Genomic DNA, 49,084 nt, shown 5'->3' on the forward strand with positions numbered 1-49,084 from the left:
AGAAGACGATTAAATAAATTGAAAAATATTTTTTAAAAACAGCAAATATATAAAATAATGCATAAATAACTGATGTGATGCTATTTTAGAGGGCTTATTAAATAGACCTTAGCATGTTATTAATTAACATATAGTTATATAACCATAAAATTATATTTATGATATAAGCAGAGTAAATGAGTAACGAAACATAAAAGGAATCATTAGTTATTTTAAATATACTTACATGTTATTAAATAAATGTCGATATTGTGCTTACATATAACATTTTAGATAATTTATTAATAGCAAAATGTGATAAACACAGAATAATGTTATTTATAAAACGAATTAAAAGAATGAGGTAAAAGCAATAAATTATAGTTTTATAAATAACATGTGTTGTTTTTTATCAAAAAAAGGACTAATATAAGAGTTGAAAGTTAAAAGTACTTAGAAATCAATTATTTAGAAGGTAAGAGAAATGAAGATTCAAAAAGATGTTGCAAGTATAATTGCCTTAGTTTCAGCAGGAACAATGATTGGACTTGGTTCAAATACTGTTCATGCTGCAACTAATGATCAGAGTTCTATTTCTCAAGAAGCAGATTATCCAAAATTAGGTGCTGCTGAAGATGCACCAACTGCTCCTGAATCTGATGAAGCAAATTATCCAAAGCTTGCTCCAGCTGAAGATGCTCCAAAGGCTCCACAAGCTCGAAGCCAAACTTTGAAAGTAAGACAAAATAATCAAGCAAAGCAATCTACCGCATTAAGGACTCAAACTCAAAATTCAGCAAATATTAATAAGCCAGCTCAAACAGCTAAATCTACTCAAACTCTAGAAGTAGTGCAAGCTCCAAAAGCTAATAAAAAGGTAGCTGTAAATAAAGCAAAGAATGTAGCAAGTAAAAAAGTTAAGAAAGCTACAAATAAAAAAACTGTTTTAAAGAAAACATCAAAAGCACAAAGCAAGACCGCTAAAAAGAGCTATCCAAAGCATTTTGTAGAATTAAAAGATGCTATTGCTGGCTCAGCAGTTGTTTTAGCTACCGGTGTAACAACTTTAGCAGTTAAAAAGATTAAAAAGTAATTTGTATTATATAGATAGTAAAAATTAGATAATTTTGGTTTACCCAACCCATAATTATCTGTATGATGTGAATAGAAGATTTAAAAAGCCTTGTATTAACCCACAATACAAGACTTTTTGTTTGCTAATAATAAACAATGTATGCCCTTACATTAAAAACATAGCGTATACTATATTTGATGAATAAGGAAGGAATTAATAATTATGGTAGAAAAAGGTTATCGTGTCGAAAGCGACACATTAGGTCCTGTTGAGATTCCAGAAGATGCTTTGTGGGGCCCTCAAACTCAAAGAAGTAAAAATAATTTCCACACTGGAGCTTTAATGCCGATTGCGATTATTCGTGCGCTATTACAAATCAAGCGTGCGGCAGCTCAAGCAAATATGGATGCTGGCAAGCAAACGCAAGAAAAAGGACATGCAATTATCGATGCAATTCATGATTTACTTGCGATGAATGATAGTGAATTGCAACAATTTTTCCCACTTCACATTTATCAGACTGGTTCAGGTACTCAAACTAACATGAACGTTAACGAAGTGGTCGCCAATTTAGCAAATAAAAATCATCCAGGATTGGATATTTTACCTAATGATGACGTAAACATGGGACAATCTTCTAATGATACTTTCCCTACAGCGATGAATTTAGTCGCAACCCAGGCGCTAGATGATTTAAAGCCATCATTAAAACACTTAATCAAGGAATTAAAGATCAAGCAAGATGAATATTGGACCACAGTGAAAGTTGGTAGAACTCACTTGCAAGATGCTGTGCCACTTACTTTTGGGCAAGAAATTTCAGGTTATATTTCAGCATTAAATCATGATCTTTCCTATATTAATGAACTTGAAGAAACTTTATATGAATTACCAATTGGCGGTACTGCTGTGGGTACTGGTTTAAATGCAGCACCGGGAATGGCAGAAGAAATTTCTGAACGTTTATCAAGAAAATACGGTCACGAATTTAAAGTTAAGACTAATAAATTCTTTGGCTTAGCTAATCACTCAGGCTTAAATGTGGTCCACGGTGCATTAAAGGCATTAGCAGCCGATATGTTTAAGATTGCTCAGGATATTAGATTTTTGGGTTCAGGTCCACGCGCAGGTTTAGGCGAATTAAACTTACCTGCAAATGAACCTGGGTCATCAATCATGCCTGGTAAAGTAAATCCAACTCAAGCTGAAGCCGTTACAATGGCAAGTTTAAGAGTGTTCGGTAATGACACCACAATTACTATGGCTGCATCCCAAGGTAATTTTGAAATGAATGTCTTTAAACCAGTTATGATTGCAGCATTCTTGGAATCGGCAGATGTTTTATCAGGCACTATTTCTAGTTTTGCTGATAAGATGATCCATGGAATGACAGTTAATAAAGAAAGAATGAATCGTGATGTTTCAGATTCACTAATGACAGTTACTGCGCTTTCACCGCATATTGGTTATCATGCTGCAGCTAAGATTGCCCAAAAAGCAGCTAAAAATAAGACTACTTTGCGTCGTGCCGCTTTAGAAAGCGGAAAAGTAACTGCTGAGCAATATGATGAGTGGATGAAGCCAATTACAATGACTAATGCGATGAACACTAAGCCAATTGATGACTAACTAAGAGCAAAAAGGTAATGAGGTATTTATGTCAAAATTTGTTTTTACGCCAAATAATGCTAATGAAATGAAAGACAGCTATGATGCAATTATCGTAGGATCTGGTGGTACCGGTTTAACTGCGGCACTTCAAGCACATGAATTAGGCTTAAGTGTCGTAGTTTTTGAAAAAAATAAAACTCTAGGTGGCAATACCAATCGTGCATCCTCTGGAATGAATGCATCTGAAACTTTTGTTCAACTTGACGAAGGTGTAATTGATAATAAACAAGATTTTTATGAGGAAACCTTAAAAGGTGGAGGATTATTAAATGATCGTCCAATGCTTCAATTTTTCGTAGATCATTCAGCATTAGCAATTGACTGGTTAATGAAGCATGGCATTGAATTAACTGATTTAACTATTACTGGTGGTATGAGTAAAAAAAGAGCTCACCGCCCAGCTTCAATGGCGCCTGTCGGAAATTATTTAGTGACTGGTCTTTTAAAAAAGATTAGTGAAGAAAAGATTCCTGTTTTTAATGAAAGCAAAGTCGTGGAATTAATTAGAGACAATGAAAATAAAGTTCAAGGCGTCAAAATAAAAACTGATCATGGAGAAAAGACAGTTGCGGCAAATAGTATTTTGCTGGCTACAGGTGGTTTTGGTGCTTCTAAAGCTCTTATTAAAAAATATCGTCCTGATTTAGTTGATTATAAAACTACGAATCAACCAGGAGCTACTGGCGATGGTTTAAAGCTAGCTGAAAATGTAGATGCACAATTAATGCAGATGGATTTTGTTCAAGTTCACCCAACGGCACAAACAGATGGAGATCATGTCTTTTTAATTGGTGAGGGCGTTCGTGGTGAAGGTGCAATTTTAATTAATAAAGCTGGGAAGCGTTTTATCAACGAATTAGCCACACGAAAAGTTGTTTCTAATGCAATTACTTCATTAAATGAAGATGGAGCATATTTAGTGTTTGATCAAGGTGTACGTGACCACTTTAAGGCAATTGAATTTTATGCCCATATTGGATTAGTTGAAACAGGTCAAACAGTTTCTGAATTAGCTCAAAAAATTGATGTTGACGCAAAGAATCTTGAACAAACAATAAAGTCATGGAATGAGGCAGTCGATCAAAAAGCCGATGCTGAATATGGACGCACTACTGGGATGGAACGTAAATTGGAGAATGCTCCTTATTACGCAATTCACATTCATCCAGCTATTCACTATACAATGGGTGGCATTCATATCTTGCCAGATACTCGAGTTTTAGATGGAAACGGCAATGTGATTTGTGGATTATATGCAGCTGGAGAAGTTGCTGGCGGTTTACATGGAAATAACCGTATCGGTGGTAATTCGATTGCTGAAACGGTGATCTTTGGCCGTCAAGCTGGAATTGAAATGGCAAAAAATAATCATTAAATCTAATACTTGTAAAGGCTTTCATTTTTAATAATAGTTGTGTATACTTATTTGTGTAATGATGAACAAGTTAAACAAAAGGAAGTAAAAAATATGAATAATAGAAAAGTTTTCTTAGTTGGTGACGGTCGGGTAGGTTCAACTTTTGCTAATGATTTATTGCAAAATGTGAAAATTAGCGAATTAGTAATTTGCGATGTTGCTAAAGAATTAACTGTCGGCGATGCCATGGATCTTGAAGATTTGGCTCCATTTGTCGGTCCAGTTAAAGTTGTAAGTGGGGATTATAGTGATGCTAGCGATGCTGATATTGCTGTAATTACTGCTGGTGTTGCTAGAAAACCGGGAATGACCAGATTAGATTTAGTAAATGCCAATGTGAAGATTTTGAAGTCAATTGTTAAACCTATCGTTGATAGTGGATTTAAGGGTATTTTCGTAGTTTCTGCAAATCCTGTTGACATCTTAACTACTTTAACTCAAAAGTTATCCGGCTTTCCAAAGAACCGCGTAATTGGTACTGGAACTTCTCTTGATACAGCAAGATTACGAGTTGCTTTGGCTAAGAAAACTGGTGCAAACATTGATAACGTGGATGCATATGTTTTAGGTGAGCATGGAGATACTTCATTTGAAAACTTCGATGAAGCCATTATCGATCACAAAGCTTTGCGTTCATACAGTGAATTAAGCGATGATGTTTTAACTGAAATTGAAACTGATGTCCGTAAAAAAGGTGGTAAGATCATTGCAAACAAAGGCGCAACATTCTATGGCGTTGCAATGTGCTTAACCCAAATTTGTAAAGCAATCTTTGAAAATAAAGCTCGTGTATTGCCAGTATCAGCACCTTTAACTGGTGAATACGGCGTTAAGGACTTATACTTAGGTACGCCAAGCGTAATCACAGCTAACGGTATTTCAGATGTGATTGAACTTCACTTATCAAAAGAAGAAAAAGAAAAGATGACTTACTCAGCTGAAAAGATGAAGGAAGTTTTAGACGGTATCGAACTTTAAAAATAGTTTGAAATTATGCAAGATCTGGCCTATTTTAATGGACCAGATCTTTTTATATAATATTAATTAATATAGAGAGGTGATTTTAATGGCAATCAAGTTAATTGCAGTAGATTTAGATGGAACATTATTGACTAGGTCAAATACGATTTTGCCTGAAACAGCAAGAACGCTTCAAGTCGCAAGTAGCCAAGGCATTAAAGTAGTTCTTGCGTCAGGTAGGCCTTTATCTGGAGTAATGCCATTTGCTAGTCAATTAAATTTAAGCGGAAAAGATCAATATGCAGTCGTTTTTAATGGTGCTGTTTTGCAAAATTTGGCTGGTGGAATTTTGATGAATCAAGAAATGGACTATCAAGATTTTAATACCATGCTGAGATTGCAAAGGTTAGCTCGTGTAAATGTTCATTTTGAAACTACCGAATGTTTTTGGACCTGTGATCATGATTTAAGTGTGCAAATGCAGATTAATGCAGCTTTAACTGATAATATGTTAAAAGTTAGACACCGAGAAGAGATTCCGAAAGATTTTAAATTTAATAAAGTTGGCTTTACTTGTCAAAAAGATGATGGTCAAGTCGAAAAACTGTGGAACACTTTGCCATATTGGGCTTTTGATAAATACGATATTGTAAAAAGTCTTGATACTTGCATTGAATTGAATACTAAAGGTGCTTCTAAAGGAAATGCTTTAATGGAACTAGCAGATCGCCTTAAAATTGAACAAACGCAAGTTATGGTCTTTGGCGATCAGGGAAATGACATTTCAATGTTTGAAAATCCTAACTTTAAAAAGATGGCAATGGGCAATGCTATTTCTAATATTAAAGAAAAAGCGGACTATATAACTGACGATAATAATCATAATGGAATTGCCAAAGCTTTGAAGAAGTTTGTTTTATAAAGCAATTATTGTGGTATTATTTTTAAGTAACACAATAATATTAGGGAAGCTTTGAATAACAAAAGATGAAAAATCAAGATAAAAACGAACGAGTCAACAAGCTCCATCGAATTCATAATCTGTCTCACCATCACCATATGCGAATTCGTTGGCAAGATTTTTTTACAAGCGATAATGTCACCTCGGCTAAAGATGCTAATTTAGCAGAAAGATCTGTTATCGTAGGGCATATTGGAATGATGCTTTTATCTTATGGAACTGGGGCATGGCGTGTCAGAAGCGCAATGAATACAATTGCACGGAGTTTAGATATGACGTGTTCTGCTGATATTGGATTAGTTTCATTAGAATATACTTGCGTTGATCAAGACGGCCATAGTTATACTCAGGCATTGAGCTTACCAAGTACCGGAGTTAACACTACCAAGCTTGATTTAATGGAAAAGTTTGTTAATGAGTTCAAAGAAGACAAGGGGAACTGGACTATTGGACAAATTCATAATCGACTTAGTAAAATTTCGCAAATGAAAGCCGCTTACATGCCTTGGCAAGTTGCCTTAGCCGCTGGTTTAGCATGTGCTGGATTTATTTTTTTATTGGGTGGCGGAATTTTTGAAGTTATCTGTGCCTTTTTTGGAGCTTGTGCGGGTAACTACGTCCGTAGAAAAATGGGTGATCGTCATTTAACTATTTTGGCCAATATTACTGTCGCCGTTGCTGTGGCATGTTGCGTTTATGTATTAGTCTTTTATCTAATTAGGTTATTTTATCCAATTAGTTTGCGTCACTTAGATGGATATATTGGTGCATGTCTATTTGTAATTCCAGGATTTCCATTTATTACTTCTGGTCTGGACATTTCTAAACTTGATATGAGGTCTGGACTAGAAAGAATGGCTTATGCAGTGATGATTATTGTTGTTGCTACAGCAGTTGGCTGGGTTACAGCATTATGTTTGAATTTGCATCCACAAGATTTCTTGCCATTGAATTTAAATCCAACTCTCTTAACGTCATTTAGACTAGTTGCTAGCTTTTGCGGTGTGTTCGGCTTTTCCATTATGTTTAACTCACATCCTAAAATGGCTGCACTAGCCGGAATTATTGGAGCAGTTGCCAATACCTTACGTTTGAGTCTGGTTGATTGGACTGTAATTCCTCCATCAGCTGCAGCATTTTTAGGAGCACTGCTAGCAGGGCTATTGGCCTCTCTTGTTAGAAAAAAAGTTGGATATCCAAGAATTGCAATTACTGTTCCATCGATTGTAATCATGGTTCCAGGTCTATATATGTATCGTTCGATGTTTAATTTAGGTTTAGCTTCAATAAATGCGGGAGCATTATGGGCAACCAAGGCATTAATGATTGTTCTATGTTTACCTTTAGGTTTAATTGCGGCTAGAATTATTGCTGATAAAGAATGGCGTCATGCTGGTTAAAAGAAAGCAGATTAATCTGCTTTTTTATTTTGCTTTGGAAAATTGAAAATTAAAAATTCATGGTATAATTTTAAATAATTTATTGTTAAGGTGGTGATTTAATGGCTAAGTTTTCAGGTCTGACTAATGATCAAGTTCTAAAGCAAGAAGAAATGGGCCATGTAAATAAAGCTGTTGATGATCAAGCAAAAACTGATTGGCAAATAATTAAAGAAAATACTTTTACTTATTTTAACCTGATATTTTTAATTTTAGCGATATTACTTATTTTAGTTGGTGAATTTAAAGATCTTACCTTTTTGCCTGTCATTATTGCAAATACTGTGATCGGTATTATTCAAGAATTACGTGCTAAACGAGTATTGGATAAGTTGAATGTAATTAATGCCACTAAAGTTACAGTCATTAGGAATAATATTGAGCAAGAAATTCCTATCGAAAATTTGGTTTTAGACGATATTATTGTTTTAAAAACGGGCGATCAAATTCCTGCAGATAGCGTTGTGCTTGACGGAAGTCTTAAGGTAAACGAAGCATTGTTGACGGGAGAAGCCGATGAAATTTTGAAAAAGCAAGATGACGATCTTCTTTCAGGCTCTTTTGTGGTTTCTGGAAAAGCATATGCTAAATTAACAAAGGTTGGAAAAGAGTCATATGTTTCTAAGCTTACTTTAAAAGCCAAAGAGATGAATCAAAAAGAACAATCAGAAATGATTCGTTCTTTAAATAAATTGATCAAATGGGTGGGTATTATCATAATTCCGCTAGGACTTGCATTGTTTGCTATGGCTTTTTATGTGAATCATCATTCAATTGCCGAAAGTGTAACTTCAATGGAAGCTGCTATTATTGGTATGATTCCGGAAGGGCTTTATTTATTAACAACAATTGCTTTAGCAATTTCAGCTATGCGTCTGGCTAAAAATCAAGTAATGCTGCATGACATGAAAAGCGTTGAAACATTAGCTAGAGTAAATGTCTTGTGCGTTGATAAAACTGGTACAATTACTGAGCCTAAAATGGCAGTAACTAGTTTTGAGCCAATAAATATTGAAAAAGATAAGTTATTTGAATTGATTTCGAATTTTGCTCAAAGCATGCCACAAGATAATGAAACCAGCAAAGCTTTAGGTGCGTATTTTACATCAAATAGAGAAACAGCTGATCATATTATTCCCTTTACTTCAGTTAATAAATATTCAGGTGCTGTTTTTAAAGATAAAACCTTATTGGTAGGCGCGCCAGAATTTGTTTTACGAAATCAATTTGACGAATACAAGAGCAAAATTGATTCATTTACTAGTCAAGGATATCGTGTGGTAGCTTTTGCTAAATATCCTCAAGCACTAAAAAATGAAAACGATCCTTTAACTCAAGAAGTTGAACTTTTGGGTTTAATTTTAATCAATAATCCAATTCGTAAAAATGCCAAAAAGACCTTTAAATATTTTGCTAAACAAGGCGTGGAAATTAAAGTCATCTCTGGAGATAATCCTTTGACAGTTTCACGGGTGGCAAAGGAAGTTGGAATTGCTGGTAGCGAAAAATATATAGATGCGACTGAGCTAAATAAAAATAATTACGATGAAGCGGTCAAAAAATATAATGTTTTTGGTCGTGTTAAACCAGAACAAAAACGTTACTTAGTTAAAGCGTTGCAAAAAGCAGGCAATACTGTTGCAATGACAGGTGATGGGGTAAATGATATCTTAGCCATGAAATTAGCTGATTGTTCTATTTCAATGGCGTCAGGCAATAACGCGGCAGTCCAGGCTTCACAAGTAGTGTTACTAGATTCAAATTTTGCTAAAATGCCAGAGATTGTGAATGAAGGACGCAGAGTAGTTAATAATATCGAAAGATCAGCAAGTTTATTCTTAGTGAAAAATATCTTTTCATTATTAATGACGTTTTTCACCTTAGCTTTTGCTTTAACTTATCCTTTAAGACCAACTCAAATTGCGTTAATTTCAGCATTTACAATTGGGCTTCCTTCGTTTTTACTTGCTTTAGAAAATAATTTTTCTAGAATTCGTGGTAAATTCATCCCTAATGTAATGACGCGTGCTATTCCTGGCGGCATTACTGATATGATTGCGGTTTCTGTTTTAGTGATTGCGAACCAAGTATTAGATTTAGGCAGGCAAGAAGTGGCTACAACTGCAACAATGCTTTTAATTGCAGTAGGGATGATGGTGTTATATCAAATTAGTGCGCCAATGAATAAGTATCGCGTGGGTGTATTTATCGTTTCGTTTCTTTGTTTAATTTTTGCCATTATCTTTGCACATAATTTGTTTGCTTTATCTAAAATTTCTATGAAGGCAATCTTTTTATTAGTAGTATTATTCTTTGCGGAAGTAACTGCATTTAAATACTTAAGTAAACTGGCTGATGGTTTTCAAGAAGTTTTAAATATTTATAGTCAAAAGGGCTCAAAAACAACAATCGGAGAATTAAAACTAGCCTACAAAAAGGCAGACAGATGAAGAGAAAAACTGAACAATAAAAATGGTGGTCATTAGGCCACCATTTTTAAGTAATTTAGATATTTATCTTTTGTCTCTTTGTGTAGTACAGGCAATAATAAGCATTACTGCTAAAGCGGCTAAAATAAAACCAATTATTCCCCAAATCCAATTTGCAACTGCACCAGTGTGAGGTAAAGTAGTGAGAATAAAATTCATTTTAAAACTTCCTATCTTTTCTTATTAAAATTTTATAAATCTATTCATCTACATTGTATAGCAAAAAAAGATAATAAAAAACCGCTTACAATGTTATTTATTCAATTAAATCGACAAAATCTGCATTGGTAATTTTTTGTAGATCATTTGGATTAATTTTTACACTGCGTCCAACTTCGCCACTGGATACTGCAATTTGATCTTCTTTTTGCATGTTTTTATCCAAATAAATTGGAAAATGATGCTGCTCATAAATTCCAATCGGAGTATTAGCACCATGAACGTAACCTGTTGTAGCCACTAATTTTTTAAGTGGAAGCAATTCGCATTTTTTATTGCCCGAAGCTTTAGCTAATTTTTTCATGCTTAAATGTTCAGTTACAGGAATTACTCCGACTACAGGACTAACTTTATTTCCTTCACAAACTAAGGTTTTATAGACCAAATGCTCATCTTTGGCTAAAATAGAAGTATCCATTTGCTTGACGTCACCTTTTTGAACGGTATCAAAAGATAGTTGTTCGTAAGGAATCTTTTTTTGATCAAGCATTTTTTCTACTAGAGTTTTCTTTAGTTTACTTTTTTTATTTTTTTTAGACATTTTTATCACCTTCAATCATCATAACGGTGGTGGGCAAAAGTGTCAAAGGGAGTTATGTATGAAACTATTAGCAATAAAAATTAATTGTGGCCATGAAATAGAAGATGGCTTAACTTATTTTCTTCAAGATACTTTAAATGCTAAAGGTATTGAAGCTAGAAAAAGATCGGATTTTGTTTTAGAAGGACAAAAACACGATTCTAGTTTAGTCGAATTAGACGACATTGAGGACCTACCAGAAGATTTAGAATTGACAGCTTATTTTGATCAAGATGCTGATCAGAGTAAAATCATTGATCAGATAAAAAGCAAAATTAAAGAAATGGAAGGTTTCGGCTTAGATGTTGGTAATGTTTCTATTTCTACTAAAAATATTGCTGATGAAGATTGGAATACTGCGTGGCAAAAATATTATCATGTAATTGATTTTTCTCGCTTATTAGCAATTGTTCCAGATTGGGAAGACTATCAACCGGCATTTAAAGATCAAAAATTAATTCGTCTCGATCCAGGTCTTGCTTTTGGTACTGGTGGCCATACTACTACTCAACTAGTATTACTAGCAATGGAAAGAGCTTTAACTAAACCTGTTAGCGTAATGGATGTAGGAACTGGTTCTGGGATTTTAGCCATTGCCGCTTCTAAATTGGGAGCAAAAAGCGTATTAGCAACAGATATTTCTGATGAAGCAGTGAGTGCTGCTAAAGAAAACATTAGGCTCAATGGCATTGATAATATTACGGTTAAGAAGGCTAATTTATTAAAAGATACTGATGAAAAATTTGATTTAATTATCGCTAATATTTTAGCTGAAATTTTGCTTGAGTTAATCCCTGATTTAAATAATCATTTAAATAAAGATAGTCAAATAATTTTCTCAGGTATTGACTACAAGCAATTGCCTAAAATCGAGAACGCACTAGCTAAGGAAAATCTTGAAATTAAGATGAAAATGCAAGAAAAACGCTGGATTTGTTTATTGATTGCCAGAAAAGACCAATAAAGTGCTAAAATTTATAAAAAAAGAAAAAGGTAGTTTACACAATGAATAAACTTAGTGATTTTTTTAAGAAGTTAAATAAGAAAACTTATATGCCATTAATTTGGTTGACTTTATTAGCTGTAATAATTTGGATTATATGTCCTTTGGTACATCTAAGTCGCGTATGGCGTGTAGGTTTAGTCTTTTTTATCTTTAATTCATATATTGCTTTTGAAATTGGTCATTTGATGGATCTAAGAAAGCTCAGTAAATGGTGGTTTTTATTATTTCCTTTAGTATTTGCCTTGGCTGTAACAATTCATTTTGCAAAGTATAATTATTTATTATGTATTGTCTATCTTTGCTTTGAATTATTTGGTTTATGGCGCAATGATTTTTATCACGAAAAGAAATAGGTGAGAATGTATGTCAAAATATCGTGAAATGACTCATGATGAAGTTTTAGCTTCATGTAAAAAATATATGAATGATGATGACATTGCTTTTGTTGAATCAGCTTATGAATTTGCGCGTAAGGCTCACGAAGGTCAATTCCGCGTATCAGGACAGCCTTATATCATTCATCCAACTCAAGTAGCTGGAACTTTAGCAACTTTGAAATTGGATCCTGATACTGTAGCTGCAGGTTATTTGCATGATACAGTTGAAGATACTCCGGTAACTAATGAAGACATTAAAGAAAAATTTGGTAAAGATGTCGCTTTTATAGTTGATGGTGTTACTAAATTATCGAAAATTCAATATAAATCAAAGACCCACGAAGAATATCTAGCTGATAATCACCGTAAAATGCTGATTGCCATGGCCAAGGATTTACGTGTAATCATGGTTAAATTAGCTGACCGTTTGCACAATATGCATACGCTAGATCATTTGCGTCCGGATAAACAGCGCCGTATTGCGGATGAAACTTTAGATATTTATGCACCATTAGCCGATCGACTAGGTATCGGGACAATTAAGTGGGAATTAGAAGATATGAGTCTTCACTACTTAAATCCTGAACAATACTATCGTATTGTAAACTTGATGCAGTCTAAACGTAGCGAACGTGAAGGCTATATTGCTGACGCAATCCAAATTTTGCGTCAAACTTTAGATAGCTTACATATTGATTATGAAATTTATGGTCGTCCAAAACATATTTATTCAATTTACAAAAAGATGGTTAATAAACATAAAGATTTCAGCGAAATTTATGATTTATTAGCTGTGCGTGTAATTGTTAAATCAGTTAGAGACTGCTATGCAGTTCTGGGTGCAGTTCATACTAAATGGAAGCCAATGCCTGGAAGATTCAAGGATTATATTGCTGTTCCTAAATCAAACGGTTATCAATCGCTCCACACTACGATTATTGGACCTGGTGGCAAGCCTTTAGAGATTCAAATTAGAACTGAAGCTATGCACCAAGTTGCTGAATATGGTGTTGCTGCACACTGGGCTTATAAAGAAGGTGTAAAAGGCGAGGTTGAACAAACTGAGGCCAATAAGAAACTAAATATGTTCCAAGAAATTTTGGAGCTTCAAGATGAAACCAAAGATTCACACGAATTTATGAAGAGTGTCAAAACTGACATCTTTTCTGATCGTGTTTATGTATTTACGCCTAAAGGGGATGTCTACGAACTTCCTAAAGGATCAGTTCCACTTGATTTTGCCTATATGATTCACTCAGAAGTTGGAGCCCATTCAGTTGGCGCTAGAATTAACGGTAAGATTGTGCCGTTAGATTATAAGCTTAAAAACGGTGATGTCGTTGAAATGCTTACACAAACTTCAGCTACTCCATCAAGAGACTGGGTCAACTTAGTTAAGACTTCACGTGCTAGAAATAAGATTAAGCGTTTCTTTAAAGCTGAAGATCGTGAAGAAAACATTGAAAAGGGCGAAAATTTAATTGAACATGATTTATTGACTCATGAATTTAATCCTAAAGAGTTCATGGATAAAGATCATATTCAAAAAGTGATTGGTCATTTCAATTATCATAATAAAGAAGAGCTGTTTGCAGCAGTTGGTTTTGGCGAAGTTTCTGCAGCTACAGTTGCTAACCGTTTAACTGAAGACGTTAGAAAACGTCAAGAACAAGAAAAACAACGTCAAAAAGAGCAAGACATCATGAACGCCGGTCAGCAAAGTATTGCTCAAGAAGATACTTCTAAGCCTGCTGATGTAATGCGCATCAAGCATAACAATGGCGTAATGGTGCAAGGTGTTTCAGATCTGATGCTTCATTTGGCAAAATGCTGTAATCCAGTTCCTGGCGATCCAATTGTGGGTTATGTCACAAAAGGGCGCGGCGTAACGATTCATAGAGCAGATTGTCGCAACATTACTGAAGAAGCTAAAAAGCAAGGTCGCTTAATTGACGTTGCTTGGGAAAACATTGCTCGAAATAAAAATAATGAAAATTACAATGCAGATATTGAAATCTATGGTTTTAACAGGTCGCGCCTTCTTAGTGATGTGATAAACGCCTTGAACTCTAAGACTAAGAATATTGTCAATATTTCAGGAAAAGTCGATAGCAATAATATGGCGCATATTTATGCTACAGTTTCTGTTAGAGATGCAGCTCATTTAGAGGATATTTTATCGAGAATGCGCGATATTTCTAACGTTTATGAAGCAAAGAGGTCAGTAAATTAATGCGAGTAGTAATTCAAAGAGTCAATAAAGCTCAAGTAGCAATTGATGGGGAAGTCGTTGGTAAAATTGCTAAGGGATTTTTGCTTTTAGTTGGTTTAAAAGAAGGCGACGACTTAGACGTTGTGAAAAAAGCAGCTGATAAGATTTCTAAAATGCGTATTTTTGAAGATGAGGATGGAAAAACAAATTTGTCTTTAAAAGATGTCAATGGAGAAATTTTGAGTGTTAGTCAATTTACGCTTTTGGCTAATACTAAAAAAGGTAATCGACCAAGTTTTGTTGAAGCAATGAGGCCACCTAAGTCTAAAGAATTATGGGAAGAATTTAATTCTGAACTTGAAAATCATGGCTTTCATGTTGAAACAGGTCATTTTGGCGCTGATATGCAGGTCAGCTTAGAAAATGATGGTCCATTTACAATAGTTTTGGACCTATAACTTAAAAACTATTGACAAGAATAAATAAAAAATATATTCTAAAAAAGAATTATCGATGACAAAGAATGTAGATTAGCACGATCTTTTACAGAGACTACTTGCTTGGTGGAAGAGTAGATTGATCGCTATCTGTGACACCTTTAACAGATAATGGATCGTTTCGCGAGCGTTAATCGCAGCAAGCAAAAGGTGGTACCGTGCTAATTTATGCGCCCTTGATTTAGTTCAAGGGCGCTTTTTTTGGCAAATTTATAATGAAGGATGATTAAATGAAAGTTCAAAGACCTAAAGGTACAGTTGATATATTGCCAGAAGATTCAGGATCTTGGGAAAAAGTTGAACACATTGCACGTAATTTCTTTAAGCGTGCTAATTATCGTGAAATCAGAACTCCAAGTTTTGAAAACTATGAAGTATTTTCCCGTTCATCTGGTGAAACTTCTGATGTTGTTTCAAAAGAAATGTATGATTTCAATGATAAAGGTGGTCGTCATATTGCACTGCGTCCAGAAGGAACAGCTGGAGTAGTTAGAGCTTACGTTGAAAATAAGATCTACGGTCCAGATGTTGTTAAGCCTTTTAATGTTTACTATATTGACAATACTTTTCGCTATGAAAGACCACAAGCTGGCCGTCAAAGAGAATTCCACCAAATCGGTGTAGAAAGCTTTGGTTCAGATAGCCCATTAGCTGATGTGGAAACAATTATGATGGGTCACGATCTTTTAGCTGAATTAGGCGTTAAAAATTACGAACTTCATATTAATACTTTAGGTAATGCTAAAGTTCGTCAAGATTATCATGATGCATTGGTAGATTACTTTACTCCAGTTAAAGATCAATTATCTGAAGATTCTCAAAGAAGACTTGAGATGAATCCTTTACGTATCTTGGATTCAAAAGATGAAGCAGATAAGAAGTTTTTACCTAATGCTCCTAAGATTGTCGACTATCTTGATGAAGAATCTAAGACTAAGTTTCAAACTATCACTGATATGCTGAAACAACTAGGCATTGATTATGTGATGGATGATGATTTAGTTCGTGGACTTGATTATTATACTGGCGTTATTTTTGAATTTATGGTTGCTGACAAAAATCTTTGGGAATCAGCAACTACCATTTTAGGTGGAGGCCGTTATGATCACTTGGTAGAAGAATTCGATGGTCCACACACTCCAGCAGTTGGTTTTGGTATTGGTGAAGAAAGATTAATGCTTGTTTTAAGACAACAAAATCCTGATTTGTTTAAAGATGAAGGTATTGATTTCTTTATTACTAATATTGGTGCCGGTACTGAAATGAAGACGGTCGAAATTGCTAGAAGTTTGAGAAATCAAGGCTTTAAAACTCTTTATGATGTGGATCAAAAGAAGCTCAAGCAACAATTTAGAAAAGCTGACCGAGTAAATGCCAAATATGTTATTACTTTAGGTGCTAAAGAATTAGAAAACGGCGTTTTAAATATTAAGCGTTTATCTGATGGTAAGACCATTGATTTAAGCTTAGATGATATTAATGATATGCAAAGTGTTATTCAGAAAATAGAAGGATAGAAAAATGGAAAAGATGGACAAAAGAACAGATTATGCTGGCAATATTACCAGTGAATATGAAGGCCAAGAAGTTACCTTATACGGTTGGGTTCAACGCGTAAGAAACTTGGGTAACTTGGTTTTCATCGACCTTAGAGATCGCGAAGGAATCGTTCAAGTTGTTGTAAACAAAGACTCTGGTAAAGAATTAATGGATATTGCCGACTCACTTAGCAATGAAGATGTAATTGAAGTTAAAGGTAAAGTAGTTAAGCGTTCAAGTGTAAACCCTGACATGAAGACTGGGGAAGTTGAAGTTGACGCAACTGAAATTGATATCTTGAATAAATCTAAGGTTCCTCCTTTTGAAATTAAAGATGATATTAATGCAGCAGAACAAACTAGATTAAAATATCGTTACCTAGATTTACGTCGACCAACTTTGCAACGTGCAATTATGTTACGTTCAAAGATCTTAAAGGCTACACACGAATACTTTGACGAAAATGGCTTTATTGATATTGAAACTCCAATTTTGGGTAAGTCTTCCCCAGAAGGTGCACGTGACTACTTAGTTCCATCAAGAATTTACCCAGGTAGTTTTTATGCGCTTCCTCAATCACCACAATTATTTAAGCAATTGCTTATGGGTGCAGGATTTGATAAGTACTATCAATTAGCACGTTGTTTCCGTGATGAAGACTTACGTGGAGACCGTCAACCAGAATTTACTCAAATCGATATGGAAACTTCCTTTACTGATGAAAAGCAAGTTCAAGATTACACCGAAGGTCTTTTAAAGAAGATCATGAAAGATGTAATGGGCATTGATTTGAAGACTCCTATTAAGCGTATTACTTGGGATGAAGCTATGAACAAGTACGGTTCAGATAAGCCAGATACTCGTTACGAAATGTTTATTCATGACTTAAGTCCAATCTTTAAAGATAGCGACTTTAAAGTATTCTCAGGTGCAATCGCTGATGGTGGTTATGTCAAAGGAATCGCTGTTAAAAATGGTGCTAAGCAATACTCACGTAAGAAGATTGAAGAAAAGCAAGACTACATTAAGCGTTACCACGCTAAAGGCTTAGCTTGGGTTAAATATGAAGATGGCGAATTTTCAGGCCCAGTTTCTCGTTTCTTAACTGATGAAAATAAAGAAGCTTTGAAGAAAGAATTCGATCTTGAAGGCGGAGAATTAGTAGTCTTTGTTGCAGATAAGTGGAAGGTTGTTACTGATTCTCTGGATCACTTACGTCGTGAATTTGCTAAGGAGACTGGTATTATTCCAAAGAATGTTTACGACTTTGTTTGGGTTGTTGATTGGCCATTATTCGAATACGACGAAGGTTTAGGTCGCTGGATTGCTGCTCACCACCCCTTCACCATGCCAGATGATGAAGGAATTAAGTTGCTTGATACGGATCCTCATAAAGCTCACGCTCGTTCATACGATATCGTTATGAATGGTGATGAAATGGGTGGTGGATCAATCCGTATCCACAAACGTTCAATTCAAGAAAAGATGTTCAAAGCTCTTGGCTTTACTAAAAAGCGTGCTTACGAACAATTTGGTTACTTGCTTGATGCTTTAGACATGGGCTTTCCACCACATGCTGGACTTGCTATTGGATTAGACAGATTTGCTATGATGCTTGCTCAAAAAGACAATATTCGTGACGTAACTGCCTTTCCAAAGAATGCTTCTGCCTCAGAACCAATGATGCATGCTCCAGCTCCAGTTGCTGACCAACAATTAGATGATATTGGTATTAAGGTGGAAGATAAGTACGAAGATAGTGTTAAAGAAATTGAAGCACGTCTTGAAAAAGAAGCACAAGAAGATGCCGATAAAAACTCCACTTGGGATGACTAATGATTAATAAAGTTAATTAAATCAGCTTAAGTACAATAAAAAATCACCGATGATTTTTCAAAATCATCGGTGATTTTTTTGTAAATTAATTATTTAAATTTTCTACGAAATTAGTAATTCTTCGTAAAGACTCTTTCAGATTTTCTTTAGATGAGGCATAGGACATACGAACATATCCTTGGCCACCTGTTCCAAAATATCTTCCGGGAGTAACACCAACGCGGGCTTTTTTAGCTAATTCATTAGCAAATGTTTCGTCATCATTGCCAAATTGATCCGGAATTTTGGCAAAGATATAGAATGCACCTTGAGGAGTAGACATTTCAAAGCCAATTTTTTCAAGTCCTGTCTTCATAAATTCAAGTCGATCTGCATAAATACTACGTGCCTTAATTGGATCTTCATGTCCGTTATTCAAAGCCTCAATTGCCGCTGCTTGAACATTATCAGTCACAGATGTAACTAAGAAAGCGTTCATCTTAATGATATTTTTCATAACTTCTTGTGGACCCGCAATATAGCCCAAACGCCAGCCAGTCATCGCATATGCTTTAGATAATCCAGAAATTAAAATATTACGATCTGGAATAAATTGAGAAAGAGAATGGTGTTTATTATTTCCATAAACCAATTCACCATAAATTTCATCGCTGACAGAAATCAAATTATTTTTTTCAATTACTTGGCTAAGACCTAATAATTGTTGCTTAGAATAGACGCGTCCAGTAGGATTAGATGGATCGGTTAAAATAATTGCCTTTATTGGACCTTGCTGATCGATAACTTTTTGCAAGTGTTCAGGCGTTAAAATAAAGCCATCTTTTGAAGTATCGACTTGAACAGGAATAGCGCCAGTAACTTTAATTAACTGAAAATACAAAGCCCAAACTGGGGTAGGAACGATAATCTTATCTCCAGGATTTAAAATAGACATAAAAACATCATTCAGAGCCCCGGTTGCACCAACGCTAATACAAATTTCACTGTTAGGGTCATAATTTAAATCAAGAGAACGTTTTAAATATGAACTAACTGCTTGACGTAATTCTGGCTTTCCGCTTTGTGGAGCATAGTGAGAGTCATTAGCTAAAATATCGTCAACTGCTGCTTGTTTAATATGATCCGGGGTATTTAAATCGGGCTCACCAATAGTTAACTTAATAATTCCAGGAATGGTAGAAACTTTTTGATCAAAGGCTCTAATTTTTGAGGGTCCTAATTCTGATAATCTTTCATTAAAATGATTATTTAAGTTTGAAGCTAAATGTGGCATATTTGGTATCTCCTTATCATTCGTTATTAGAATTTTAAAATAAAGATTTGTTTGAAACAATACTTTAATTCAAATTGCTTCAATATATAAGCTAGGTTTTGTTATATTATTAAGTGAGAGGATACATTTATGAAAGAAAATAATTTTGACAAAGATAGGGCATTAAAAAAATTAACGTCAGAGCAATATCAAGTTACTCAAAATGCTGCTACTGAATATCCTTTTACAGGAAAATACGATAATTTTTATGAAAAAGGAATTTATGTAGATATCGTTTCAGGCGAGCCTTTATTTTCAAGTGAAGATAAATATAATGCGGGATGTGGCTGGCCCAGTTTTACTAAACCAATAAAAAAATTAACTTATAAGAGAGATCAATCTCACAATATGGAAAGAACTGAAGTAAAAAGTCCGCTTGCCCAATCGCATCTAGGCCATGTTTTTACAGATGGTCCGCAAGATAAGGGCGGTTTACGATATTGTATTAATTCTGCTGCGCTAAAGTTTATTCCATATGATAAGCTTGAGGATGAAGGATACGGAGAATATAAGAAAATCTTTGAGGAGTAAATAAAATGAACTTTTTAGAAAAATTTGATGACTTACAAGTTCCAGAAGAAAATATTCCAGAATTACTTGAATTGGCTGGTCAAAATCCAGAGTTTTTTGAAAAAGTGGTAACAGCTGAAGGAAACAGTAGCAAATATTCAGTTGCTAAAACCAAAAGAAAAGCCAGCGACCTAGTTAATAGACAAATTGCTTTTTTAGGTAGTTCAGTAACTTATGGAGCAGGTTCCTTAGGCGACTCGTTTGTGGACTATTTGGTTAAAGAAGATGGGATTTTTGCCTTTAAAGAAGCAGTTTCAGGAACCACTTTGGCAGAAATTAACGATGGCTCATATGTAACAAGATTAGAGAAATTGCCAGTTCTTGAAAAAATTAGTGCATTTGTTTTACAACTTTCAACTAATGATGCACGTAATGAGCAAATTGGAATTGGTAAGATTAGTGATAATGACAAATATGACATCACTACAGTTGCTGGAGCTATTGAATATATTCTTGACTATGTTAAAAAAACTTGGAATTGTCCGGTAATTCTATTTTCAAATCCTAAGTTTGATTCTGAACGTTACGAGCAAATGGTAGAAATGGCTAAGCAATTGCAGAAAAAGTGGCATTTCACTTTCTTGAATTTATATGACGATTCAAAATTTGACTATTCTGAGAAAGATTATAAATTGTATATGATTGATCCAATTCATCCAACAAGAGCTGGCTATAAGCTTAGCTGGACTCATACATTTGAGGAAACTTTGAATAAAGTTATTGAAGATCAATAACTGATAAAAACTAAAATAAATTTCGAAAGAGGAATGAAGAAAATGAATTTAGACAAAAATTCTTCTCTGACTAAGAATTTGGACACGGCTATCTTTGCAGGTGGCTGCTTTTGGTGTATGAAATAAGCTACTTGGAGTAAGTGCCTTATGGGCGCAAGGGATGCGAGTCTATTTAATATTCTGAAATTCTTTCTATAGTGGAAAAAAAGTGAAAACAAAAACGAAACTCAAAATTTTAGCAACATATTTGAGTTTCGTTTTTTAGTAGAATCAATTTTTTAAAACTTTTAGTGATGGTAGATCACTTGATACGTCAAGCATATCAAGTTTGTTTTTCAAATCTTTTTTGACTTTATCGGTAACATGAAGATATATCTCACGTGTAATTCTAGAATTACCATGACCAACTCTTTTTTGAATTACATATAAAGGTACACCTAGTTCAGCTAGTTTTGATATATGTGTATGTCTAAAAAAATGGCTTGTCAGGTCCTTTTTTATTCCTTGACGTCTGGCTATACTCTTGAGTACATTATTAACTTTACCGGGTATAAAATAGCCATCTGAAGTAGGCCACTCATTAACAAACAGAAAATCATTTAACTTTTTGCCTTTAAAGTGTTCTTTAACAAGTTTGACAGCATCATCGGAAAGTAATACATCACGATTACTATTCCCAGTTTTGGCAGAATTACTTTTGGAATGACGCTTATTTTTCTCTGGTTCATTTCTATGCGTAAGAAGAGTACCGCTAACACGAGCAAACCATTCTCCATCTTTAGTTTGTAAAATATCCTTTTTTTGAAGAGATGAAGCTTCACCTATACGCATCCCTGTTAAATACATCCAGGTAAACAGATCTTTCAAGTCTTTTCTTTTTTGTTCATCGCAATCTTTTAATATTTTTTGAAGTTCAGTATCAGTTAAGTATTTGTTTTCAATTTCATCATTCTTTTTTGCGCGTTCATTTTTATAAGTGGGTCTGGAATTGGTAACAGGATTTTCAGTTAAATATCCATATCTAATCCCATATTCGTATACTGCGGATAGGCAAGACCTGTAGGATTGAACTGTAGCATTGGCTAATTTTTTCTCATATAGTAAACTATCAAAATATTTATTTAACAAGGTAGGTTTGATTTTTTTTGCAATCGTTTGTCCGTCTAAATCCTCTACCATAATTGCTAGGGTATGTTGTTTGCGATAAAGTGTGGTTTCAGCAAGTTGATCTTTGGCCAACTCGAAATACTTTTTAACAAGTTGAGATAACGTTATGTTGGAATTTCCGCTTTGTAATTCTTGTAGTTTCTTTTCTATTTTCTTGTTCAATTCAATTTGAGCATCTTTACGAACACGAGCGGTATTTTTACCGTATGTAACACTGACATGTTTCCATTTACCAGTTAGTGGATTTTTAAACATATCGTTAAAGACATATTTACCAGTCTTTTTATTTTCAGTTACCCACATAATTAATGCCTCCTATTTTTAAAATAGGATATGCAAAAACTCCATAGATTTAGCTCTATGCTTTTTACTATATCCAAGGCTCTATTCAGTGCTGACCGCCAAATCTTTGCTGAATAGAGCTATTTTTACTTTTTAGCTTAGCTTTTATAGTCATCAAAGTATTGGACTAAAATAATTAGTTTATCTTTTAATTTGAAGTTAAGATGCAACTTCATTCTATTTTTGATAAAATAGAGTACGTAAAAACTCCATAGATTTAGTTCTATGCTTTTTACTATATTCGAGGCTCTATTCAGCGCTGACCGCCAAATCTTTGCTGAATAGGGCTTTTTCTTTATTGATTAATATTTAAAACTAAAAACACGTTAATAAATATTTTGTTAGAATAGGGATGAAAGGGAAGCCTTTCATTTGGATCACGTGTCCCCAACTTTGGGGTGAGCCGGTAAAGTGTCACGAGCACTTTGCCGGCTTTTTTGTTTTTTATAGTTAATTAATAGAGTTAGTCATCAGTATCTGTATCACTACCAGAATCATCATTAGGTTTTGTGATAGTTTGTGTAGACGATGCTGTAAGTTTTAAAGGCTTGCCGTAAGTATCCATAGTATCGGAATTCCATGGTTGAAGAAGATAAGTGTCTACAGCGAGATAAGCAATTTACTATAAAAAAACCAGTATATAGCAAAGAATGGATCAAGTTGAGCAAAGAAATTGATGCTTGGTGCCATAAAAATAAAGCAGAATATGGTGCTGGATATCAAACTTTGCACGATCAAATTTATGGAGCAATCAGATTCGTCACTGGTTGTAGTCGTATTAAAAGTTTAACCAAATACGATGTACCAGCAGCTAGATTTATCTTTGAGCAGATGATATCTGAATTTAAGAAAAATAGAGGTAATAAAAATGGACGAAGAATTTATCAATGAATTACGTAATTACACTTTAAAACAAATGAAAGAAGAACAGTCTCCAGCCTTAATCAGCAAGTTAGTTGCTGAACTGATGGAGCTGCAAAGGTAGGTGAATATATATGATGGCTAATGGGTGGAAGACACCTGACCAGATACAAGAAGACTATCACCTCAGTCAGTCGGCGTTTTATACTTGGAAAACAGAATGTGAAGAATCGCAATTTAAGGATGCTATTATTCGGCCAACTGGTAAACACACATATATAGTTGAGCAAAGATGGCAAGAGTTCATAACTTGGCGGTCAGATGAACGTGAAAAGGATCTACTGGATCCACATTTGCGAGTTCAAAAAGAGTCTCGGATATAGATTTAAAGATTAGGAGTTAAACAATGTATAAGACAGATATTTTAATTTCAAAATGGGTTAACAAAAAGATCAATAAGTTCCTTCAAACAAAACTAAGTACCAAAGAAACAGATATTTTTATGTTTACTGGCATTTTTTCAGGGTTCATTATCTTTATGATTTTGTTTTACTGCGTTATTTTGCCTAATTTGTAGGAGGGATGAAATGCTTAGTCTAAAGACAATGCACAAGCTTGTTTTAAACTCTAATGTTTATCAAATAAAGCAACCAATTCAAAAAGATAGATATACATTGTTGTTTGAAAAAGAGCTAGAAAAAAGCCCATCGCTAACGGCAATTAGTGATGGACTTACAAAAAATAAATTTCATATTGATTATAGCATGTGTGCGATAAGGCGGTGAATGAGATGGTAAGAATTAAAAAAGTTTATGACAAACATTATACAGTCATAAATAATTCAATTCTCAATGATACATCGCTTAAGTGGGAAGACAAAGGTCTTTTTACTTATCTATGGTCTCAATCTGATGAGTGGGATTTCTATGCGAAAGAAGTAGCAAAGCATGGTGCTGATAGCGAAGATAAAGTATATAAAATACTTCGCAAGCTAGAAGAACACGGCTATTTGCTTAGACAACGACAACGTAACAACAAAGGACAACTAAAGGCAAATAAATGGCTATTGTCTGAAACTCCAAGGCAAAAATGGATCAGTATGTATAAAAAACGTACCGATAAAAAAGAGGCACCTATTAGGCAAAATCCAGAACAGGTAAAACCAGATCTGGAAAAACCTAATATGGTAAAACCGGATCTAACAAGTACTAACTGTAACAAATACTTATCTAAACAAATAAAGAACTTAAATAAATCTCTCTCTAAAGAGAGAAAGAGAGACCAGGAAGTAATTGAAATATTAATCAATTATCTAAATGAGTTTGCTAATGAGTGGCACAGAGCACCAATTACTTTTTCACCAGAAGAATATAAAAAATTAGTTAATGCAGTACATAACAAAGAAACGAGTTCTCTTAGGAGCTTAGCAGAGAAAACCGTTATTTACAGTGAACAATACCCGCAAGGCTATTTGTTGAACTGCATTAAGAATTTACCGGAAGTGATAAAAGATAATGATAATTCACAGGAGAGCTAATATGCACAAAATAGAAGAATTATGGATTGATTATGAGTTGGCATGCAGAAGCTGCAACTATGTAAAAGCATGGAACTATGCCATAGAGCTGGCTGAAATCAATAAACTAGATTTACTTAGCGAGTTGAGAGAAATATATGATTTATGCAAGATTGAGGATTATGAGGGACAAGAATTACAAGTTCGGCAAATAACCGATCTATTAATTGATGCATGCAAGGCCAGACTAAGAAATGGGTTGCCACTAGTAGCTATAGGACGCCGAAAAATAATGAATGTGGTACTAGAGATGAATACAGTACTAAAAGTTGTTGATGAACCAGGAGAATAAATCATGAAATCATTTGATCCAAATTATATACATTGTTTTTCGAAAAAGACAATAAAATTAACGTTTCAGCAATGGGAGTATACAGGGACTGCATTTGTTGAAATTGGAGGTAATTGTACTTTTGCTGATATGCTTTCCGAATTTGAAAATGGTGATACCTTATTAAGTTTACTTAAACAAAAAACTAGTAAGCTCAATTTTGATTTGAAGGATCTTGGTCAAGATGAAGAAGGAAAGAATTGGTTTAGGGCCATTTTAATAAGTGATACAGGGGAAAAGTGCGAAACCGAAGATTTTTTAGACGCATTACCAGAAATGTTAGTTGGTATCGACCTTATAGATATTCAAAAGGAAGATTAAAAAAATGGATAAATTCATTTACAGCAAATTATGGTTCAGACGTCGAATAATTCTTCGAAAGATCTCATACAAAGATACGGGACTATATTTTGCTGGCTATATCGAAATTAAGTTGAATGACCCTAAAGACTGGGTTAGACACGCTACTGCCAGCGATTCAGGATATTTTTATGATGTTTGGCCATTTACAGATTTACCAGGTTGGCCTACTTTTGCTGGCTATTTACCCATTGACGAAAGACATTTATACATTGGGTTTGATACGCAAGAATTTGCTGAGTCCTATAGCAAAGAAGACTGTATTGAAATTTTAAAGGATACAGCAAAGCAATTAGCATATGACAACGAATAATTTAATTAAGCAAAAGGAGAAACGAAAAAATGGGAAGATTTAATTTTGATAATTATGAAGCTAAAAGAGGCAATGTAAGTAATGATTTAGACGTTAAGCGTCTATCAAGAGAATTAATCAATAAACCTAATTCGTCGTTTAAAAGCAAGCCTAAACCTAAGAGTAATTCTTATAAAGTTGGAGTCGCTTTATATTTCATGAGTGGTCAAATCTATAAAACTCCTGAATTTACTGTTGATGATATCTATGATGCATTGCAGCAAAATAAGCGCTGGCTCGATCAAGAAAATGGTGGAGCAATTAATTTGGGATATGTAGTTAGATATAACCCATATAAGTTTTATGAAAGAGAGAACCATGGTAGAGCTTAAATTTGCTTGGAAAAAAGAAACCCCATTGCAGCATCCCTCGAAAACAGATGCACAGCCACTACACAGTAAAGCAGAACGCAAAGCTAGACATTATAAATTCTTGCAAAAGTTAGATCATATTATTAAAGCTGAGAAGCAAAGTGGTTCGTTAGTAAATATATCTATCAATAATGAAGCCCTAAAGGAAATTCAGCATGAAAATAATCCATTCAATGAGGAGAAAGATAGAGTACAAAGAGTTGATCCTGTTAAGGCAAAAATGATTTTTGACTTAATAACTCAAGGGTATTCAATGACTGAAACACAACGTTTAGCCCGTGCTAGTGCGACCACAATTAAACATGTGATGTCGGATAGTGCTGTAAAGACGCGTCCTATTTTTAAATATCAGCTGAAAGGAATTAAAGAAAATAAAGTAGATTTTTATACTAAAAATCTTAGGCAGATAGTTAATTATACGGGAATAGATTTTAAAAAGTTAAAAAATGAAAATTTTTTGGCTGAGAGAGGATATCGGTTGCTTCACATAAATAAGCGATGGAATCAGCTACCAAATGGAAGTATTTATTCTGCAACTGATGTAGACAATATCTATCTCAAAAAAGGCATTAATAGTTTTGAAAATAAAGAATTGATAATTGATAGAAACAGGAAGGTAAATAATGAATAATCAAAAGAATACTCTAACAGCAACAGTTGGTTTTGTGTTAACAAAAGTAACAAAAATTCATGAGGCCAAGACTCTGGAAGATGCGAAGGGAGATGCTGAAGATATTTCGTGTGCAATGCAGCATTTGATTAAAGAATTTGATTTAGACGAATCGAAAGTGTTAACAGACGCAATTCTTGCAGCTACGATATGTGAAATTGGAAATATTATGGCTGGATATTATGTAAGACGAGATGAAGATGAATTAGCCAAAGCTGCTCTTCCAGATTCAGAAAGAAAAGAAATGCGATGAAAATTAAGACTTTTGTACAAAAAGCGAATAATATTGATGAACATGTAAATAACTGGTTAGACAAGCATCAAAATCTAAAAATTACAAATTGTCATATGAATTCGCAATGGATAACTAACGAAAAATATTGTTTGATTGTAACCAAAACATGCATGGTAACAATGGTTTTGGAATATGAAGAAGAAAAAAAGGATCAGGATGCTAGGTAAGGTGCCGGACTGGATGATTGTAATGGTATTTTTAATCTTACTAACAACAATAATTTTAGTAGTAGGTAATTTATAGAAGGAGTTCAATATGAAATACCAATTTAAAGATGAGAAATTAAAACATGAGATAAAGAATAGTTTAAATAAACTTTCTGCTACAGATAAAGTAAAAGATATTGAATCTATCACTTATGAGGGATCAAATATTATTACGAGTGATCCAACTTTCTTTGATATTAGCATTAGGATTACAGGTCATTGGGAAGAAAAGGATATAGTGATAAGGCCTAAAGAATTGCGTCTGAATCAATCTTTGTTAGACAAGATTAATCAAGACAAAGAAAAGCATGGCTATAAAGAAATTGAAACCATGATTGTTGATGCGTTAGATAACTATTACGAGGGATGCTAGATATGGAAAGAATTAACTCGATTATATATTGCAGACGCTTTGAAAAAGATTCAGAAACCATTGCTTATAGTCCAGCTAAGGTAGATGAAGTAGCAAATTTAATAGAAACAAAAAAGACAAATAATGAAATCTTTGTGTGTTTACCTGTTTTTGTGACTAGCACATATGCACTCTATGATTTAGATGCTAATGTAACTTATGGGTCTAATTCTTATATTGTAAATAATAAGCCAGATAATTTTTGTAAATTCTATATTCCCATTAAAGACATCACTTTGGTTCAGGGGGCAGACATTGACTTGGATAATCATTAATTCAATTTTGTCAGTCATAGTATCAGGTCTAATTATTTATAATAATCATCTTCAAAAAAACACGCACAAAATGTTAGATGAGGCACAGGAAATGATTAGAAAGTATTTAAATGAAATAGAAGAATCTTTTGAGAAACAAGAAAGAATTAATAATGCACAGTCCAATTTTAATGAATCAGTAACAACTAATTTTATACGCCATGAAGATGCTTTGAAGATTATCGTAAATTACATTAGGGATGCTAAGTAAAAGGTGATTTGAGATAATTAATGTAAATAAATCAAGTTAAATTGAGGAGTGGGAATGTGAGTTTACTATTTCAAGAATTAGATTGCGATAAAACATGTGATAGAGTTGACGAATTTTTGACAGAAGATTTAGAGAAATTAATCTTAATGTCGGGTCGTAATCTAACGGACTTACGTTCACCTACTTTATCTTTAGCTCCTGGTCACTCTAATGGTACTAATCATGCTGAAGCCAGTATAATTCGGGGACTTAATGCGGAAGCAGAATTGCGTGCAATCCATCACACAATTTATCATCTACCTGAAATGTCAAAAATAATAATGCGAGATCTTTATATTTATCAGATGGAAAGCTGGCAAGTAGCTGATGCAATACGATATGGTCATACGCAATTCAATACTCTAAAAAGAAGAGCGCAATTATTCTTTGCTGATAGTTTCGATCACTGGCAAAGATATATGGCTTGTCAACCAATCATTGATTTACACGAATATAAACAACCGGAATTAGACCGGAATAATAGTGGCGAAAAGGCGGAATAATAGCGATGGTTAGCCGGCCGGAATATAAGTTATAGTAGTATTGTGAGTTAAATCGGAATAGATGTAGAACTCATATTTACTAAACTTCTTAAATTTAACAGACTGGTAGTGGTTCGACTCCGCTATCAGCCATATAGATATCGTAAGCATCAAAGTTTTAATTGTTATAAATTAGTAATATATGGTTTGCACATTATTCGTCCTTATTCGCTAGCGATATCTATCGAAGAGAGTTTGCTTATGGAAACAGCAAGCTCTTTTTTCTTTTATCGGATGGAGGTAATGGAATGCCTAGAGTTAGACGTTGTAAGTACAAAGGCTGTCATAGTTACGCTATGTTTCCGAACTATTATTGTGACAAACATATAAATCATGAAGCAGAATACCAAGCACAACGCGATAAGTATCGTGGGGTTCATCGTTCAAGCAAAGCAACTACTTGGAAATACAATCATGTCATTCGCTATCGCAGTGCTACTAAGACTAAGCAGAACATGTTCTATCACACTCGAGAATGGCAAGTGCTTCGAAGACTCGTCTTTAATCGCGACTATCATCTTTGCCAGTATTGTAAAAACAACGCCGGAAACATTGTTGATCACATCGTTCCAATAGAATTCGATCAAACAAAGATGAAAGATATAAACAACTTAGCAACTTGCTGCAGGGATTGTCACGCTAAGAAAACCAGGTGGGAACAGGATTACTATGGCACTGGTCTACATAATTCTTTGAAAGATGTGCCAGCCATTACGGATATATCTTTAATTAATAAATTGATGAATGCACGAAATGACAATATAAAACGATCTGAGACGATTTAAATTTTGATGAGCAATCATACCAAAATGAATTTTAAATCGATTTTAGCCCGCCCATGGTGGCTCGTATAAGGAGCCGCACAGTTGCCGTTTTCTTGTGTGAAGTTCTGATTTTTAAAATATTTTGAAAGGGGGGTCTAAACTGACAAACGTTGATTTAACAAAGCCAAAAGTTCCAACTCAAGCTCCAAAATGGCTTGGCAATTACGGCAAAAGAATGTGGCCTAAATTAGCTGCATATCTTAATAAAAATTCAAAAATAATTCGTGCTGATGAATATTTATTGCAACAATATTGTTCAACATACGATTTATATCGAATGGCTTATGATGAAATCCAAAAAGAAGGCTTGCAGAGCAAAATTTATAAAACTGTCGTTTCCCCTGTAGATGGATCAATTGTAGCCAAGAATTTTGCAGGTTTTAGGAAAAATCCAGCAGTTCAAACAATGTCAGACTCACTCTCAAAATTAAATTCAATTGGGCGCGAACTTGGGCTAAGTCCTAAAGCACGAAGTGAAATGCTTGAATTAAATGCTCCAACTGAGAGCAAGAAATCAGTAGCACAGTCAATGAAGGAGTTCTTTAAATAATGAAAATTGATTTAACACAAACTCATGATGTGATTGGGGCTTTTCAAAGTATTGATTGGACTGATATAAAAGCTAAATATCACGATCCTGCAACTTTATACGCGTTTTCTGTTTTAAATGGCACAAAATTGGCTGGATATAATATAAAACTTGCATCTTTAAGGCATTTAATGGATTTAAAACGACAAGGTAATTCGAATTTTCCTTATCATTACGATGTGGAAGAAGTAGAAAATCTTTTAAAGTTTGCATCAATTTGCCCAAATGTAGATACGGGTGAGCCGACTCAATTAATGGAATGGCAAAAATTTACTTTTGCTCTTATGTTTGGCTGGCGTGATACAGATGGCAATAAACGTTTTACTCGTGTAATTGACTCAGTTTCCCGTGGTCAAGGTAAAACATATCAAATGGCAATTTTAATTTGTTATTCATTCATTATGGAAAGTATTGGATTGTCTAATCAAGATTATTTGGTCGCATCAATTAACTTTAAACAAACTATGAAGCTATTTGGCTATGTTTCTTCAATGATGCGAACAATAATTCAAATTGAGCCATTTAAAAGCTATGCGAAAGAAGTAGAATTACATATTCAATCCGATCAAGTTATTATGAAGAAAAATAATAATGTTTTACGCGCAATCAGTCTTGAAGCAGGGCAGTATGACTCTTATCATTTCAGAACAGCTATTTTTGATGAAATTGGAGAAGTCAAATCACGAAAAACTGTGAGTAAGATAATCTCAGGACAAGTTAAAGTACCTAATCATCAATTTATTCAAATATCAACTTCTTATCCAGATCCAACAGTTCCATTTCATGAAGATCAAAGAATGGTTATCCAGGCAATGGAGCAAGATTGGAAAAGGGATGCAGATAGCTATTTAGGATTAATTTGGTCACAAGACAGTTTAGATGAAACCTACAAACCTGAAACTTGGGTTAAATCTAATCCGCTTTTAGATTTACCAGATCAATGCGACGAATTGATGAAAGGCTTAAAAGATAAGCGAGATAGCGATTTGTTAACTGGCAATATTGCTGATTTTCAAACTAAAAATTTAAATTTGTGGTTAAAGCAATCAACTGACAGCTATCTAAACTTAAAAGATGTTGAAGATGCAATAGATGATGACTTTAAAATTGATGGTCGAGAAGTATTTATTGGTTTTGACTATTCAATGTTTTCTGATAATACAGCACTAAGCTTTGTTTATCCGTATGATGATGGTAAGTTTCACATTGAACAACATAGTTTTATTCCCTGGCAAAGAGCTGGAAGCATTGAAGCTAAGGAAAAACAAGATGGCATTGCTTATCGTCAATATCCTGAATACTGCACGATTACAGCACATCCACAAGGCATTATTAATCCAGAGCAGATTTATAGATGGTTATTAGACTATGTTGAGCAACATCAACTGGAAGTATTGTTTTTTGGATATGATCGTTTTGGCTCTTATCAGGTTAAAAACATTACTGAATCATTAAATGTGAATACAAGCTGGAATATCATGGACATTCAGCAAAGAACGTCAGCTCTTGCAAATCCTACTAAGTTTTTGCAGGAGCTTTTTATTACTCACAAAGTAACTACTCCAAATGATCCAGTAATGCAAAAAGCTTTACTCAATGCCACGATCAAGTCAGATAAAATTGGTATTCAAGTAGATAAGGATAAAGCCACCCTCAAGATTGATGTTGTGGATGCAATCATTGATGCACTTTTTCAAGGGATGTACTATTTTGATGAAAATGCGGATATGAATCAAAAAGCAACTGAAGTTGATCGTATGACTGAACAACAAGTTTTAGATTGGTTTAAAAATTCAAAATCTGGATTACTAGGAGGTGATACCACTGATAACTAAATTAAAACAACAGCTTTGGAAGTACATTGATGTGATTTTTTACTTTACCGGTTTAGCATCAATTACTTTTGGAGCTTTCAAAATTAATCAACCATTGGGTTATATCGTTGGCGGTATAGCCTTTTTAATTTCTGGTTATTTAGTTGAACTGATTGCATCAAGCAATGAGAAAGGAGGTGGTAAATAATGCCTCTGATAAAACTAAATAAATCTAGTCAGCCGACTGGATTTTCTTTGAATGATCCAGATTTCGTCAATTTCCTAGCTGGTGGCGAATCGCAACGCTATGTTTCTGCTGAAAAAGCTTTAAAAAATTCCGATATTTTCTCCTTAATAATGCAATTGTCTGGTGATTTAGCAATGGTGCGTTATTCAGCTGATACAGATAGATCCCAAGCAATTATTGACAATCCTAGTACAACAACTAATGGATTTAGTTTTTGGCAAGGAATGTTTGCCCAATTGCTGCTAGATGGCAATGCTTATGCTTATCGTCACAAGAATGTTAATGGCGTTGATTTGTCCTGGGAATATTTAAGACCATCACAAGTTCAACCAATGCTATTGGAAGATGGCTCAGGCTTAATTTACAACATTAATTTTGATGAACCAGAAATTGGTTATACGACTAATATTCCGTCAACTGATGTAATTCATATTCGTTTACTTTCCAAGAATGGCGGTAAAACAGGTATTTCTCCATTATCTGCGCTATTAAATGAGCTTAAAATTCGTGATGCATCTGATAATTTGACTTTAAAGGCTTTGAAATCATCTATTGCGTCAAATGGAATTTTAAAAATCACTCATGGTGGTTTATTAGATGAAGAAACTAAAGCTGCTAGATCTCGCCAAGTAAAAAGACAAACTGAAATGTCTGATGGCGGTCCGCTTGTCTTAGATGACTTGGAAGATTATCAACCGTTAGAAATGAAAGCTAATATTGCATCACTTCTTAGCCAAGCTGATTGGACTAAGAATCAAGTAGCCAAGGTATACGGAGTACCTGATAGTTACTTAAACGGTCAAGGTGACCAACAATCATCAATTACTCAAATTGGTGGTCAATATGCCAAGTCATTAAATCGCTATGTTCAACCAATTGTTTCAGAATTGAATGATAAATTGAACACTCATATTTCAGCAGATATAAGAGTTGCAATTGATGCAATGGGAGATCAATATGCAAGTACAATTTCGAGCTTGACCAAAGATGGAACTATTTCATCTAATCAAGCTCGTTTTATTTTGCAGAAATACGGTTATTTGCCTGAATAATTACCAGCTCCAGAAAAACAACCACAACAAGCAATTCAATTAATTCAAGCAAGTAAAGGAGGTGATGACGATGGTAACAGTTCCAGTGAAGGGGATAGTAGCTCCGAATGATATGGCTGATGTTTATAGCTGGTTTGGATATGATGTTGTAACTCCAAATAATATTTCTGAAGCATTAAATAATGCTGCTGGTGCAGATGTCACTTTGGAAATTAATTCTCCCGGTGGACATGTAGATGCAGGTAGTGAAATTTATACTGCTGTGAAGAAATACCAAGGTGACGTTACAGCACAGATTGTTGGACAAGCTTGCTCAGCCGCTTCATGGATTGCTCTTGCAGCAGATAAGGTGGAAATGTCACCTACTGCTCAAATCATGATCCATAGAGCTTCCACAGGCGTTGATGGTAACTCTGATGACATTGCGAGTGCTTTGCAAAGTTTGGATTCTCTTGATAAATCATTTGTTGACTTATATAGTCAGCGCACTGGTTTAGATAAGCAAGAGGTTTACAGAATGATGTGCAAAACAACTTGGATGAACGCGAAAGAAGCCGTTGATAAAGGCTTTGCAGACTCAATTATGTTTGAAGATAATGCCGTTCCAGCAATAGTCAATGCATATGGAGTTCCAGCTTTAAGTCAAAAAATGATTAATAAAGTTAAGAATTTGCTTCATGATAAATCGACCGAGAATGTCGTTAAACCTCAACCAAAAGAAAATATTAAAAATGATAGCCAACTTCAAAAGAAGCTGGCTATTTTGTTTGGAAAGGAAAATTAAATTTTATGAATATCAATGAATTAAAAGCTGCGTTTGATACTGCAGGTCAAAAGGTTCAAGACTTAGAAGATCAACGCGCACAAATTACTATTGATCTTGGAAAAGATGCAGACTCTCACTCTGTAGATGAAATCACTAAGCTCAATGCAAATTTAAAGAAAGCAAAAGTAAATCAAGAATTAGCTAAGTCAGCTTATGAAGATGCTAAGGCTAGTTTAGATGCTCAACCGGTGAATAAGAAGTCACTTCCAGTTAATGAAGATAAGAAGCTTGACATTCAAGCAATTAAGAATCAATTTGTTTCTGATTTCAAGAATCTAGTTTCATCTGGTACTACTGGTTCAGGTAATGCAGGGTTAACTATTCCTGAAGATATTCAACAACAAATTAGAACTTTAACTCGTTCATTCGTATCTTTGGAAAGCTTAGTTAATGTCGAAAATGTTGCAACTGCAAGTGGATCTCGCGTTTATGAAAAGTTAAACGACATTACTCCATTAAAGGATTTAGATGATGAAGCAGCAACTATTAATAACAATGACGACCCTGAATTAACTGTAGTTAAGTACTTGATTCATAGATACGCGGGGATGACTACTGTCACTAACACTCTTTTAAAGGATACTGTAGACAATATTATTCAATGGTTAACTAATTGGGTTGCGAAAAAGGATGTTGTAACTCGTAATGCAAAAATTCTTGAAGTTATGGGTAAAGCTCCTAAGAAACCAACCATCTCTAAGTTTGATGACATCAAGGACTTAGAAAATAACACTCTTGATCCAGCAATTGAAGCAAGTTCAATTTTTGTAACTAACCAATCAGGCTACAATATTTTATCTAAGTTAAAAGATGCAGATGGTCGTTACTTAATGCAACCAGATGTTACTAATCCTGATAAGTATTTAATTGATGGTAAGCCAGTTACTCGTATCGCTGATAAGTGGCTACCAGACGTGTCAGGTTCACACCCTCTATACTTTGGTGATTTAAAGCAAGGTATTACTTTATTTGATCGTCAACAAATGCAAATTGATATTACTAACACTGGCGCAGGTTCATTTGAAACTGATACTACCAAGCTTCGTTTCATTGATCGTTTCGATGTTGAATTAATCGATGATGGAGCTTTTGCAGCTGCTTCATTTAAGGCTGTTGCTGATCAAGCTAGTGGTACTGCTGATACAGACGGTAAGACTAGCAAGTAGTAAGTAGGTGAGTTTTAATGACCACTTATTTAGACATCACTAATGGCCTTAAGCGGTCATTAGGATATATCGATGAAGATGACTCTTTAGATGAAGCATCTTTAAATCGAATGAAGAATGGCTTAACTGCAGCTGAATTATATGTACAAGGGGCAATTGGCACAGACGTCAAAGATTTTTATGAATCTAAGGACATCAAGCCTTTGTATACCTTGGTATGTAATGCTTTAGCTGCAACTTACTACCAAAGTCCTACTAGTACAACATCTGGAGCTGTCGTCAGTGTAGATGCTGTATGCAAGTCTGTGATTGGACAGTTAAGGGGTCGCTATGATCGACTCTTGGAGGTGCAGAATGGTAAAGATTCTGAATCCAAGCAGGCTGACTAAAATTATTGAGTTTGGCTATGAATCAGATGAACCAGAATATGACCAAAACGACAATCCAATTTCTTCTCTTTCAATTGTATGGAAAACAACTGCTATTCCATGGTCATTGACTACTTCTCAAATGATTCAAGCTCAAGGCTTAAATTTAACCAATCAACGAGTTTTTGCAGTAAGGCATAGAGATGATAATTTTTGGTCAAAAATAAGTAAAGCTAAATATTATGGCAAGACTTATGAAGTAACAAATATCAATCCTGACCCTACTAATTCACCAACTAGCTATGATTTAGTAACTCTTAAGGAGGCATCTAAACATGAATGATGACTTAGGCGATTTTTTAAATGGCTGGATTGATAATGCTGAAAAGGGCTTAACTTTATCTACTAAAGATAAGGAGAAAATAACTGGTGCTGGAGCTGAAGTTTTTAGCCAGATTTTGCGTGACCGCACGCCACGAAGCAACGAAGTTTATTTTAGAGGACGCTCCGCAGGCCATGCGAATGCTAAGCACCATAACAGTCATCGCAAAACTAAGCACTTACAAGATAGTATTACTTATAAGGCTGGCTATACTGCAGATAAAACCCATACTGGAGATACAGACGTGGGCTTTGAAGATCATTATTATGATTTTTTGGCCAAAATTATTAATAACGGCAAGCATAAGATGTCAGATAAAGAATTATCTAATATGCACTTCATTGATAAAGCCCAGCAGGCTTCAGTTAGGGTAGTGGAAGAAGCTGAACTTAAGGCATTTAAGGAAGTGATGAACCATGACAGCAATTAATGATGCATATCAAGCAATTTTTAAGAGAGTGCCCGGAGTAGATCGTTACTATAAAAAACGAATTACAGGGAAGATTGATAATACTAAAACCGATTTGTTAATTACTCCAGTTGTTGGAAGTTACACAGTTTATGGTTCAAATATTCCTACAATTGAAGTGCAAGAGATAGAAATTCAGATATTTATTGGAAAAGAAAATAAAAAGGCTAATTTAGACACAATCAAAAATTCGATTGTGTCTTTTTTAGTGCCTAAGTGGCAAGTGAGCTATGGACCAGATGAAGGAACGGATCCTGAAACTGATGAATCTATGCTCACTTTTCATTTCACACGTAATTATGAAAGGAAATTAAACTAATGGAATTAAACGGTTTTGCTAGAGCCTTGATTGCTCCTGAAGATGATAACGCAAAATTAAAGACTCTTGACGAATTTAAAAAATATGGAAAATACAAAGATAAAGGTATTTTCCAAGCAGATTTACAAACTGCAAAAGGTACCACTCAAAGTAACATTACTGGTATGAATCCAGCAATTACTAAAGTTTATGGTTCTAATACTGTAGCTGAGAGTGAAGTAGGCGTGGAAAATATTTCTGCAACTTTGGGTGTAAATGATATGCCTTTTGACATTGCAAGTCTTTTGAATGGGATGTACAAAGATGACACTCATGGTGGTTATAAGAGAGCTGATAAGCGCTTGTTTAAAGGTGCATATATTGCTATTTCTGAAAACCATGGCTTCCCAGTTTACTATGCATTTCCTTACTGTACATTTACTCCAGGTACTGGTGTAAACATGCAAACTGATGCAGCTAGTCCAGTGACTGTTCATGACACATTTACAGTTACTCCACAAGCTCGTCCAAGCGATAACTTACTTTACCAAATTTTTGTTGGCGATAAGGATCGCGACCCATTGTGGAAGGACGAAGAAACAATGCTTGCTTACATTGTTGACGGCTTTAATACATCTGGTGCGAGTAACCCCTCAACCACAGCCTAAGCAAGATAATTCATCGGCTGAAGAAAAGCATGATGATAAAACAATCGATTCAACTCCTGAAACTGAATCAACTGAAAAGTAGCAATTAATGCTGGGTGGGTAGCGGTAGGTAATTATTAATTTAGAACGGCTAGGTGGCCGTTCTTTTCTTTCGAAAGGAATTTATAAATCATGATTGAAGTAGAAGCAAAAGAATTAGGATTAAAGCCAATTGAAGTTGATCACTCATTTGGCATGAAACGCAAAGCTGGAGTTTTAAATGAAGAAATTTCAAAAATTCAGTTAGATGCGCAGAAAGATTTTACTAGTGCTGTTAGAGATATGAATATTTTATCTAAGTTAGACCAGTCAAAATCGGAAGATGAAAGAACTTTAGAACGCTTAGAAGAAAAATATAATGCGGGTTTTGGTACAACTGATCCGGATATGTGGGATATGAGATTAGAGGCTATTGCCATGATCCTTAGCCCTAAAGTAGATCAAATTAGTTTATCTAGTAAAACTGAGTTGAAACTTACTGAAAAATATCTTGAATTTATTGAAGATTTAGCAGGCATTAACACTAAAACAAAACGTGAAAAGTTTGAAAATAAAGATTTAGATACTAGCGATATTGCAGCAGTAGCACGCCGTTTAATGCTTGCTATTTTGAATATTAAGGAAGAGGACGCTCAGCCAACGGCTGAGGATGAAAAAAGTAGATCTGTGGGAAGTAAATAAAACCTGGAAGGACTACGTTGAAGATATTGACTATACAGAGCAACAGGCAATTGTCGAAGCCCATATGGATCCTTCCGTTATCGATAAATTCGATACTGATCGTTGGGCTGAAATTATGGAGGCAAGATCACGTAAAGATCGTCCAGTTGATGCGACTGCTTGGGCTTTGAGTCAATTAGCACAAGGAAAAACTAGAAAGGAGGTACATTAATGGCAGGAAAAATACCAGCTGGTGAGTTTAATACTCGAATCACTTTAAATGGCGAGCAACCTATTCAAACTCTTAAATCTTTGAGAAATGAAGTTGCAACTGCTACTAGCGCATGGAAAGCACAAGTTGCTGAAATGAAAACTGCTGGTGATCAGTTAGGTGCAGCAAAAGCTAAATATGAAGGCTTAGGCGAAACATTAAAGAAACAACAAACTTTATTGGAACGTAACAAGTCTGAATTGAATAGTTTAAAAGAAGCACAATCTCAAGTGGATACTTCCACAGAGAGAGGTCGCAATGAATACGAAAGATATTCAAAAGAAATTGCTACTGCTGAACGCAATGTTGCTAATGCTACTACTAGAATTGCTAAATTAAGTCAGCAACAAGAAAAAGCTCGTAATACGCTTGATTACTACAAGTCAGGATTAGCAAGCGCACAAAGCGAGCTCAGAAAGATTACTGAATCAAGCAATGCTTATGTTGGGCGTCTTGAAGCTGAGGGTAAAACTGAAGAAGCCAATAAGGCTAAGCTGGCTGGTTTATCACGTGAATATTCAAAATTAAATGAGATTTATAAGACTCAATCTAATGAATTAACAAAAATTGCCAAAGAGTCTGGAGAATCTTCTGAAGCATATAGACGTCAAAAGATCCGTGTAGATGAAACTGCAACAAGTTTAGCTAAAACCAAAACTCAAATGTCTGGTTTATCTTCAGAAATGAAGAAAGCTAATCCATCTGTTTTTGATCGAATTAAAGCTAAATTGACAGGTGTTAATGGTGAAGCAAAAGAAACACACTCTCTTTTTAAAACAATTTTAGGGGCTAACATTTTAACGAGTATTGGATCAAGCGCATGGTCATCTTTAACTGGATGGATTTCTCAAGCAAAAGATGAAGCTAAACAGTATTCTTTAGAACAGCAAACTATGTTGGCAACTTGGCATACTTTAACAGGTAGCGCTAAAGAGGGTAAGAAATTAGTTGATATGACTACTCAAATGGCCATTGCAGCTAATAATTCAGTAAGCATGGTTGATGCATTAAATCAAAAGTTTTATGCAATTAGCAAGAATGCTGATTTAACTGGTAAATTAACTAAATCTGTTTTAACCTTGCAAGATGCTTTTGGTGCAACTGATGATGCAGTTGAAAACTTCGGTGTGCAATTCGCACAGATGATGGCTAATGGAAAAGTATCAGCACAAGATATGATGTCTTTTGTTAATGTTTTCCCAGTTTTGCGTACTAACTTATTAAAAACTGAAAAATCAGTAACGCATAATTCTAAACTTACTATGTCGCAGATGAATGACTTAATGTCTGCAGGTAAGATTACATCTAAAACAATGGAGAAAGTACTTCAAGATACTGCTAAAGAGTATCAAGGCGCTACTGATAACTTTGGTAAGACTATTCCCGGTATGATGAGAACCGTAAAATCTCAAATGCCGGTTTTATTATCTGCAATTAGTGACCCGTTAACTAAAGCTGCTAATCCTATCGTAGCTAAGGTTAGCGACTGGGTAACTTCCAAAGATACTAAAAATGCTTTTTCCAGATTGGGAAAAACTTTTTCTGAAGGTTTAAACAAAACCATTTCAGCAATGTCTAGTGGATCTGGCAAAAACGCTGGAAAAGATATTACTGATACCCTTAATAAGGGACTTGAAAAAGCAAATGATTTAGTAAAAAGATTCTTTGATTTTTTATCTAAGCACGGTAAAAGTTTAGGTTCCATAGCTGTAGATATTGGAAAATTAACTGCTGAAGTTGGAAAACAAGTTTGGAAAGATTTTGCTGATATTATCTCTACTATTGGTAGTGCATTTGGCTTAGTAAGTGATAAAGCGTCTAAATCAAATGATCCATTAGCCAAGGTGGCAGATATTGTTCATAATTTAGCTAAAAATAAAACTGCAATAAAACTTATAGCTGGTTATTTGGTGACTATGAGTACCATTAAAACTCTTACGCCTTTAGCGTCTGGATTAATGGGGATTGCTCGTGGAGGTAAAACAGCATATAAGTTTATCAAAGGTATGCCAGATGCTTTTGAAACGATGCAAATTAAGGGATTATTAGCTGTTGATAAATTAAAATCTGGATTCTCTAAGTTGACTGGCGTAGTCAAAGATCTATTTACTCAGACAGGTAACGGTAAATTTTCTGGTGCACTTCAGTCAATAAAATCTGCTGGCGGTATTTCAAAATTATCAACTGCAGGTAAAGTTACTACTGGTTTAACTGGTGCGGGAATTGCATTAGATGCAGGATCTTCAATTGTTTCAGCATTTAAGGACAAAAAAGGGTCTTCAAAGCAATTTGAAGATGCAGGTAAAGGCATTGGTTCCGCAATTGGTGGCGGAATTGGTATGTACTTTGGTGGTCCTGCTGGTGCAGCAATCGGCTCTCAAATTGGTAAAGCAGCCGGTGGCTGGGGTGGTAAAGCCACTAAGCAATTCTTAAATGGTTGGAAATCTAAGAAACCGCCTAAGGATTTCTGGTCAATGGAAAATTTGGGTTGGTCAACTAAAGATGCTTTCGGCAAAATGGGTAAGGGAATTGATTCCTGGTGGAAATCAGTTCAAAAATCCAATAAGAAAGCACAGCAAGAACAGCAAAAAGCCAATGAAGAAGCTGAAAAACAACGTCAAAAAGAAAAGAAAGCCTGGGATAAATATTGGTCTAATGTTGGCAAAGGTATTGATAAATTTGGCAAAGATACCAAGAAAGGCTTTGACAAAACTGTTAAGGACTCTCAATCTTTTGTTAAAAAAATAGGACCTAATGTTAATAAGGGCTTCAATACTTTTCTTAAAAATGGCCATAATTTCTTTAAAAAATTTAATAGCAATTTAGGCGATTTCTTTAAATCAATCCCCAAGAATAAGTATGTTAAGGCTTTCCAAAAGGGAAAGCTTTTTTCAACTGCCTATAAGGACATTAATAAAAAAACTAAAAAATGGACTAAGGATTTTAGTAAATCTTGGAACAAGCATTGGAAGGATAGTCAAAAGACTGTTTCTAAATGGGCTAAGAATACTCATAAGGAGTATAACAAAGGCACTAAATATTTAGAAAAAACCTTCAAGAGTTATACCAAGCAAGCCAAGAAGTCTTGGGATTCTCACTGGAAGAAGCTTAACAAGTCAGTAGATAATTTTTGGACTAAAACTAAAAAGACTAGTTCAAAAGGTACCCAGAAATTAATTAAAACTACCAAGGAATATGCTAAAGAATCTCTCAAGGAGTGGAAGAAGCATCATAAGGCTGAATTAGATGTCTTCGATGATTTTCAAAAGAATCTGAAAAAGGATCATGGCAATTTATTTGATGCTTTAAAAGATACAGCTAGCGATTCTCTTGCTAAATTGCAAAAGGGCTTTTCTGATAAATGGTCAGCCATTAGAAAAGATACCAGTAAAAAATGGGACGACATGAAGTCCAATGCCTCAACTTGGGGTAAAAACATGAACAGCTGGTTCAATACTTTTGGCAAAAATTGGTCTAAAGGCTGGAATAATTTATCATCTGGCACTCGTAAGATCTTCGACAATTTGTGGAAGCAGATGAAGAAACTTGCTAAAGATGCCATTAATGGATTAATTGATATTGTTAATGGCGGTATTGGAGCCGTTGATAATGTAATTTACTTCTTTGGTGGCGGTAAAAACACAGTAAAACGCATCAAGCACTTAGCAACTGGTACTGGCTACTTTGGTTCTCAAAGACGAGCTATTACAGAGCCTACCCTAGCGATGGTCAATGACGGTAATGATTCTCCTGAAACTGGTAATAAGGAAGCCTTGTATCGTCCAACAACTGGTGAATTTGGCATTTTTCAAGGTAGAAACACTACTACGATGCTTATGCCAGGTGATGAGGTCCTTAATGCGTCAGACACTAAGGTGCTAATGCAGAGTATGGGAATTGCCCACTTTGCAAACGGTGGCATAGGAAGTTTCTTTGGTAGCATTAGCAAAAATGTTGGTAACTTCTTTGGTGGAATCGGTAATTGGGCTAAAGAAAAAACTGATGATTTGAAAAAATTTTTTGATTTGGCCAAAAAGATTATTGCTAAACCTCAAGGCTATTTAGATAGTATTTTTAAGTGGACTGGCGTTAAAGGCTTATCTCGTGGTGCATTCCATGAGATGATTACCAAGGGATTTAATAAAGGTAAATCTCAAGTTAATAAATTCTGGTCTACATTATGGTCTATGGTTTCAGGCTCTCTCGATGGTGGTGGAGCTGAAGGTGGATTGCTTGGCGCTGTTGAAAAGTATGGTAAAGGTCATCCTTATGTTTGGGGTGCAGCTGGACCAGACGCATTTGACTGTTCTGGTTTGGTTATGTATGCCTTAGAACATGCCTTTGGCAAGAGCTTTCCTCACTATTCAGGCTCTCAGTATGCTGCAACTGTTGGGGTTAAAGATCCTCAACCAGGCGATTTAGTATTCTTTGGTCCTGGTGGACGTAATCACGTCGGTGTTTATGCTGGCAATGGCAAATACTGGTCTGCTATGTCACCAAGCTCAAGCCCTAATATCGGTATGAGTGATGTGTCTTCTGGACCTGGTGAAGTATCATATCGTAGAGTTCCAGGTCTAAAAGGCGAAGGAGCAAGTACCAGCGTTAAAGCAACTAATGGCTTGCAGAAATTTATTAAAGGTCTACCTGGTATGGGTGGCTTTTTCAAATTCATTAGTAAGTTAGGCTCAATGTTTGGTATTGCTGCAGATGCAAAAGATCCTGCTGGTACTGGTGCTGATCGCTGGGGCGAAGATATTAAAGCTGCAGCTGCTCAAATGCATGTTTCAGTATCAAACAACGATATTGCCAAAATAATTGACATGATCAGGCATGAATCCGGCGGTAATGCGCAAATCACTCAATCAGGTGCAGATCCTGATGGAGATGGTTCTGGTCCTGCTCGTGGATTGCTCCAATTTAAAACTGGGACTTTTAATAATTATAAAGTTCGTGGACATGGCAACATATATCATGGATTCGACCAATTGCTAGCTTTGTTTAACGACTCTAACTGGCGCTCTGATATTCATTGGGGTGGTGGTTGGACTCCCACTGGTCATCGCAGATATGCTAACGGAGGTATTGCAACTCAGCCATCTATTTTTGGTGAAGCCGGTCCAGAAATGGCTATTCCATTATCTGCAGTTAAATCAAGCCGCTCTTATGAATTGCTTGGTAAAACTGCAGCAATTGTTGCAGCACGTGACAATGTGGATGCTGGTCAGGCTGGATTAACTGGAGCTTTAGAAAAGAAAATCGATGCACTGATTACTTCAGTTCAACTGTTAGTTCAAATGCTTGGTGATGAAACCGAAGTTAAAACCAAGATGGTAATGAAGGATAGAGTTATTGGTGAAGTGACTGAGCAGTATGTTTCTAAAGCAATGGCTCATAGAATGAACACAAGGAGGAACAGATATAGTGGACGATAATATTGTTTCATTAAAATTTGATGGTAAGACGTCGAGTGACTTTGGATGTCATTTACAATATCCAACTCAAATTGTTCATGCTAAACGGGAAATCACTCCCACAAGTGTACCTGGAGTTTCAGGAGATTATTTATCTGATAATTATCGATACAGCAATATTACTCAGCCCTTAACATTCTTTGTAATAAGGCCTGCACAATATGAAACTTGGGAGCAATTACAATTTGCCTTTTTAGATTGGTTAACGCCATCTTTTAAAAATAAATATTCTAAGTTTTACTTGGATTTAATAAATCCTTATCACTGGTTAGCGTATCTTTCAGAAGCACCAACATGGACTATATCTGGAATTGATACCGCAACAGTGACACTTACTCTAAATTGCAAGCCCTATCTTGTTTATCAGGATGAAAAATTCGAACCAGTCCCATCATCAGTTATTTCAAATGAAAAACTACCTGCTTTTCCTTTATGGCGCATTGTAGGAGATGGTGATTTTACTTTATCGATTAATGAAATGGAATATAAATTAAATAATATTGACGGGGAAGTATTTATTGATACTACCCGTTTTTTAGTTTATAAATCATTAAACGAATTCAGAGGAATGAATGCAATATTTCCTAATCATGAATTTCCAGTTTTAAATCCTGGTACCAATTCAATAAAGCTAGTAGGGAATTATAGTAAATTTGAATTTAAACCGAATTGGAGGCGTCTAGCATGAGTTTCTCAAGATTATATAGCAATGTTATTGATGCATTGCAACAGACTGAAGGACTAGGCGTACTAAGTGACGCAGAGTCAGTTCAGATTTTACGAGATAGCAATCAAATCCCAACTTTAACCGAAACGTATCCATCTGATGGTAGATTCGCTTCAGTTTTGCAAAGAGATATGATTTTAGTTAACAATATGGGATTCAAGCCTGAAGAAAAGAATCAGGGCTTTAGAATTTCTAATATTACTAAATCGCAAGATACTATCACGATTACTGCTCCTCATGTCTGTGGTGATTTGGCTAATATAAAACTAGTTCAGCAAGTGACAGCGCCAAATTGTACACCAATGCAAGCTTGGGACTTGCTAACACAAGCGTTTGTTTATCAAATGCCAATGGTTAGTTTTTATAGCGATGTTTTTAAGGTCGCGAATATAAATTGGGAGATGTCTGATGATCCAGTAACTTCAATTCTATTAGGTGAAGATCAAGCTGGCGATAAGCCAACTAATACTTTTCAAGCTCTTTATGGGGTTGATTTCTACTTTAATAATTACAGTATTAAAGCTTTAAATAATAAAGCTCATGATACTGGCAAAATGATTAAGTGGCATCATAATATGACAGGGATTACAGCCGACTGGAATACTGATTCATATTATGATGGAATCATTCCTTATGCGAAATATACCCCTAATACTGTTCCAGATGATTCAACTACGGAAGAAACAAAATATGATGCTGTGGGTGATGTTCAATATGTTGGAGCCGGTCAAGCTGAAACTTTTGACACCCCATATAAGGGACATCATGTAATAGGTCACTTAAGAAATGGCACTTACTATCATGTAAAAGCAACGCAATCAAAAAATACTGTTAATAATGATACTTGGTATCAATTAGATAATGGGCAATGGATTGATGAGCATTTCTTTACATTCGATAAATCTAAAGCTTATGTTGTAAATAAGCTAAAAAATGGTGCTCAAGGTACAATTACTATTCCAGATAATTCAACCGATAGCGACGGGCTAATCGTTAGTTATACAGGTGTGGGATCAATTGTTTACGCAGGCCGTGGAAAAGTAGCCGTTTGGAATTCCCCATTCCCAGGGCATAGCTTAACTGGCAAATATTTAGCCAATGGCTCTCGTTGGAAAATTTTTCAAAAAGCTAATGTTAGTGACGGACATGTTTGGTATAACCTTGGTGGCGAACAATGGGTAGACGGACAATATCTGTCGCTTCAAAAAACGACAGACTTTGTTGCGACTCCCACGCATGGAATACTGCAAATTATTAAAAAACCTGTTTCTTATACCACACCAGGTATGCAAAAACAGACTAATTGGAATCCAAAAGCAAAAAGTCGTTGGCGTGTAAGTCAATGGGCGACTGGAGCTGATGGCTCTACTCTATATAGAGTTAGCACTTGGATTTGGGTTAAAGGCGATGATGATACTGTTACTTTTAGCGAAAATGGTACAGTACAGCCAAACCAAGATAATGATAATTTGGCGGTTGCGAAGAAAACGGGAAAGGTCCCTATTTATTCAGCGCCAGATGGCACACATGCTACTGAACATTGGGTAAAAGTTGGAGATAAATTGCAGATATTTTCTCAAGCTGATAATAATGGGAAGACTTGGTATGAAATTGGGCAAGGACAATGGGTTGATGCTTCATACTTTAACTTTGAAGCTGATGACGATGTTGCTCCTGGCGATGATAACTCTGATAGTTCTGATGAATCTGATGTGGAAGTTGAAGAACAAACCATTATGCTACCAGAAAAATATATATTAGCTAACACTGCTGTTCATACTGAACACCCTAAATTGCAATTGGTAGACTTATCAGAGTATTTTAATGGTTTGGAACCAACACCAGATAAGCTTAGAGAAATAGCGCAGGCCTACATTAGAGAATATCGAATTGGTATTGTTCCATTTACAGTTACTGTTCAAGACGCAGAGTTTGACGATGAATATAAATATCTAAATTCTATTGACCTCTATGACATTGTGGGAGTGCAGAATGATGAACTTGGAATTGCTCAAAAAGCTAAAGTTACTTCAGTGACATGGGACGATCTTTTAGAAAGATATACAAGTCGTACTATTGGGCAATTACCAATAGATTATGATCATGCCTTAGGCAATTATATTGAGGAACAAAATGCGAAGACCAAAGAAACAGCTAGTAAAAAGGCTACTCATTTGTTTGGTGAACTTCATCAAATTGTTAAAAAACAAGGCTCAGATCAAGTTGCTGCACTGCAGAATTTGGCTAAAGAGTTGGATATTGATTATCACCAAAATTCTGCTTCAATAAAAAATTTGAAAAGTCGGGCAGATGAAATTGACGCAAAAGTGTCAGAAAGTCAGCAAACTATTGAAGCAATGGGAGCTGTATTTGAAGCAATCCCATCATGGCAAAATCCACAAGAAATCAAAGCCAAGAATTCAGACGGGTCAGCAATGGTATTTACCAGCAATGGTTTGGGATTTATTGGAACTGATGGGATCTTAAGATCAGGAATGGATATTAATGGCAATATTTCAGGCGAGCACATTGTAGGTGGAACTATTACGGGGCTAACACTTGATGGCGTTAGAGTGACGGGCACAAGTTATATAAATTCCAGTGGGGATGTTTATAACGCTGTTATGTCTTCTCAAAATGGTATTTCTGTTTCGTCTACTTCAGGTGGAGATACCGTTAGATTAACTAATGAAAAAATACAGTTTGACTATGGAGGCGTTATTAGTTTCGGAGGTATAACTATTAGAAGAACTAACGGTTATGCCGGCGATACTTTGTATCTGCATGATGCTTACGGAGATCACGCTTTGGGAGGTAAAAAGTAGTGAATCAATCAGTACAATATTTATTAAATGAAATTGCGCGACTAGAGATGGTCGCTTTTAATTTGCAAAAAGAAAATGAAATCCTCAAAGCAGAAATAAAAATTAAGAGTACTAAGAAAGAAGGTGAAAGCAATGAGTCTACCGAGAGATCTAAGTCTGGAAACAAATAAAGACTTAACGAATTTTGAAGGCTTAACTTTAAGACAAACCGAAAAGGGATTAGTTTTACATACTACTTTATTAAACTTTGATAAGTCGCCTTACGACTTGACTAATAAAAAGGTTATTTTCAATGAACACAAAGACAACGAAAAATATGTTGTAGATGATAGTGTAGCTATTGAAGATAAAACTCACGGAATCATTAGTTATAAGCTTCATGATCAAGTTTACGCAGCTAAAGGAACAGCTTGGTTTGAAATTCAGAATGAAGATGGCAGTGTGGTCGATTCTACACAAAACTTCATTATTAATGTTAAAGACGCGGCAAACGCGAGCATCTATAATTCTAACTACGTTCCTGCATTGGAGCGCTTAAGAGATCAGATGCAAAATCTGATTGACCAAGCTCAGAAAATTGAAAACGATCAAACTACTAAGTTTACTCAAAATTTAACTAATAATCTTAAAAATGCACAAACTCAATTAAATACTAAGTTAACTAGTATGCAACAGGCATACGATAATTTAGAGAATCAACGAACTAGTGCATTTAATACAAGCCAAGATAATCGTCAAAATACTTTTAATCAATCCGAAAAGTCTAGATCTGATACTTACACTCAGGACAAGACCAAGAGGGATGCTGATTGGACTGCTGACAAAGCTAGAATCGATAAAGATTGGTCTGCTGATAAAGCCCGAATTGATGGCGAATGGCAAACCAAGAAAGCCACTCTTGATTCTACAATTGCAGATCTCAGCAAAAAGTTATCTGATATTCAGACTTCACTTACTGATTTAAGCAATACAAAATTGCCTGCAATGAATAAGTATGCGGATGATGTTCAGAAAAAGGTTACTCAACTTAAAGCGGATTTCAATGCGATTGATTTCTCTAGCTATGCAAAGATTGCCGATGTTTACACTAAAAAAGAAGTTGACCAAAAGGTAGCTTCAGCTGGCAAAGTTAAAACTGTTGATGGTCAGCAACCTGATGCTAATGGGAATATCTATTCAACTAATTTAGTTTCAAATGGCTATAATATTGCTGCTAATACAGCTACAAATGCGGTAACCATGAAATCTAATAGTGCTTGGCTTACTGGAACGGATGCATTAAAGCCATTTGCCGATGCTATTAATCAACTACAGGGTACTGGACCAAATAGAGTAGGAACAGTTGATTTAAATGTCCTTCAGGGAATTACGAATAAAGTAACTACTTACATTTGTACTAGTTCAGATAATAAAAACACACCACCATTTTTTGTGGATAAGCGAGGAATTTTAATTTGCTTTAATTA

52 protein-coding genes and 1 pseudogene are annotated in these 49,084 nt (G+C 35.1%); 49 read left to right on the forward strand and 4 right to left on the reverse strand.

The features are described 5' to 3' along the window. The first annotated feature begins 463 nt into the window (after positions 1 to 463). The 7 genes from BN55_RS06935 (at position 464) to BN55_RS06965 (ending at position 9,952) form a co-directional block, all read left to right on the forward strand. Positions 464 to 1,072 (forward strand): hypothetical protein, encoded by a 609-nt coding sequence (locus tag BN55_RS06935; protein WP_008471311.1) that lies wholly within the window; start codon positions 464 to 466, stop codon positions 1,070 to 1,072. 204 nt (positions 1,073 to 1,276) lie between these two features. Continuing rightward, on the forward strand, positions 1,277 to 2,683 hold the full coding sequence (locus BN55_RS06940; RefSeq protein WP_008471312.1) for a class II fumarate hydratase: 1,407 nt from the start codon (positions 1,277 to 1,279) through the stop codon (positions 2,681 to 2,683). Between the two features lie 28 nt (positions 2,684 to 2,711). Further along, positions 2,712 to 4,100, forward strand: coding sequence for a flavocytochrome c (locus tag BN55_RS06945; RefSeq protein WP_008471313.1), 1,389 nt, complete (start codon positions 2,712 to 2,714; stop codon positions 4,098 to 4,100). 93 nt (positions 4,101 to 4,193) lie between these two features. Further along, the gene (locus tag BN55_RS06950) at positions 4,194 to 5,120 is read left to right on the forward strand and encodes an L-lactate dehydrogenase (RefSeq protein WP_008471315.1); all 927 of its coding nucleotides are present in this window, start codon (positions 4,194 to 4,196) and stop codon (positions 5,118 to 5,120) included. Between the two features lie 88 nt (positions 5,121 to 5,208). After that, a complete protein-coding gene (locus BN55_RS06955; protein ID WP_008471316.1) occupies positions 5,209 to 6,024 on the forward strand; it encodes a Cof-type HAD-IIB family hydrolase in 816 nt (271 codons plus the stop codon). A gap of 65 nt (positions 6,025 to 6,089) precedes the next feature. Continuing rightward, positions 6,090 to 7,463: a threonine/serine exporter family protein gene (locus BN55_RS06960; protein WP_008471317.1), complete on the forward strand. Its 1,374-nt coding sequence runs from the start codon at positions 6,090 to 6,092 to the stop codon at positions 7,461 to 7,463. 101 nt (positions 7,464 to 7,564) lie between these two features. After that, entirely contained in the window at positions 7,565 to 9,952 is a 2,388-nt protein-coding gene (locus BN55_RS06965; protein WP_008471318.1) for a cation-translocating P-type ATPase, read from the forward strand. A 63-nt stretch (positions 9,953 to 10,015) separates the two neighbouring features. Here BN55_RS06965 and BN55_RS10015 read toward each other — a convergent pair whose 3' ends face one another. Both BN55_RS10015 and ybaK read right to left on the reverse strand, forming a co-directional pair. Continuing rightward, positions 10,016 to 10,150: an LPXTG cell wall anchor domain-containing protein gene (locus tag BN55_RS10015; protein WP_008471319.1), complete on the reverse strand. Its 135-nt coding sequence runs from the start codon at positions 10,148 to 10,150 to the stop codon at positions 10,016 to 10,018. A 97-nt stretch (positions 10,151 to 10,247) separates the two neighbouring features. Beyond that, positions 10,248 to 10,751, reverse strand: a complete 504-nt coding sequence (ybaK, locus tag BN55_RS06970) for a Cys-tRNA(Pro) deacylase (RefSeq protein WP_008471321.1) — start codon at positions 10,749 to 10,751, stop codon at positions 10,248 to 10,250. 58 nt (positions 10,752 to 10,809) lie between these two features. On the opposite strand from ybaK, the gene prmA reads away from it, so the two are divergent. From prmA to aspS, 6 genes are all read left to right on the forward strand, one after another. Then, on the forward strand, positions 10,810 to 11,754 hold the full coding sequence (prmA, locus tag BN55_RS06975; protein ID WP_008471322.1) for a 50S ribosomal protein L11 methyltransferase: 945 nt from the start codon (positions 10,810 to 10,812) through the stop codon (positions 11,752 to 11,754). A gap of 41 nt (positions 11,755 to 11,795) precedes the next feature. After that, positions 11,796 to 12,149 (forward strand): hypothetical protein, encoded by a 354-nt coding sequence (locus BN55_RS06980; protein WP_008471323.1) that lies wholly within the window; start codon positions 11,796 to 11,798, stop codon positions 12,147 to 12,149. A gap of 10 nt (positions 12,150 to 12,159) precedes the next feature. Next, positions 12,160 to 14,406, forward strand: coding sequence for a RelA/SpoT family protein (locus BN55_RS06985; protein ID WP_008471324.1), 2,247 nt, complete (start codon positions 12,160 to 12,162; stop codon positions 14,404 to 14,406). After that, positions 14,406 to 14,843 (forward strand): D-aminoacyl-tRNA deacylase, encoded by a 438-nt coding sequence (dtd, locus tag BN55_RS06990; protein WP_008471325.1) that lies wholly within the window; start codon positions 14,406 to 14,408, stop codon positions 14,841 to 14,843. The genes BN55_RS06985 and dtd overlap by 1 nt, the downstream gene beginning before the upstream one ends. 269 nt (positions 14,844 to 15,112) lie before the next feature. Further along, positions 15,113 to 16,399 carry a histidine--tRNA ligase gene (gene hisS / locus BN55_RS06995; protein ID WP_008471326.1) on the forward strand — a complete coding sequence of 429 codons (1,287 nt, stop codon included), beginning with the start codon at positions 15,113 to 15,115 and terminating at the stop codon, positions 16,397 to 16,399. Between the two features lie 4 nt (positions 16,400 to 16,403). After that, a complete protein-coding gene (gene aspS / locus BN55_RS07000; RefSeq protein WP_008471328.1) occupies positions 16,404 to 18,257 on the forward strand; it encodes an aspartate--tRNA ligase in 1,854 nt (617 codons plus the stop codon). 85 nt (positions 18,258 to 18,342) lie between these two features. Here the strand turns inward: aspS and BN55_RS07005 are convergent, their stop codons facing one another. Further along, entirely contained in the window at positions 18,343 to 19,530 is a 1,188-nt protein-coding gene (locus BN55_RS07005) for an aminotransferase class I/II-fold pyridoxal phosphate-dependent enzyme (protein WP_008471329.1), read from the reverse strand. 129 nt (positions 19,531 to 19,659) lie between these two features. On the opposite strand from BN55_RS07005, the gene msrB reads away from it, so the two are divergent. Both msrB and BN55_RS07015 read left to right on the forward strand, forming a co-directional pair. Then, positions 19,660 to 20,100: a peptide-methionine (R)-S-oxide reductase MsrB gene (gene msrB, locus BN55_RS07010; protein ID WP_008471330.1), complete on the forward strand. Its 441-nt coding sequence runs from the start codon at positions 19,660 to 19,662 to the stop codon at positions 20,098 to 20,100. A 5-nt stretch (positions 20,101 to 20,105) separates the two neighbouring features. After that, on the forward strand, positions 20,106 to 20,873 hold the full coding sequence (locus BN55_RS07015) for an SGNH/GDSL hydrolase family protein (protein WP_008471331.1): 768 nt from the start codon (positions 20,106 to 20,108) through the stop codon (positions 20,871 to 20,873). Between the two features lie 270 nt (positions 20,874 to 21,143). Here BN55_RS07015 and BN55_RS07020 read toward each other — a convergent pair whose 3' ends face one another. Beyond that, positions 21,144 to 22,343, reverse strand: coding sequence for a tyrosine-type recombinase/integrase (locus BN55_RS07020; protein WP_008471333.1), 1,200 nt, complete (start codon positions 22,341 to 22,343; stop codon positions 21,144 to 21,146). Between the two features lie 699 nt (positions 22,344 to 23,042). Here BN55_RS07020 and BN55_RS07025 point away from each other — a divergent pair. The 34 genes and pseudogenes from BN55_RS07025 to BN55_RS07180 all read left to right on the forward strand — a co-directional run. After that, positions 23,043 to 23,273 carry a hypothetical protein gene (locus tag BN55_RS07025; protein WP_238318902.1) on the forward strand — a complete coding sequence of 77 codons (231 nt, stop codon included), beginning with the start codon at positions 23,043 to 23,045 and terminating at the stop codon, positions 23,271 to 23,273. Positions 23,274 to 23,649: 376 nt separating this feature from the next. Then, the gene (locus BN55_RS10020) at positions 23,650 to 23,820 is read left to right on the forward strand and encodes a hypothetical protein (RefSeq protein WP_008471339.1); all 171 of its coding nucleotides are present in this window, start codon (positions 23,650 to 23,652) and stop codon (positions 23,818 to 23,820) included. A 10-nt stretch (positions 23,821 to 23,830) separates the two neighbouring features. Next, positions 23,831 to 24,028 (forward strand): hypothetical protein, encoded by a 198-nt coding sequence (locus BN55_RS07035; protein ID WP_008471340.1) that lies wholly within the window; start codon positions 23,831 to 23,833, stop codon positions 24,026 to 24,028. Positions 24,029 to 24,033: 5 nt separating this feature from the next. After that, the gene (locus BN55_RS07040; protein WP_040469478.1) at positions 24,034 to 24,780 is read left to right on the forward strand and encodes a helix-turn-helix domain-containing protein; all 747 of its coding nucleotides are present in this window, start codon (positions 24,034 to 24,036) and stop codon (positions 24,778 to 24,780) included. Position 24,781: 1 nt separating this feature from the next. Next, the gene (locus BN55_RS07045) at positions 24,782 to 25,111 is read left to right on the forward strand and encodes a hypothetical protein (RefSeq protein WP_008471343.1); all 330 of its coding nucleotides are present in this window, start codon (positions 24,782 to 24,784) and stop codon (positions 25,109 to 25,111) included. Positions 25,112 to 25,114: 3 nt separating this feature from the next. Continuing rightward, complete coding sequence (locus BN55_RS07050) at positions 25,115 to 25,471, forward strand: DUF5406 domain-containing protein (RefSeq protein ID WP_008471344.1); 357 nt, start codon at positions 25,115 to 25,117, stop codon at positions 25,469 to 25,471. Between the two features lie 4 nt (positions 25,472 to 25,475). Further along, a complete protein-coding gene (locus BN55_RS07055; RefSeq protein ID WP_008471345.1) occupies positions 25,476 to 25,823 on the forward strand; it encodes a hypothetical protein in 348 nt (115 codons plus the stop codon). Between the two features lie 29 nt (positions 25,824 to 25,852). Continuing rightward, the gene (locus BN55_RS07060; RefSeq protein ID WP_008471346.1) at positions 25,853 to 26,194 is read left to right on the forward strand and encodes a hypothetical protein; all 342 of its coding nucleotides are present in this window, start codon (positions 25,853 to 25,855) and stop codon (positions 26,192 to 26,194) included. Continuing rightward, positions 26,181 to 26,864 carry a hypothetical protein gene (locus BN55_RS07065; protein WP_008471347.1) on the forward strand — a complete coding sequence of 228 codons (684 nt, stop codon included), beginning with the start codon at positions 26,181 to 26,183 and terminating at the stop codon, positions 26,862 to 26,864. The genes BN55_RS07060 and BN55_RS07065 overlap by 14 nt, the downstream gene beginning before the upstream one ends. Beyond that, positions 26,857 to 27,156 (forward strand): hypothetical protein, encoded by a 300-nt coding sequence (locus BN55_RS07070; protein ID WP_008471348.1) that lies wholly within the window; start codon positions 26,857 to 26,859, stop codon positions 27,154 to 27,156. The genes BN55_RS07065 and BN55_RS07070 overlap by 8 nt, the downstream gene beginning before the upstream one ends. Further along, complete coding sequence (locus BN55_RS07075) at positions 27,153 to 27,365, forward strand: hypothetical protein (RefSeq protein ID WP_008471350.1); 213 nt, start codon at positions 27,153 to 27,155, stop codon at positions 27,363 to 27,365. The genes BN55_RS07070 and BN55_RS07075 overlap by 4 nt, the downstream gene beginning before the upstream one ends. Before the next feature lie 88 nt (positions 27,366 to 27,453). Beyond that, positions 27,454 to 27,777: a hypothetical protein gene (locus BN55_RS07080; protein WP_008471351.1), complete on the forward strand. Its 324-nt coding sequence runs from the start codon at positions 27,454 to 27,456 to the stop codon at positions 27,775 to 27,777. 2 nt (positions 27,778 to 27,779) lie between these two features. Beyond that, entirely contained in the window at positions 27,780 to 28,091 is a 312-nt protein-coding gene (locus tag BN55_RS07085) for a hypothetical protein (protein WP_008471353.1), read from the forward strand. 91 nt (positions 28,092 to 28,182) lie between these two features. Further along, the gene (locus tag BN55_RS10100) at positions 28,183 to 28,341 is read left to right on the forward strand and encodes a hypothetical protein (protein ID WP_162129591.1); all 159 of its coding nucleotides are present in this window, start codon (positions 28,183 to 28,185) and stop codon (positions 28,339 to 28,341) included. A gap of 56 nt (positions 28,342 to 28,397) precedes the next feature. Next, positions 28,398 to 28,883 (forward strand): ArpU family phage packaging/lysis transcriptional regulator, encoded by a 486-nt coding sequence (locus tag BN55_RS07095; protein ID WP_008471355.1) that lies wholly within the window; start codon positions 28,398 to 28,400, stop codon positions 28,881 to 28,883. A 287-nt stretch (positions 28,884 to 29,170) separates the two neighbouring features. Then, positions 29,171 to 29,707: an HNH endonuclease gene (locus tag BN55_RS07100; protein WP_008471356.1), complete on the forward strand. Its 537-nt coding sequence runs from the start codon at positions 29,171 to 29,173 to the stop codon at positions 29,705 to 29,707. 121 nt (positions 29,708 to 29,828) lie between these two features. After that, positions 29,829 to 30,296, forward strand: a complete 468-nt coding sequence (locus BN55_RS07105; protein ID WP_008471357.1) for a phage terminase small subunit P27 family — start codon at positions 29,829 to 29,831, stop codon at positions 30,294 to 30,296. After that, complete coding sequence (locus BN55_RS07110) at positions 30,296 to 32,170, forward strand: terminase large subunit (RefSeq protein ID WP_008471358.1); 1,875 nt, start codon at positions 30,296 to 30,298, stop codon at positions 32,168 to 32,170. Before BN55_RS07105 ends, BN55_RS07110 begins: the two co-directional genes overlap by 1 nt. Next, on the forward strand, positions 32,151 to 32,357 hold the full coding sequence (locus BN55_RS09780; RefSeq protein ID WP_008471359.1) for a DUF1056 family protein: 207 nt from the start codon (positions 32,151 to 32,153) through the stop codon (positions 32,355 to 32,357). Before BN55_RS07110 ends, BN55_RS09780 begins: the two co-directional genes overlap by 20 nt. After that, a pseudogene (locus BN55_RS07115) lies at positions 32,357 to 33,559 on the forward strand (phage portal protein). The gene BN55_RS09780 and the pseudogene BN55_RS07115 overlap by 1 nt, the downstream one beginning before the upstream one ends. Then, positions 33,519 to 34,232, forward strand: a complete 714-nt coding sequence (locus tag BN55_RS07120) for a head maturation protease, ClpP-related (protein WP_008471361.1) — start codon at positions 33,519 to 33,521, stop codon at positions 34,230 to 34,232. Before BN55_RS07115 ends, BN55_RS07120 begins: the two are co-directional and overlap by 41 nt. A 5-nt stretch (positions 34,233 to 34,237) precedes the next feature. Further along, positions 34,238 to 35,440: a phage major capsid protein gene (locus BN55_RS07125; protein ID WP_008471363.1), complete on the forward strand. Its 1,203-nt coding sequence runs from the start codon at positions 34,238 to 34,240 to the stop codon at positions 35,438 to 35,440. 17 nt (positions 35,441 to 35,457) lie between these two features. Beyond that, positions 35,458 to 35,829, forward strand: coding sequence for a head-tail connector protein (locus BN55_RS07130; RefSeq protein WP_008471364.1), 372 nt, complete (start codon positions 35,458 to 35,460; stop codon positions 35,827 to 35,829). After that, entirely contained in the window at positions 35,795 to 36,151 is a 357-nt protein-coding gene (locus BN55_RS07135; protein WP_008471365.1) for a phage head completion protein, read from the forward strand. Before BN55_RS07130 ends, BN55_RS07135 begins: the two co-directional genes overlap by 35 nt. Next, a complete protein-coding gene (locus tag BN55_RS07140; RefSeq protein ID WP_008471366.1) occupies positions 36,144 to 36,620 on the forward strand; it encodes a hypothetical protein in 477 nt (158 codons plus the stop codon). Before BN55_RS07135 ends, BN55_RS07140 begins: the two co-directional genes overlap by 8 nt. Then, the gene (locus BN55_RS07145; RefSeq protein WP_008471367.1) at positions 36,607 to 36,978 is read left to right on the forward strand and encodes a DUF806 family protein; all 372 of its coding nucleotides are present in this window, start codon (positions 36,607 to 36,609) and stop codon (positions 36,976 to 36,978) included. The genes BN55_RS07140 and BN55_RS07145 overlap by 14 nt, the downstream gene beginning before the upstream one ends. Beyond that, positions 36,978 to 37,625, forward strand: a complete 648-nt coding sequence (locus BN55_RS07150) for a phage tail protein (protein ID WP_008471371.1) — start codon at positions 36,978 to 36,980, stop codon at positions 37,623 to 37,625. Before BN55_RS07145 ends, BN55_RS07150 begins: the two co-directional genes overlap by 1 nt. Before the next feature lie 171 nt (positions 37,626 to 37,796). Beyond that, positions 37,797 to 38,345, forward strand: a complete 549-nt coding sequence (locus BN55_RS07155) for a hypothetical protein (protein ID WP_008471373.1) — start codon at positions 37,797 to 37,799, stop codon at positions 38,343 to 38,345. Continuing rightward, complete coding sequence (locus BN55_RS07160; RefSeq protein WP_008471374.1) at positions 38,314 to 38,556, forward strand: hypothetical protein; 243 nt, start codon at positions 38,314 to 38,316, stop codon at positions 38,554 to 38,556. The genes BN55_RS07155 and BN55_RS07160 overlap by 32 nt, the downstream gene beginning before the upstream one ends. Further along, a complete protein-coding gene (locus tag BN55_RS07165; RefSeq protein WP_008471375.1) occupies positions 38,556 to 44,027 on the forward strand; it encodes an NlpC/P60 family protein in 5,472 nt (1,823 codons plus the stop codon). Before BN55_RS07160 ends, BN55_RS07165 begins: the two co-directional genes overlap by 1 nt. Then, entirely contained in the window at positions 44,017 to 44,754 is a 738-nt protein-coding gene (locus BN55_RS07170; protein ID WP_008471376.1) for a tail protein, read from the forward strand. The genes BN55_RS07165 and BN55_RS07170 overlap by 11 nt, the downstream gene beginning before the upstream one ends. Further along, positions 44,751 to 47,618, forward strand: coding sequence for a phage tail spike protein (locus BN55_RS07175; protein WP_008471378.1), 2,868 nt, complete (start codon positions 44,751 to 44,753; stop codon positions 47,616 to 47,618). Before BN55_RS07170 ends, BN55_RS07175 begins: the two co-directional genes overlap by 4 nt. Then, complete coding sequence (locus BN55_RS10025; RefSeq protein WP_008471379.1) at positions 47,618 to 47,788, forward strand: hypothetical protein; 171 nt, start codon at positions 47,618 to 47,620, stop codon at positions 47,786 to 47,788. Before BN55_RS07175 ends, BN55_RS10025 begins: the two co-directional genes overlap by 1 nt. Further along, a partial coding sequence (locus BN55_RS07180) for a BppU family phage baseplate upper protein (RefSeq protein WP_155817381.1) occupies positions 47,751 to 49,084 on the forward strand: 1,334 nt, incomplete at its 3' end. The genes BN55_RS10025 and BN55_RS07180, both read left to right, overlap by 38 nt.

Source organism: Lactobacillus hominis DSM 23910 = CRBIP 24.179 (assembly GCF_000296835.1).
Taxonomy (GTDB): domain Bacteria; phylum Bacillota; class Bacilli; order Lactobacillales; family Lactobacillaceae; genus Lactobacillus; species Lactobacillus hominis.

Coding starts and splice junctions, on each gene's coding strand:
- BN55_RS07040 (WP_040469478.1), top strand. CDS start 24,034: ATGGTAAGAATTAAAAAAGTTTATGACAAACATTATACAGTCATAAAT.
- BN55_RS07035 (WP_008471340.1), top strand. CDS start 23,831: ATGCTTAGTCTAAAGACAATGCACAAGCTTGTTTTAAACTCTAATGTT.
- aspS (WP_008471328.1), top strand. CDS start 16,404: ATGGAAAAGATGGACAAAAGAACAGATTATGCTGGCAATATTACCAGT.
- BN55_RS07145 (WP_008471367.1), top strand. CDS start 36,607: ATGACAGCAATTAATGATGCATATCAAGCAATTTTTAAGAGAGTGCCC.
- BN55_RS07125 (WP_008471363.1), top strand. CDS start 34,238: ATGAATATCAATGAATTAAAAGCTGCGTTTGATACTGCAGGTCAAAAG.
- BN55_RS07020 (WP_008471333.1), bottom strand. CDS start 22,343: ATGTGGGTAACTGAAAATAAAAAGACTGGTAAATATGTCTTTAACGAT.
- BN55_RS06985 (WP_008471324.1), top strand. CDS start 12,160: ATGTCAAAATATCGTGAAATGACTCATGATGAAGTTTTAGCTTCATGT.
- BN55_RS07065 (WP_008471347.1), top strand. CDS start 26,181: ATGGTAGAGCTTAAATTTGCTTGGAAAAAAGAAACCCCATTGCAGCAT.
- BN55_RS07160 (WP_008471374.1), top strand. CDS start 38,314: ATGAAAAAAGTAGATCTGTGGGAAGTAAATAAAACCTGGAAGGACTAC.
- BN55_RS07060 (WP_008471346.1), top strand. CDS start 25,853: ATGGGAAGATTTAATTTTGATAATTATGAAGCTAAAAGAGGCAATGTA.
- BN55_RS07150 (WP_008471371.1), top strand. CDS start 36,978: ATGGAATTAAACGGTTTTGCTAGAGCCTTGATTGCTCCTGAAGATGAT.
- BN55_RS07155 (WP_008471373.1), top strand. CDS start 37,797: ATGATTGAAGTAGAAGCAAAAGAATTAGGATTAAAGCCAATTGAAGTT.
- BN55_RS10020 (WP_008471339.1), top strand. CDS start 23,650: ATGTATAAGACAGATATTTTAATTTCAAAATGGGTTAACAAAAAGATC.
- BN55_RS07130 (WP_008471364.1), top strand. CDS start 35,458: ATGACCACTTATTTAGACATCACTAATGGCCTTAAGCGGTCATTAGGA.
- BN55_RS07175 (WP_008471378.1), top strand. CDS start 44,751: ATGAGTTTCTCAAGATTATATAGCAATGTTATTGATGCATTGCAACAG.
- BN55_RS10100 (WP_162129591.1), top strand. CDS start 28,183: ATGATTAGAAAGTATTTAAATGAAATAGAAGAATCTTTTGAGAAACAA.
- dtd (WP_008471325.1), top strand. CDS start 14,406: ATGCGAGTAGTAATTCAAAGAGTCAATAAAGCTCAAGTAGCAATTGAT.
- BN55_RS07100 (WP_008471356.1), top strand. CDS start 29,171: ATGCCTAGAGTTAGACGTTGTAAGTACAAAGGCTGTCATAGTTACGCT.
- BN55_RS07055 (WP_008471345.1), top strand. CDS start 25,476: ATGGATAAATTCATTTACAGCAAATTATGGTTCAGACGTCGAATAATT.
- BN55_RS07135 (WP_008471365.1), top strand. CDS start 35,795: ATGGTAAAGATTCTGAATCCAAGCAGGCTGACTAAAATTATTGAGTTT.
- BN55_RS07140 (WP_008471366.1), top strand. CDS start 36,144: ATGAATGATGACTTAGGCGATTTTTTAAATGGCTGGATTGATAATGCT.
- BN55_RS07015 (WP_008471331.1), top strand. CDS start 20,106: ATGAACTTTTTAGAAAAATTTGATGACTTACAAGTTCCAGAAGAAAAT.
- hisS (WP_008471326.1), top strand. CDS start 15,113: ATGAAAGTTCAAAGACCTAAAGGTACAGTTGATATATTGCCAGAAGAT.
- BN55_RS06940 (WP_008471312.1), top strand. CDS start 1,277: ATGGTAGAAAAAGGTTATCGTGTCGAAAGCGACACATTAGGTCCTGTT.
- BN55_RS06935 (WP_008471311.1), top strand. CDS start 464: ATGAAGATTCAAAAAGATGTTGCAAGTATAATTGCCTTAGTTTCAGCA.
- BN55_RS07005 (WP_008471329.1), bottom strand. CDS start 19,530: ATGCCACATTTAGCTTCAAACTTAAATAATCATTTTAATGAAAGATTA.
- BN55_RS07165 (WP_008471375.1), top strand. CDS start 38,556: ATGGCAGGAAAAATACCAGCTGGTGAGTTTAATACTCGAATCACTTTA.
- BN55_RS06955 (WP_008471316.1), top strand. CDS start 5,209: ATGGCAATCAAGTTAATTGCAGTAGATTTAGATGGAACATTATTGACT.
- BN55_RS06965 (WP_008471318.1), top strand. CDS start 7,565: ATGGCTAAGTTTTCAGGTCTGACTAATGATCAAGTTCTAAAGCAAGAA.
- BN55_RS07050 (WP_008471344.1), top strand. CDS start 25,115: ATGAAATCATTTGATCCAAATTATATACATTGTTTTTCGAAAAAGACA.
- BN55_RS07110 (WP_008471358.1), top strand. CDS start 30,296: ATGAAAATTGATTTAACACAAACTCATGATGTGATTGGGGCTTTTCAA.
- BN55_RS10015 (WP_008471319.1), bottom strand. CDS start 10,150: ATGAATTTTATTCTCACTACTTTACCTCACACTGGTGCAGTTGCAAAT.
- BN55_RS06950 (WP_008471315.1), top strand. CDS start 4,194: ATGAATAATAGAAAAGTTTTCTTAGTTGGTGACGGTCGGGTAGGTTCA.
- BN55_RS07045 (WP_008471343.1), top strand. CDS start 24,782: ATGCACAAAATAGAAGAATTATGGATTGATTATGAGTTGGCATGCAGA.
- msrB (WP_008471330.1), top strand. CDS start 19,660: ATGAAAGAAAATAATTTTGACAAAGATAGGGCATTAAAAAAATTAACG.
- BN55_RS06945 (WP_008471313.1), top strand. CDS start 2,712: ATGTCAAAATTTGTTTTTACGCCAAATAATGCTAATGAAATGAAAGAC.
- prmA (WP_008471322.1), top strand. CDS start 10,810: ATGAAACTATTAGCAATAAAAATTAATTGTGGCCATGAAATAGAAGAT.
- BN55_RS06960 (WP_008471317.1), top strand. CDS start 6,090: ATGAAAAATCAAGATAAAAACGAACGAGTCAACAAGCTCCATCGAATT.
- ybaK (WP_008471321.1), bottom strand. CDS start 10,751: ATGTCTAAAAAAAATAAAAAAAGTAAACTAAAGAAAACTCTAGTAGAA.
- BN55_RS07070 (WP_008471348.1), top strand. CDS start 26,857: ATGAATAATCAAAAGAATACTCTAACAGCAACAGTTGGTTTTGTGTTA.
- BN55_RS07085 (WP_008471353.1), top strand. CDS start 27,780: ATGGAAAGAATTAACTCGATTATATATTGCAGACGCTTTGAAAAAGAT.
- BN55_RS07120 (WP_008471361.1), top strand. CDS start 33,519: ATGGTAACAGTTCCAGTGAAGGGGATAGTAGCTCCGAATGATATGGCT.
- BN55_RS06980 (WP_008471323.1), top strand. CDS start 11,796: ATGAATAAACTTAGTGATTTTTTTAAGAAGTTAAATAAGAAAACTTAT.
- BN55_RS07080 (WP_008471351.1), top strand. CDS start 27,454: ATGAAATACCAATTTAAAGATGAGAAATTAAAACATGAGATAAAGAAT.
- BN55_RS07075 (WP_008471350.1), top strand. CDS start 27,153: ATGAAAATTAAGACTTTTGTACAAAAAGCGAATAATATTGATGAACAT.